General features: G+C 55.2%; 47 protein-coding genes and 9 pseudogenes (1 of these 56 running past the window's edge). 25 read left to right on the top strand and 31 right to left on the bottom strand.

Annotated elements, in window-relative coordinates:
- The 4 genes in view from BCA33_RS07545 to moaB are tightly spaced (at most 22 nt apart) and all read right to left on the bottom strand, a layout consistent with a single transcriptional unit that may run on beyond the window.
- Window positions 1–258 carry the 5' portion of a molybdenum cofactor biosynthesis protein MoaE gene (locus tag BCA33_RS07545; protein WP_071264690.1) on the bottom strand. 192 nt of this gene lie to the left of the window's left edge, so only the first 258 of its 450 coding nucleotides appear in the window; the start codon lies at window positions 256–258; its stop codon lies off the left edge, out of view.
- 1 nt (window position 259) lies between these two features.
- Window positions 260–520, bottom strand: a complete 261-nt coding sequence (gene moaD / locus BCA33_RS07540) for a molybdopterin converting factor subunit 1 (protein ID WP_071264688.1) — start codon at window positions 518–520, stop codon at window positions 260–262.
- 1 nt (window position 521) lies between these two features.
- A complete protein-coding gene (gene glp, locus BCA33_RS07535; protein WP_071264686.1) occupies window positions 522–1,733 on the bottom strand; it encodes a gephyrin-like molybdotransferase Glp in 1,212 nt (403 codons plus the stop codon).
- A 22-nt stretch (window positions 1,734–1,755) separates the two neighbouring features.
- Complete coding sequence (gene moaB / locus BCA33_RS07530; protein ID WP_071264684.1) at window positions 1,756–2,328, bottom strand: molybdenum cofactor biosynthesis protein B; 573 nt, start codon at window positions 2,326–2,328, stop codon at window positions 1,756–1,758.
- Window positions 2,329–2,694: 366 nt separating this feature from the next.
- Between moaB and rho the strand changes: the two are divergent.
- From rho to BCA33_RS07515, 3 genes and pseudogenes are all read left to right on the top strand, one after another.
- Window positions 2,695–3,956, top strand: a pseudogene (gene rho / locus BCA33_RS07525) (transcription termination factor Rho).
- A gap of 218 nt (window positions 3,957–4,174) precedes the next feature.
- The gene (gene ubiD, locus BCA33_RS07520) at window positions 4,175–5,662 is read left to right on the top strand and encodes a 4-hydroxy-3-polyprenylbenzoate decarboxylase (protein WP_071264682.1); all 1,488 of its coding nucleotides are present in this window, start codon (window positions 4,175–4,177) and stop codon (window positions 5,660–5,662) included.
- 1 nt (window position 5,663) lies between these two features.
- Window positions 5,664–6,668 carry a 2Fe-2S iron-sulfur cluster-binding protein gene (locus BCA33_RS07515; RefSeq protein ID WP_175469728.1) on the top strand — a complete coding sequence of 335 codons (1,005 nt, stop codon included), beginning with the start codon at window positions 5,664–5,666 and terminating at the stop codon, window positions 6,666–6,668.
- 47 nt (window positions 6,669–6,715) lie between these two features.
- On the opposite strand, the gene BCA33_RS07510 is transcribed toward BCA33_RS07515, so the two are convergent.
- The 6 genes from BCA33_RS07510 to BCA33_RS07485 all read right to left on the bottom strand — a co-directional run bounded on the left by BCA33_RS07510 (window position 6,716) and on the right by BCA33_RS07485 (window position 12,690).
- On the bottom strand, window positions 6,716–7,957 hold the full coding sequence (locus BCA33_RS07510) for a heme biosynthesis HemY N-terminal domain-containing protein (protein WP_071264679.1): 1,242 nt from the start codon (window positions 7,955–7,957) through the stop codon (window positions 6,716–6,718).
- Window positions 7,954–9,045 (bottom strand): uroporphyrinogen-III C-methyltransferase, encoded by a 1,092-nt coding sequence (locus BCA33_RS07505; RefSeq protein ID WP_071264676.1) that lies wholly within the window; start codon window positions 9,043–9,045, stop codon window positions 7,954–7,956. The genes BCA33_RS07510 and BCA33_RS07505 overlap by 4 nt, the downstream gene beginning before the upstream one ends.
- Window positions 9,046–9,053: 8 nt before the next feature.
- On the bottom strand, window positions 9,054–9,866 hold the full coding sequence (locus BCA33_RS07500; RefSeq protein ID WP_071264674.1) for a uroporphyrinogen-III synthase: 813 nt from the start codon (window positions 9,864–9,866) through the stop codon (window positions 9,054–9,056).
- Window positions 9,847–10,788 carry a hydroxymethylbilane synthase gene (hemC, locus tag BCA33_RS07495; protein WP_071264672.1) on the bottom strand — a complete coding sequence of 314 codons (942 nt, stop codon included), beginning with the start codon at window positions 10,786–10,788 and terminating at the stop codon, window positions 9,847–9,849. The genes BCA33_RS07500 and hemC overlap by 20 nt, the downstream gene beginning before the upstream one ends.
- Window positions 10,789–10,906: 118 nt before the next feature.
- Window positions 10,907–11,677, bottom strand: coding sequence for a LytTR family DNA-binding domain-containing protein (locus tag BCA33_RS07490; protein WP_071264670.1), 771 nt, complete (start codon window positions 11,675–11,677; stop codon window positions 10,907–10,909).
- Window positions 11,674–12,690, bottom strand: a complete 1,017-nt coding sequence (locus tag BCA33_RS07485; protein WP_071264668.1) for a sensor histidine kinase — start codon at window positions 12,688–12,690, stop codon at window positions 11,674–11,676. The genes BCA33_RS07490 and BCA33_RS07485 overlap by 4 nt, the downstream gene beginning before the upstream one ends.
- A gap of 125 nt (window positions 12,691–12,815) precedes the next feature.
- On the opposite strand from BCA33_RS07485, the gene argH reads away from it, so the two are divergent.
- On the top strand, window positions 12,816–14,279 hold the full coding sequence (gene argH / locus BCA33_RS07480) for an argininosuccinate lyase (RefSeq protein ID WP_071264666.1): 1,464 nt from the start codon (window positions 12,816–12,818) through the stop codon (window positions 14,277–14,279).
- Here argH and BCA33_RS21535 read toward each other — a convergent pair.
- Both BCA33_RS21535 and BCA33_RS21530 read right to left on the bottom strand, forming a co-directional pair.
- On the bottom strand, window positions 14,276–15,790 hold the full coding sequence (locus BCA33_RS21535; protein WP_254774256.1) for an EAL domain-containing protein: 1,515 nt from the start codon (window positions 15,788–15,790) through the stop codon (window positions 14,276–14,278). The two genes, argH and BCA33_RS21535, sit on opposite strands and share 4 nt — an antisense overlap.
- An 89-nt stretch (window positions 15,791–15,879) precedes the next feature.
- Window positions 15,880–16,767: a PAS domain-containing protein gene (locus BCA33_RS21530; RefSeq protein WP_254774249.1), complete on the bottom strand. Its 888-nt coding sequence runs from the start codon at window positions 16,765–16,767 to the stop codon at window positions 15,880–15,882.
- Window positions 16,768–16,885: 118 nt separating this feature from the next.
- Between BCA33_RS21530 and BCA33_RS21525 the strand changes: the two genes are divergently transcribed.
- The 9 genes and pseudogenes from BCA33_RS21525 to BCA33_RS07435 all read left to right on the top strand — a co-directional run bounded on the left by BCA33_RS21525 (window position 16,886) and on the right by BCA33_RS07435 (window position 28,259).
- Window positions 16,886–17,116, top strand: a complete 231-nt coding sequence (locus tag BCA33_RS21525) for a hypothetical protein (RefSeq protein ID WP_254774248.1) — start codon at window positions 16,886–16,888, stop codon at window positions 17,114–17,116.
- Complete coding sequence (locus tag BCA33_RS07470) at window positions 17,101–19,755, top strand: class I adenylate cyclase (protein ID WP_368087223.1); 2,655 nt, start codon at window positions 17,101–17,103, stop codon at window positions 19,753–19,755. Before BCA33_RS21525 ends, BCA33_RS07470 begins: the two co-directional genes overlap by 16 nt.
- A 70-nt stretch (window positions 19,756–19,825) precedes the next feature.
- Window positions 19,826–20,017: a lipoprotein gene (locus BCA33_RS20210; RefSeq protein ID WP_139172939.1), complete on the top strand. Its 192-nt coding sequence runs from the start codon at window positions 19,826–19,828 to the stop codon at window positions 20,015–20,017.
- Between the two features lie 41 nt (window positions 20,018–20,058).
- The gene (lysA, locus tag BCA33_RS07460) at window positions 20,059–21,309 is read left to right on the top strand and encodes a diaminopimelate decarboxylase (protein ID WP_071264662.1); all 1,251 of its coding nucleotides are present in this window, start codon (window positions 20,059–20,061) and stop codon (window positions 21,307–21,309) included.
- A 14-nt stretch (window positions 21,310–21,323) separates the two neighbouring features.
- The gene (dapF, locus tag BCA33_RS07455; RefSeq protein ID WP_071264660.1) at window positions 21,324–22,241 is read left to right on the top strand and encodes a diaminopimelate epimerase; all 918 of its coding nucleotides are present in this window, start codon (window positions 21,324–21,326) and stop codon (window positions 22,239–22,241) included.
- A gap of 16 nt (window positions 22,242–22,257) precedes the next feature.
- Window positions 22,258–23,003: pseudogene (locus BCA33_RS07450) on the top strand (DUF484 family protein).
- Window position 23,004: 1 nt separating this feature from the next.
- Window positions 23,005–23,976 (top strand): tyrosine recombinase XerC, encoded by a 972-nt coding sequence (xerC, locus tag BCA33_RS07445; RefSeq protein ID WP_175469727.1) that lies wholly within the window; start codon window positions 23,005–23,007, stop codon window positions 23,974–23,976.
- Complete coding sequence (locus BCA33_RS07440) at window positions 23,976–25,412, top strand: GGDEF domain-containing protein (RefSeq protein WP_071264658.1); 1,437 nt, start codon at window positions 23,976–23,978, stop codon at window positions 25,410–25,412. Before xerC ends, BCA33_RS07440 begins: the two co-directional genes overlap by 1 nt.
- Window positions 25,413–25,476: 64 nt before the next feature.
- A pseudogene (locus BCA33_RS07435) lies at window positions 25,477–28,259 on the top strand (transporter substrate-binding domain-containing protein).
- A 29-nt stretch (window positions 28,260–28,288) separates the two neighbouring features.
- Here BCA33_RS07435 and BCA33_RS07430 read toward each other — a convergent pair.
- Window positions 28,289–28,654, bottom strand: a complete 366-nt coding sequence (locus BCA33_RS07430; protein ID WP_071264656.1) for a hypothetical protein — start codon at window positions 28,652–28,654, stop codon at window positions 28,289–28,291.
- A gap of 225 nt (window positions 28,655–28,879) precedes the next feature.
- On the opposite strand from BCA33_RS07430, the gene BCA33_RS07425 reads away from it, so the two are divergent.
- From BCA33_RS07425 to BCA33_RS21510, 4 genes are all read left to right on the top strand, one after another.
- A complete protein-coding gene (locus BCA33_RS07425) occupies window positions 28,880–29,482 on the top strand; it encodes a hypothetical protein (RefSeq protein WP_071264654.1) in 603 nt (200 codons plus the stop codon).
- A gap of 127 nt (window positions 29,483–29,609) precedes the next feature.
- Window positions 29,610–30,839, top strand: a complete 1,230-nt coding sequence (locus BCA33_RS21520) for a patatin-like phospholipase family protein (RefSeq protein WP_254774247.1) — start codon at window positions 29,610–29,612, stop codon at window positions 30,837–30,839.
- Entirely contained in the window at window positions 30,836–31,300 is a 465-nt protein-coding gene (locus tag BCA33_RS21515; RefSeq protein WP_254774246.1) for a hypothetical protein, read from the top strand. Before BCA33_RS21520 ends, BCA33_RS21515 begins: the two co-directional genes overlap by 4 nt.
- A 5-nt stretch (window positions 31,301–31,305) precedes the next feature.
- Entirely contained in the window at window positions 31,306–31,725 is a 420-nt protein-coding gene (locus tag BCA33_RS21510; RefSeq protein WP_254774245.1) for a hypothetical protein, read from the top strand.
- On the opposite strand, the gene BCA33_RS07415 is transcribed toward BCA33_RS21510, so the two are convergent.
- The 3 genes and pseudogenes from BCA33_RS07415 to BCA33_RS07405 form a co-directional block, all read right to left on the bottom strand.
- Window positions 31,722–32,381, bottom strand: a complete 660-nt coding sequence (locus BCA33_RS07415) for a GntR family transcriptional regulator (RefSeq protein ID WP_071264652.1) — start codon at window positions 32,379–32,381, stop codon at window positions 31,722–31,724. The two genes, BCA33_RS21510 and BCA33_RS07415, sit on opposite strands and share 4 nt — an antisense overlap.
- Before the next feature lie 95 nt (window positions 32,382–32,476).
- Window positions 32,477–33,906: pseudogene (gene cls / locus BCA33_RS07410) on the bottom strand (cardiolipin synthase).
- The gene (locus tag BCA33_RS07405; RefSeq protein ID WP_071264650.1) at window positions 33,906–34,955 is read right to left on the bottom strand and encodes an AraC family transcriptional regulator; all 1,050 of its coding nucleotides are present in this window, start codon (window positions 34,953–34,955) and stop codon (window positions 33,906–33,908) included. The pseudogene cls and the gene BCA33_RS07405 overlap by 1 nt, the downstream one beginning before the upstream one ends.
- A 397-nt stretch (window positions 34,956–35,352) precedes the next feature.
- Here BCA33_RS07405 and BCA33_RS07400 point away from each other — a divergent pair, with 397 nt between their 5' ends.
- From BCA33_RS07400 to BCA33_RS07385, 4 genes and pseudogenes are all read left to right on the top strand, one after another.
- Window positions 35,353–36,156, top strand: coding sequence for an alpha/beta fold hydrolase (locus BCA33_RS07400; protein WP_071264649.1), 804 nt, complete (start codon window positions 35,353–35,355; stop codon window positions 36,154–36,156).
- Between the two features lie 33 nt (window positions 36,157–36,189).
- Window positions 36,190–37,272 carry an SMP-30/gluconolactonase/LRE family protein gene (locus tag BCA33_RS07395; RefSeq protein WP_071264647.1) on the top strand — a complete coding sequence of 361 codons (1,083 nt, stop codon included), beginning with the start codon at window positions 36,190–36,192 and terminating at the stop codon, window positions 37,270–37,272.
- Window positions 37,272–37,736: a thioesterase family protein gene (locus BCA33_RS07390; protein ID WP_071264645.1), complete on the top strand. Its 465-nt coding sequence runs from the start codon at window positions 37,272–37,274 to the stop codon at window positions 37,734–37,736. Before BCA33_RS07395 ends, BCA33_RS07390 begins: the two co-directional genes overlap by 1 nt.
- 101 nt (window positions 37,737–37,837) lie before the next feature.
- Window positions 37,838–38,817: pseudogene (locus BCA33_RS07385) on the top strand (NADP-dependent oxidoreductase).
- A gap of 22 nt (window positions 38,818–38,839) precedes the next feature.
- Here the strand turns inward: BCA33_RS07385 and BCA33_RS07380 are convergent.
- The 5 genes and pseudogenes from BCA33_RS07380 to speA all read right to left on the bottom strand — a co-directional run bounded on the left by BCA33_RS07380 (window position 38,840) and on the right by speA (window position 44,979).
- Complete coding sequence (locus tag BCA33_RS07380) at window positions 38,840–40,729, bottom strand: sodium:proton antiporter (RefSeq protein ID WP_071264643.1); 1,890 nt, start codon at window positions 40,727–40,729, stop codon at window positions 38,840–38,842.
- Window positions 40,730–40,750: 21 nt separating this feature from the next.
- Window positions 40,751–41,540 (bottom strand): annotated as a pseudogene (gene tcdA / locus BCA33_RS07375) (tRNA cyclic N6-threonylcarbamoyladenosine(37) synthase TcdA).
- Window positions 41,541–41,662: 122 nt separating this feature from the next.
- Window positions 41,663–42,300, bottom strand: a pseudogene (locus BCA33_RS07370) (ChrR family anti-sigma-E factor).
- Window positions 42,297–42,896, bottom strand: coding sequence for a sigma-70 family RNA polymerase sigma factor (locus BCA33_RS07365; protein ID WP_071264641.1), 600 nt, complete (start codon window positions 42,894–42,896; stop codon window positions 42,297–42,299). Before BCA33_RS07365 ends, BCA33_RS07370 begins: the two are co-directional and overlap by 4 nt.
- Before the next feature lie 172 nt (window positions 42,897–43,068).
- Complete coding sequence (gene speA / locus BCA33_RS07360) at window positions 43,069–44,979, bottom strand: biosynthetic arginine decarboxylase (protein ID WP_071264639.1); 1,911 nt, start codon at window positions 44,977–44,979, stop codon at window positions 43,069–43,071.
- 214 nt (window positions 44,980–45,193) lie between these two features.
- On the opposite strand from speA, the gene speE reads away from it, so the two are divergent.
- The gene (gene speE, locus BCA33_RS07355) at window positions 45,194–46,075 is read left to right on the top strand and encodes a polyamine aminopropyltransferase (protein WP_071264637.1); all 882 of its coding nucleotides are present in this window, start codon (window positions 45,194–45,196) and stop codon (window positions 46,073–46,075) included.
- Between the two features lie 9 nt (window positions 46,076–46,084).
- Here speE and BCA33_RS07350 read toward each other — a convergent pair whose 3' ends face one another.
- The 8 genes and pseudogenes from BCA33_RS07350 to glnK all read right to left on the bottom strand — a co-directional run bounded on the left by BCA33_RS07350 (window position 46,085) and on the right by glnK (window position 53,857).
- Window positions 46,085–47,173, bottom strand: coding sequence for a hypothetical protein (locus BCA33_RS07350; RefSeq protein WP_071264635.1), 1,089 nt, complete (start codon window positions 47,171–47,173; stop codon window positions 46,085–46,087).
- 94 nt (window positions 47,174–47,267) lie between these two features.
- Window positions 47,268–47,987: a hypothetical protein gene (locus BCA33_RS07345; protein WP_139172936.1), complete on the bottom strand. Its 720-nt coding sequence runs from the start codon at window positions 47,985–47,987 to the stop codon at window positions 47,268–47,270.
- Window positions 47,988–48,038: 51 nt separating this feature from the next.
- Window positions 48,039–49,223 carry a WD40 repeat domain-containing protein gene (locus BCA33_RS07340; protein ID WP_071264631.1) on the bottom strand — a complete coding sequence of 395 codons (1,185 nt, stop codon included), beginning with the start codon at window positions 49,221–49,223 and terminating at the stop codon, window positions 48,039–48,041.
- The gene (locus BCA33_RS07335) at window positions 49,210–51,147 is read right to left on the bottom strand and encodes an alpha/beta hydrolase (RefSeq protein ID WP_071264629.1); all 1,938 of its coding nucleotides are present in this window, start codon (window positions 51,145–51,147) and stop codon (window positions 49,210–49,212) included. The genes BCA33_RS07340 and BCA33_RS07335 overlap by 14 nt, the downstream gene beginning before the upstream one ends.
- Window positions 51,148–51,765, bottom strand: a complete 618-nt coding sequence (locus tag BCA33_RS07330) for a hypothetical protein (protein WP_139172934.1) — start codon at window positions 51,763–51,765, stop codon at window positions 51,148–51,150.
- On the bottom strand, window positions 51,708–52,013 hold the full coding sequence (locus BCA33_RS07325) for a DUF4123 domain-containing protein (protein ID WP_139172932.1): 306 nt from the start codon (window positions 52,011–52,013) through the stop codon (window positions 51,708–51,710). The genes BCA33_RS07330 and BCA33_RS07325 overlap by 58 nt, the downstream gene beginning before the upstream one ends.
- 168 nt (window positions 52,014–52,181) lie before the next feature.
- Window positions 52,182–53,449, bottom strand: a pseudogene (locus BCA33_RS07320) (ammonium transporter).
- Between the two features lie 69 nt (window positions 53,450–53,518).
- Window positions 53,519–53,857 carry a P-II family nitrogen regulator gene (glnK, locus tag BCA33_RS07315; RefSeq protein ID WP_071264623.1) on the bottom strand — a complete coding sequence of 113 codons (339 nt, stop codon included), beginning with the start codon at window positions 53,855–53,857 and terminating at the stop codon, window positions 53,519–53,521.
- 387 nt (window positions 53,858–54,244) lie between these two features.
- Here glnK and BCA33_RS07310 point away from each other — a divergent pair, with 387 nt between their 5' ends.
- The 3 genes from BCA33_RS07310 (at window position 54,245) to trmB (ending at window position 56,936) form a co-directional block, all read left to right on the top strand.
- Complete coding sequence (locus BCA33_RS07310) at window positions 54,245–54,499, top strand: accessory factor UbiK family protein (protein ID WP_071264621.1); 255 nt, start codon at window positions 54,245–54,247, stop codon at window positions 54,497–54,499.
- An 87-nt stretch (window positions 54,500–54,586) separates the two neighbouring features.
- Window positions 54,587–56,191, top strand: coding sequence for a YifB family Mg chelatase-like AAA ATPase (locus tag BCA33_RS07305; protein WP_083394668.1), 1,605 nt, complete (start codon window positions 54,587–54,589; stop codon window positions 56,189–56,191).
- Window positions 56,184–56,936 (top strand): tRNA (guanosine(46)-N7)-methyltransferase TrmB, encoded by a 753-nt coding sequence (gene trmB / locus BCA33_RS07300; RefSeq protein WP_071264619.1) that lies wholly within the window; start codon window positions 56,184–56,186, stop codon window positions 56,934–56,936. The genes BCA33_RS07305 and trmB overlap by 8 nt, the downstream gene beginning before the upstream one ends.
- A 17-nt stretch (window positions 56,937–56,953) precedes the next feature.
- Here the strand turns inward: trmB and BCA33_RS07295 are convergent, their stop codons facing one another.
- The gene (locus BCA33_RS07295) at window positions 56,954–57,487 is read right to left on the bottom strand and encodes a hypothetical protein (RefSeq protein WP_071264617.1); all 534 of its coding nucleotides are present in this window, start codon (window positions 57,485–57,487) and stop codon (window positions 56,954–56,956) included.
- Window positions 57,487–57,671 (bottom strand): annotated as a pseudogene (locus tag BCA33_RS07290) (YggW family oxidoreductase); the annotation flags it as partial. The pseudogene BCA33_RS07290 and the gene BCA33_RS07295, both read right to left, overlap by 1 nt.

Genomic DNA, 57,671 nt, shown 5'->3' with positions numbered 1-57,671 from the left:
CAACAACCTTCCAACCCGATGAATCACCCGCGTTTTACGCACATCCCAGCGCCGCGACGCCTCCTCGATCAACCCGGCAATCACCTGCTCCGTCATCCCCGGATAATGTTCCAGAAACAAGCCCGACACATCCTGCGTATCGCCGCTATCCCGCACCAGCCCTGTGAAGGTAGCAATGGCTCCAGTACCGGCGCCGCTGCCCCTCAGAGCGGTATACTCGGCACCGCAATCAAAATCCTCAGTCTGAATACTTATCATCCTAACCCCCTGTTACCGGAGGGAAGAACGCCACTTCATCCCCGGCCTTCACTGGCGCTCCAGGCTTGGCCATAGCCTGATTGATCGCAATCATCACCGGCTGGCTACCTTGCAGTTGTGCCCAAGGGCCGCCGCGGCTTGCCAGCGTTGCAAGCAGGTCGCCAGCGGTCTGGTCCGTGTCTGCCGGCAACGTGAGTTGTTCCGTACCCAACTCTTCCCTGAGGCGGGCAAAAAAACGAACGGTCAGGGTCTGGTCAGTCATATCAGCTCAATAACTCAGTGAATGGGTAATAGGTCAGCAGGTCTCCCTCTGCAATCATCGCGTGTTCCGGAACCACTGCAAGTCCACCTGACCAACAGGCAGAACTCAGCGCGCCAGAACTTTGGTTTGTATAAGCGGTGACCTGAATTTTTCCGTCAACTGATTCCGTGCGCGCACGCAGGAACTCTCTGCGTGCCGAGGGCGAAGTAACATTAAGGGCTGCAGGCACCTGCTGACCTACAGGGTGAATCTGCAAGCGCCCCTGGCAAGTGCGGATGTAAGGCATCCCCACCATCAGAAAGGTTACCAGTACCGAAGCCGGATTGCCTGGCAGGCCGAATACCGGTGTGCCCTTGATCGAGCCAAACGCCAGAGGCTTGCCGGGTTTGATCGCCATACGCCACAGCAACAGTTGCCCGAACTCTTCCAGCACCGCTCGCACGTGGTCTTCCTCACCGACAGAAACACCGCCGCTGGTAATAACGAGATCCGCTGCTGCAGCTGCGCGTTCAAGGGTTTCCCGGGTAGCAGAACGTGTATCCCGCAGGGTTTCACACAGCACGACCTCACAACCTGCCTCTGCCAAAAGACCAAGCAGGGTGAAACGGTTGGTGTTGTAAATCTGGCCGGGCCCCAAGGGAGCGCCTGGCTCTACCAATTCATCACCTGTTGACAGAATCGCCACCCGCAGTTTCTTCACCACAGCAACTTCGGCTACACCCATGGACGCCAGAAGGCCCATTTCCTGGGGTCGGATTTTTATACCTTTTGCCAGGCCCAGGCTGCCTTCAGCAAGATCATGGCCGCGCCTGCGCATGTTCTGATCGGCTTTTACTTCGCCGTTGATGAGGATGCCGTTGTCTGTAACCTCGACCCGCTCCTGCATGATGACCGTGTCAGCACCGGCTGGAATCTCGGAGCCGGTGAAGATGCGGACAGCCGTGCCTGGTTGCAACAAGCCAGGCGCAGAGCCAGCGGGGATTCGGCCAGACACCGACAGAGCCTGACCGTGAACATAATCTTCAGCGCGCAGGGCGTAGCCATCCACCGCGCTGTTATCCGCGGGTGGCACATCCGCCGGCACATGATAATCGTGAGCCAGTATCCTGCCCAGGCTTTCTGTGAGGGGCAAAAGCTCGGTTGCCGTAATCACCGGCGCTTTGCTCAAGAGGTGGGCGATAGCCTCATCAACCGGCGTCAGATTGGCTGCCATGGTTTTCTCTCCGTGTTCAGAATTAGCGTGCGGCGCGCTTGCCAATAACTTGTTGAAGGCGTTCAACAGCGCGCTCCGGTTTGCTGCCGACCAGCGCCGAAAAGTTGCAGGGGCCGTGGCGACTGTCGAGTTGGGTGCTGAGAATACCGTTCCAGCCCGTGCGACAAGCTCCGGTGGAACCCGGCAGGCAGAAAATAGCCGTATGGTTGGCAAGGCCGCCAAAAGCTCTGGATTGAATGGTGGAGGTGCCAATTTCCGAGGCGGACTGGCGGCGGAATTCCTCGCCAAACCCTTCAATGAATTTATCGAGCAGCGGTGCAACAGCTTCCGGGGTACTGTCGCGCTCGTAAAAACCGGTGCCACCGGTAATGATCACCACATGAACATCCGGCTCTGCAATCCAGGATGACATGGCCGCTCGCACCAGATAAATGTCATCTGGCAGTATGCGCCTTGAAATCAGTTTGTGCCCGGCTTCAACAACACTGTCTTCAAGAAATTGACCGGAGGAATCTTCATCAAACCCGCGGGTATCGGAGACCGTAAGAATCGCGACATTGAGAGGTTTGAGTTTGCTGGCGAGTTCACTGCTCATGGGAATCTACTCCGAAAATCACAGGGAAAATTTTGGCTACCAGTATCCCTTTGAGTGGCGGGGAATGGAAGGGAGTAACCCCTCAGAGGGAGGTCTCCTGGATCAATTTCCGGTGATCTTGATGGAATTTTGGCGTTAATTTGGCCTGCGGACTTGACAATGGTTACCAAGGTAGCAGATTATCGCTCTTGCCCTACGAACGGTTGTTCCCACTCTACTGGCTTCAGTTATTTATTCCGGATTCTATCCGCACCGGTTGCTTCATCGGCCAGCATCTGTTTTGACAACGATTTTAAAAAATATGTTCAGGGGCACCCCCGTCATTCCAATATCCGTTTACTTCCATTCTTGAAAATCTAATAACTTATGAACCTTACCGAACTCAAGCAGAACTCCATGCCCGAATTGCTCGACATCGCGCAAGAGATGGGCCTCGATAACCTAGCACGCTCACGCAAACAGGATGTGATCTTCACCATTCTGAAGAAGCATGCAAAAGGCGGCGAAGACATTTATGGCGATGGCGTACTGGAGATTTTGCAGGACGGTTTCGGCTTCCTCCGCTCTGCGGACGCTCCTACCTTGCCGGGCCAGACGACATTTACGTGTCCCCCAGCCAGATCCGTCGCTTCAACCTGCGCACCGGTGATACCGTTGCTGGCAAGATTCGTCCGCCAAAAGACGGTGAGCGCTACTTTGCCCTGTTGAAGGTCGCTGAGATTAACTTCGACAAGCCGGACAACGCCCGTAACAAAATCCTGTTTGAAAACCTGACGCCGCTGTTTCCTGATGAACGTATGCAACTGGAAACCGGTAATGGTAGCACCGAGGATTTGTCGTCCCGCGTGTTGGATCTGGTTGCGCCCATCGGCAAAGGCCAGCGTGGTTTGATTGTATCGCCACCCAAGGCCGGTAAAACCCTGCTGATGCAGAGTATTGCCCAATCCATTGCCCGCAATCATCCAGAATGCCACATCATTGTGCTATTGATTGATGAGCGCCCGGAAGAAGTGACTGAAATGCAGCGCACCGTGCGCGGCGAAGTAATTGCTTCCACCTTCGATGAGCCACCTGCGCGTCACGTTCAGGTTGCCGAAATGGTGATCGAGAAGGCCAAACGCCTGGTTGAGCACAAGAAGGACGTGGTTATCCTGTTGGATTCCATCACTCGTCTGGCTCGTGCTTACAACACGGTGATTCCATCCTCGGGCAAAGTATTGACCGGTGGTGTGGATGCCCATGCGCTAGAGAAGCCTAAGCGTTTCTTCGGTGCGGCCCGTAATGTAGAGGAAGGCGGAAGCCTGACGATTCTTGCGACGGCCCTGGTGAACACCGGTTCCAAAATGGACGAAGTGATCTACGAGGAATTCAAGGGCACAGGTAACATGGAAATTCACCTGGATCGCAAGATTGCCGAGAAACGTGTATATCCTGCTATCAACATTCGCAGTTCCGGCACCCGCCGCGAGGACCTGCTGATGAGCGACGCGGATATCCAGCGTGTATGGATTCTGCGTAAGCTGCTGCACTCCATGGACGACGACACTGCGGCCATCGAGTTCTTGCTGGACAAGCTCAAAGAGACCAAGACCAACGACGAGTTCTTCCAGTCGATGAAGCGCCGCTAGATCTAGAGTCCTAGTTTTGAGCTAACTGGCGATCAGGTGAACGCGGTGAGGGCCTGCTTTCCCAGACTGTGTCTTGCCATGGATGGCAAGATCAAGCCCCCAGGGATGGGTTTACGGCGTGTCTGGGAAAGCAGGCCCTCATTGCGTTCTGGCACCTGACGAGAAGTCTTGAAGGCGGTGAACTCCGTATTAGAAGCTAACCGGGAACGGAGCCAACGATGAAATACAACGACTTGCGGGACTTCATCGACCAGTTGGAGAAGCTGGGCGAACTGAAGCGTATCTCAGTTGAAGTAGACCCCCATCTGGAAATGACCGAAATCTGCGACCGCACATTGCGGGCAGGTGGGCCTGCGTTGTTGTTTGAAAACCCTAAGGGCTACGACATGCCCGTGCTTGCCAATCTCTTCGGCACCACCAGAAGAGTCGCTCTGGGCATGGGGCAGGACGACGTAACAGCGCTCCGTGACATCGGCAAGCTGTTGGCTTATCTCAAAGAACCGGATCCCCCTAAGGGCTTCAAAGACGCGATCGAGAAGCTGCCACTGCTTCGGCAGGTGATGCGCATGAGTCCAAAAGTGCTCAGGTCTGCGCCCTGCCAGGACGTGGTGATCGACAAAGATAAGGTCGACCTGTACCAGATTCCGGTACAGCACTGCTGGCCCGGTGATGCAGGGCCGCTGGTTACCTGGCCGTTGGTGATTACCCGTGGGCCGCACAAAGAACGGCAGAACCTTGGCATATACCGGCAGCAGGTGATTGGTCGTAACCGGTTGATCATGCGTTGGTTAAGTCATCGTGGCGGGGCACTCGATTTTCAGGAGTTTCAGAAAGAGAACCCTGGGAAACCCTATCCGGTAGCAGTGGCTCTTGGTGCGGACCCGGCTACCATCTTGGGTGCCGTAACGCCCGTGCCCGATTCGCTTTCCGAGTATGCGTTTGCCGGTTTGCTACGGGGTAGTCGTACCGAGTTGGTGCAGTGTGGTCTCAGTGATCTGCAGGTGCCAGCTAGCGCAGAGATTGTGTTGGAAGGTTTTATTTATCCCGATGACCATGCGCCGGAAGGCCCGTTCGGGGACCACACCGGTTACTACAACGAAGTGGACGAGTTTCCTGTGTTCACCGTTGAGCGCATGACTCACCGCAAAAATCCGATTTATCACAGCACCTACACCGGCCGGCCACCGGATGAACCGGCCATTTTGGGTGTGGCGCTGAACGAAGTTTTTATTCCCATTCTGCAAAAACAGTTCCCTGAAATTGTGGATTTCTATCTACCGCCGGAAGGCTGCTCGTATCGCCTTGCAGTGGTGACCATGAAGAAGCAGTACCCAGGCCATGCCAAGCGCGTGATGATGGGTGTATGGTCGTTTTTACGGCAGTTTATGTATACCAAGTTCGTGATCGTGACCGACGACGATGTGGATGCCCGTAACTGGGAAGATGTTATCTGGGCCATTACTACCCGGATGGATCCTGCGCGTGACACCATGCTGGTAGAAAATACGCCCATTGATTATCTCGATTTTGCTTCACCAGTGTCTGGCCTTGGCTCCAAAATGGGGATGGACGCCACCAATAAATGGCCGGGCGAGACAACTCGTGAGTGGGGCGAGCCTATTGCCATGACCGACGCCGTAAAACAGCGGGTGGACGAGCTCTGGGATAGCTTAGGGATTGAAACCGCACCTGTTCGCCCCGATTAATATGAACAGTGGGCTGTGGCGGGTAAATCTTGAGCCATCCGCGATCCGTTACATGGCCGCCGCCGACGAAGACTTGCTGAGCGCTGCCGCCCGTGCGGGTATTGCCGTTCCACACGCCTGTAAAAACGGCGTATGTGAGCTCTGCGAGGCCCAGCTGCTTAATGGCTCTGCATTGAACACCCGAAACCAACAGACGATTCCGGTCGGCGCGCGGCTGATGATGTGCAGAACCGCAGCGTTGGACCATCTTGAACTGGAGATTAGCGCCGTTATGGCTGCAGGAAAGAACCAGCCCCGAAAGTTTCAGGCAAATGTCGTGGACGTAAGTTCTATCAATCATGATGTGTATCGGGTTGAGCTTCAGTTGCCACGGCGGCGGGAGCTGTCCTTTCATGCTGGCCAGTACCTGTCAGTGAACCTGCCAGATGCTGAACCCTGCTATTTCTCTATCGCCAGCAGCCCGCTGGATCAGAATATTGAGCTGCATATCCAGGCCTCCCCCGATTGGGTGTCAGCACAAAAGGTGATTGATGCGCTAACCTCTGGTGAAACGGTCAATCTGGAATTGCCCCATGGTAAATCTTGCCTGGCCTGCGCGCCGGAAAAGCCGTTGCTTCTGGTTGCAGCTGGCACCGGGTTTGCTCAGGTGAAAAGCCTGGTGGATTATTTGCGCGCTACATCCTGTGCTCAGCCGGTAAAGCTGTTCTGGGGAGTTCGCCGTCATGAAGACATGTATCTCAGATCCATGGCCCGGCAATGGGAGCAGGACTGGCCTGGCTTCACGTTTAATCCCGTGGTGGGTGATGACGAGGATAGCGACTGGAGTGGGCATCACGATCAGCTCGTGCGCGCTGTCTTGGCTTCTGGCATGGACTGGAATAACGTGGAAGTACACGCCAGCGGCTCGCCGACGATGGTCTACACACTGATGGACGCCTTGGTAGAAGCAGGGTTACCGTCTGAGGCATTCTTTTCTGATGTTTTGGAGTATGCACCCCGGAGCTAAAACAACAAAGGTGTCAGAGCGAAAGCTCTGACACCTTTGTTTCTTTCTCAAGCTTTTGGCATGGGCAGCTTTGGAAGCCCATTATCTGTTGCCAGCCCCTGCATCATAAGTTTGATACTCAACTCACCATCGCCCATGTGGGCGCTTAGGCGGCTCAGTTCTGCCAGCGCTTCCCTGCTGCGGCGTAACCTCAGGCTCGTTTCGAAATATTCCCTGGCCTTGCCCCACAATTCATTGCGAAGGCTCAATCGGCCCAGTGCCAACAGCAGCTCCGCATTGTTAGGTCGGTCTTTTAGCCACTGCTCGGCGGTGAGCAGTTGTTCGCCTGGTTTGCGACCTTCTATGCGGCCATATAAGTTGACTAGGTCATCGCTCCAATGGTTTTGCAGCACCTTGCGAAGTAAGGTTTCTGTCTGAGCTTCATCACCAAGATCTGCCAGCAGGCGTGCATAGTCACCGATGGTTTGTTCGTCTTTGCGCAGAAAACCTGGCAGCTCATCCCAAAGCCGGGTGAGTGGTTCCAGTGATGTGCGCGGATCGTCCTTTTGCTGGCGTCGACAGTCTTCAGCGGCTCGCTCTAAAAGGTTATGCCACACCTGCCGCTCAATCTCTCCCAGTTCTGATTCCGGCAGCACGCTGCGCTTGCGCAGCTCCGGTAGCAGCTTCGATAGCTCGCGCCAGTCTTCAAGACGAAGGTAGGTGTTTGTGAGCAGCTTTAGTACAAAGGGGTGGTGTGGAGACTGTTTGCGCAAGCGCACCAGAGTGGCTAGGGCCAGTTCCAGGCGATTGCCCGCAAGTTGAAGCTGGGCCTGTGTAATGCCCACGGCCATATCTGACCCCGGAGTACTTTCAAATGCCTTTCTTAGCAGTTCGTCCTCAGCCTCGTGGTCACCGCACTCGAAGGCTGCCTGGGCGGCCGCCAGATAATTAATAAGCGGGGTGTCTGCGTGGCTTGCGGCCGAGGTGAGCATTTTGCGGGCCCTTGGCCAGTTTCCTTCCGCCAGAGCCAGCAGGCCCCGGGTGGTGCGACGCCTTGCCCGGCGCTCTTTGCCTCGGGAAACCCAGCCGGCAATCATCCCGCTGCCGTGTCGCATACGGCGGAAAAGGTTGATCGTTAAAACGATCAACGCGATCACTACGATGAGCAGGGCAAGGCCAACCCAAAAATTGGTCTCGAGCAGGTAGTTACCCAGACTGATACGAATATAGCCCAGGTCGTATTGCAGCCCCAGAGACAGCCCGGTGCCAATTATCAGGGCAAACAGAACGATCAGAAGCAGGCCGATCATGAATCATCGCCTCCGTTGCCATTGTTGAGTCTGCCTGCCAGTCGCTCTTTGAGCAGATCCAGGGATTTGCTGATATCTGGTAAGTCTGGCGCAACGTTGTTTGTGGCCAGTTCCGTCAAGGTGTTCGACAGTGCGCTTACCCGTGGGTTGCTTCCGTCGTACCAATCTTCAACAGCCGCTTGGGCCTTGCTCAGCGCGCGCTCATACAGAGGTTGGTTCCCTCTGAGTACGGCCATTTCTGCCTCTTCCAACATCAGCTGTAAATTCAGCCGAGCGTAGGCGCTTTGGTCGGGCGACAGTAATGGTTTTACCGACTCATCCAGGCGACGCACCACAACAACCTGCATGAGTGTGGATTTAAATTTTTGCCAAGCTTGTGTCAGCATGCTTGGCTCACCTCCGGCGGGTGGGGCACCGTCTGATTGGGAGTTGTTCACAAAACCAGGCGCTTGTTCGCTGATCAGCGCCTGGTCGGTGAGCTGGTGAACGCTATCGATGGCGGCTTCCAGGGTGAGATAAAGGCCGGTTCTGTCGACCCCGGTTATGCCTTTAAGCGCCAGGATTTCCCGGGCCAGCTGCTGGCGTACCGGGTATACCCCTATGTCATCAGATTCCGTGAGTACTTCATCGGTGGCTTGAAGTGCAGACAGGGCACCGCGAATATCTTTTTCAATCAACAGGCGTTGATTGGCGATGCGTAGCAGGTACTCTGCCTCTGCCAAGAGCCAGTCTGTGCGGGTACGGTTTCCGGCTTCCAGCAGTTCGCGGGCGTTGTGATCAATCTGCCGCTGTTGAGTGGCGATCAGCTCCCGTTGGGAAGTGAGCTTTTCTTCCAGAGATTGCAGGCGTTGGCCTTGCTGGCTGCCTCGGTCGCCGTAAAGCTTCTCAAGCTGAGCGGTATCCTGCTGGAGGCTTTTAAGCGTCTGCAAGCTGGCTTGCTGGCCAGTCCATTGCTGCCAGTTCCAAAGAGCCAGTGCGGCAACACAGATCAGGGCAATAACGGCTATAACCCATACTGGCCAGATTCTCTGGCGAGCGGGTTGGTCTTTGTCGATCGGGGCGGGTAATTGTTTTGTTGTCTCAGTCACGGGCGTCCTTACTTGGCTGTTCCGGAGCCACCGTCCCGGCCTGCCAGCTGCTCTGCGACGGCGGCCACGATGTCATTATCGGCAAGGCTTCCTGGTATATACGGAGCATTGAATCCCGCCACGCGAGCCTGATCGGCTATGCGCCTGGCGGGTACAATGACAGGCCTATCGTATAGATTATGGCTGCAATTCGCACATAGTGCGATGAGATTGTTCAGGGTTTCTCCGGAGAGCGCAATAATGGCCTCCGGTGCAAACTGATTTAGGGCTCTATCAATCTGTACTGGCGTGTAGTCTGGGCAGAATCTTCGATAAAGCGGCATTACGGTAACTCGCGCGCCGCGGGCTTCCAAGGTTTTTCGGGTTAGCTCTCGCCCTTCTTCACCGCGGGCAACCAGCACACGCTCGCCGTCGAGCTGCGCCAGAGAAGGTAACCTAAGCAGTGCTTCACTGGTCCAGCCCTCATCGGGCTTACGCGGGCTCAGGCCATGCTCGGCAAGTGCTTTGGCGGTGCCTGCTCCCACGCCATACCAGTTCAGGCCTGCAGGAAGCTGGGGCCACCAGGTGTCCAGTTCTTCCAGCAAAAGGCGCGCAGCATAGGGGCTGACGGCTATAACGTGGGAGAATTCGTCAAGGCTCAGAATAGTTGTGCGCCGCTCCGGAGTCTCCGGCAGCGGCTCCCGCTCCACCAGAGGCAGCACGTGCGTCTGGGCGCCGGCAGACTGAAACTGCCGGGCTAGCCGAGCCGCTTCTGGCTCTGGCCGGCAAATCAGAATGCGCCGGCCTGCCAGGCTGGGTAGGTCAGTGCGGAGTGTGGCCATAGACTTCAGCCAGCACTTTGTCTGCGCCCTGCGCCAAAAGTTCTTCTGCCAGTTCACGGCCCAGGCGCTCTCCTTCCGCCCGGGGTGCACGGCCTTCGGCACGCAGGATTAGCGTGCCATCAACCGCGCCAACCAGGCCGCGTAGCCATAGGGTGTTGTCGTCTTCCAGCAAGGCATAAGCTGCGATAGGCACTTGGCAGCCGCCTTCGAGACGGCGATTGAGAGCTCGCTCGGCTTTCACCCTGTCGGACGTGTCGGTGTGGTTTAGGGGTTCCAGCATAGCGCGCAGTTCGTCATCATTGAGCCGGCATTCGATGCCGAGGGCTCCCTGACCAACCGCCGGCAGCGACACCGTGTCTGGCATGGAGTAGCGAATCCGGTCATGAAAGCCCAGACGTTTGAGGCCAGAGCTGGCTAGTACGATGGCGTCGTAATCACCGGCGTCCAGCTTTGCCAGCCGGGTGTTTACGTTGCCCCGCAAAACGCGGATCTCCAGATCTGGTCGGTAGGCGCGCAGCTGGGATTCCCGGCGCAGGCTAGCCGTACCAACCACCGAACCGTGGGGGAGGGCGTCAACGTTGTCGTAATGATTGCTGACGAACGCATCTGTGGGGTCTTCCCGTTCGCAGATGGCAACCAGCCCCAAGCCTTCGGGAAAGGCCATGGGGACATCTTTCATGGAGTGCACGGCAAGATCCGCGCGACCATCGAGCATGGCTTCTTCCAACTCTTTTACAAACAAGCCTTTGCCGCCGATTTTGGCCAAGGGGACATCAAGAATTTTATCGCCCTGGGTTTTGATCTTGACCAGCTCCACAACCACGTTGTCGTGGAGGCGTTCCAGTTCGGCCTTGATGAATTCCGCCTGCCATAACGCCAAGGCGCTGCTACGAGTTGCGACACGAAGAGTTCGTTTGGACATTGTGCTCACTGTCGATTGTAAAAATGTTCGCCAAGGTTACCTTGTGGCATCGTAAAAGTCCCGTGGGTGGCTACTATGCTCCGCCCGGCGCAGCAAGATGCGACCCTATCAATCTTGTTTAGCTGGGTTGCGGCCCTTGTAGCCACTGGCGCACGCTGCTGGTGTGGCGGCGGCTAACCTGAAGCTCGCCCAGAGCATCCTTGAGTAACACCAGATTGCTGCCCTCTGCTGTGCGTTTCAGCGCCTGAATAAACCGCACGCCTACGAGTGTGTTGCGGTGAACTCGGAGCAGTTGGTGCGGATAAGCATTTTCCAGTTCTTTCAACGTGTAGTCAGAAACTGTTTCCCCACGCGCGTGGTGAATAGTCACGTATTTCTGATCCGCCTGACAATAGCGGATCTCGGCTATATCAATTAATTCAGTACCTCTGTGGGTACGAACCGTCAACTGCCCGTCGTTTGCTTCCTTCCAGCCTGCATTGTTGCCAGCGTTGGCGCTGGAAAGCGTTCGTAACTGCACCCGGTTAAGCCGTCCGGCGCGGGCCAAAGCTTCTGCCAGCGCCTCCTTGCGCACCGGTTTGAGCAGGTAGGCCGCAGCCTGCACATCGAAAGCCTGAATGGCGTAGCTGTCGTAAGCCGTGCAAAAAATGATGGCCGGGGGGTTGCTGAGCTGGGTCAGGCGCGCGGCGGCCTCCATGCCATCAAGGCCAGGCATGCGTATGTCCAGCAGTAGGATGTCTGGCTGCAGTTCGGCAACTTGAGCGAGAGTCGTATCGCCATCACTTGCTTCGCCGCATACCTGATATTCCGGGAGATCTTCGGCCAGCCGTCGCAAGCGCTGCCGGGCCAGAGGCTCATCATCGGCTATTAGAATCGTCTGTTTGGTCATGAGTGCTGTGTGGTTTTTGGCAGCCGTAGGGTAACGGTATAAACGTTTCCTTGATGGCTGTGTTTCAGCACGGCAGCCTCCCCGAATAGCGCTTGCAACCGTGCCTGAATGTTGTTCAGAGCCATGCGGTTGCCGCTGTGCTGGCTGCCGTTACTGTCTGGTTTGGGGTTTTGCACGAGCAGATACACAAAGTTGCCCCGTGCTTCTGCTTCTATGCGCACCGTACCACCCTCTGGCCGCGGCTGTATGCCATGATAAACCGCGTTTTCAACTAACGGCTGCAGAGTTAGCGGCGGTATGGCTTGGCGCTCCAGGCCATCGGCAATGCACCATTCCAGGTTCAGGCGAGGGCCTAGTCGCAGTGCTTCAATAGCAAGATAGCGCTGGCACAAGTCCAGTTCCTTTGCCAGCGGGATGAGCTGGTCGCCCGTGCGCAGGCTGGCGCGAAAGAGTTCGGAAAGATCCAGGACAGCTTCTTCGGCCTGCTCCGGATCCGAGGCAATAAGGCTGGCGATGGTGTTCATGCTGTTAAACAAAAAGTGCGGCTGTATACGTGCCTGCAGCGCTGCCAAGTGTGCCTGCATTTCTGCTTCCCGTTGCTGTTGCCACTGGTGCTGTAAATAGAAGTAACGCAGTACCATCAGCACAATCAATAGCGCCAACAGTAGCTTTTTGGCGATGGCTTGCCACCCGATGATGCCCGGTTGTGGGTGCAAAACACTGTCGGCGAACAAGCTGAAGGCGAGCACGTCCAGCAGCACGATAGCAGCAATGGCAAGGGTAGCCCGGGATACCGGCATTTTGGCCAGCCGGGTTCTCAGCAGGCAGATGAGTGCTGCGCTGGTGAGGGTAGTCCATTGCACAAACAGCGACAGGAGTGCGAAATAGTTCCAGTCGATCCAGCCGTTACTGGCCTGAACAATGGCCAGCACCAGCACCAGGAGTTCGCTGGTAATAAGCAGCATGAATACCGACCGCACCCGGCAAAGGTCCGGCACGAAAAAATCTTGCATCACGGCTGTCTTATCCCCGCTTGGGGGTGTCTCTTTTCTACGGGTCAGAATGCTATACTCCCGCCATATTCAATGTACCCAGTTCCCGCCAGATAATGCCGGGCTGCCAGCAGGAAAGATAGACCATGACGGATCAGAAAAAACCTGACCAGGCCACAACCTCCGAAAAACCTTGGGGTGGACGCTTCAGTGAGCCCACCGACGCGTTTGTCGAACGTTTTACCGCATCCGTAGGGTTTGACCAGCGCTTGTATCACCACGATATCATCGGCTCCATTGCTCACGCGACTATGCTCGCCGAGGTGGGAGTACTCACCGTGGATGAGCGCGACAGCATTATCGATGGCCTGAACGGAGTGAAAACAGACATTGAGGCAGGGCGCTTTGAGTGGTCCATAAGCCTTGAAGACGTTCACATGAATATAGAAGCCCAGTTGACCAAGCGCATTGGCATTACGGGCAAGAAGCTGCACACCGGGCGCAGCCGAAACGATCAGGTGGCCACAGATATCCGCCTGTACCTGCGCGATGAAATTGATGTGATTGCTGAAGAACTTCGTCGCCTGCAAGCTGGCCTGCTGGACCTGGCCGAGCGCGAAGCCGACACCATTATGCCCGGCTTTACCCATCTTCAGACGGCACAGCCCGTCACCTTTGGGCATCACCTGCTTGCCTGGTATGAAATGCTGGTACGCGATGGTGAGCGCCTGCAGGACTGCCGCAAACGTGTGAACGTGATGCCTCTTGGTGCAGCCGCGTTGGCCGGCACTACTTACCCGATTGACCGCGCTATGACTGCTCGGTTGCTAGGCTTTGATCGGGCCTCAGAAAACTCTCTGGATTCCGTCAGTGACAGGGATTTTGCCATTGAATTCTGCAGTTTCGCGGCCCTGCTGATGACCCATATGTCCCGCTTCAGCGAGGAGTTGGTGCTGTGGGCGTCTGCACAGTTCGATTTTATTGATCTGCCGGATCGCTTTTGCACTGGCTCATCTATCATGCCCCAGAAAAAGAACCCGGATGTGCCTGAGCTTGTTCGGGGCAAAACCGGCCGGGTGAACGGCCACCTGATCAGCCTGCTTACCCTGATGAAAAGCCAGCCGCTGGCGTACAACAAGGACAACCAGGAAGACAAGGAGCCCCTGTTTGATACCGTCGATACCATCAAGGGCTGCTTGAAAGCCTACGCAGACATGGTTCCGGCCATTTGTGCCAAGGCCGATAACATGCGCGTGGCGGCCAAGCGTGGGTTTTCTACGGCAACGGATCTGGCGGATTATCTGGTCAAGAAGGGCATGCCTTTCCGCGACGCCCACGAAGTTGTAGGCAAGGCGGTGGCCTTTGGTGTTGCTGAGAAACGGGATCTTTCTGATATGACGCTGGAAGAATTGAAGCGTTTCTCTGACACCATCAGCGAAGATGTGTTTGATGTGCTCACGCTGGAAGGCTCGGTTCAGGCCCGTGACCACCTTGGCGGCACGGCGCCCGCTCAAGTGCGAGCGGCTGTAGGCCGTGCGCGCAAGTTGCTGGAGGCTGATTCCCTGAAGCTTGCGCCCCTGAGCTTTTTTTGCGTAAGCTCGGGGGCTTAGCCGCCAATCCGCCCGGTGGGGAGGTCAACTGCCGCCGGCGTCAGTTCTGCCAGAGGCTTGGGCGCGCCAAGCCTGAACCCTTGGCCGAAATGAATGCCCAGGTTCCTGACCTTTCTGAGAATGTCGTCGTTCTCAATAAAAGTTGCTACGGTTATTTTTCCCGCTTCCTGAGCGATCCGATGCAGCGCTTCTACCATGATCTGCTGAACCGAATCGTCTCCCAGCCTGAACATCAGGCTGCGGTCCAGCTTGATGACATCTACCGGTAGCTTCGCCGCAAGCCTGAAACTTTCCACAGAAGCGCCGGCACCATCCAGTGCTACGCGGCAGCCAATCCGATGCAGGGCATCACATAGCACGGCAACTTCATCCGGGTATTGAGTTGCGTGGGGTTCACGGATTTCAAGGCAGAAGGATTCTGGCGGGTAGTTTGAAACTCTGAGCACAGATTCCATGAAGTCCGCAAAGGTGTCATCGAGCACGCTAGCCAGGGAGAGGTTAAAGCCGCAATATTTCAGCCTGGGCTTCAGTAGCCGGTGCTCTCCCAGCCAGGTAAGAGTTTGCAGTATGACCTGCCGATCCAGCCGTTTGGCCAAATCAAACCGCTCTGCGACCGGCAAAAACTGGTCAGGCTGCAGCCAGTGCTCATGGGCGCTGTTTCCGGGAATTCTGGCGAGAATTTCGATGTGATCACCCCAGGTAACACTGGCAACCGGCTTGAGTGGCTGGAATTCCAATATCAGCGCCTGTTTATCCAGAGCTTTTCGGATCTGGGCGACCAGCTCATTGCAGTCGCTGTGATCTGATTCAGGCCGAGATGCGTGGGCAGTATGAACCCGGTTGCGCCCGGATGTTTTTGCATCGTGGCACAGGTCTGCAGCTTGGCCCAGCAGTTGTTCCGGGTCGCAAGGTGTGTCCTTGCCCATGACCAGCAAACCACCACTGGCGGTGGTTTGCAGTTGATGGCCTTGCCATTCAAAAACGAAGCTGCGAATGAGGTTTAGAATGTCATCTGCGAGTTTGCGGGCTGCAGGTTCTGTGCAGTTTTCAATGAGCAGCGCGAAGGTGTCGCCGGACAGCCGCGACACCGTATCCTGTGGCCTGCTCCGAACATCGAGAATGCTGGCCAGTTCTCTGAGGTAGCGGTCGCAGGCTCCGTTACCTGCCAGGCTATTGAAATGCCCGAATGCATCCAGGTTTAAATATAGAAGGCTGCGATCGGTTGCCTCTCCGTTCTTGTATTCCATGCTGCGCTGAAGGCGGGCTGTGAATTCTCTCCGGTTGGTTAACCCGGTTACCGGGTCATGCCGATACCGATATTCACTGTCGCCTGTGTTGCTGGCGCGGTTACTGATATCGCTGGCCACAACGACTGCGCCCGTGGTTTCACTCTTGACGTCATCCCTGTGCGTGCTCTTGTCAGCGTTCTGGCTTCCAGCCTGGCGGTCAGTAAGGCGCTGGTAGTGGAACTCGTACACAGGCCATTCACCGCTTTGCTGGGTGATAGGCATATCCACAATAAAGCTGTCTTGCTCGAAGGCTCGTTGCCAGAGCTGTTCGGCGAGGTGCCGTTCATTTGGGTGTTTTTCCAGTAGCCGGCTCAGGTTGTCACCACCCGGGGCGTTGCGCCGAAGATGCTGGCGAATAACCTGGCGTAGGGCGCGTTGAAGTGTAGCAAATTAAGGTTTTTATCTACGGCGGCTACCAGGCCAGGGCTGGCTGCCGTGGTGGCGCTCAGGATTTTTTCAGCCCTTGTGCGGGCCTGGTCACGATGCATTTCGCCTGTGCGGTCAACCAGAGTGCCACCGAGTTTGCGTACCCTGCCACCTGTTTTGAGAGCGCGGCCGTTCAGGGTTGCGCGGATCTTTTTGCTCTTTGCCGTGAGTAGATCCAGCTCGATAGTAAAAGGTGCACCTGTATGCGCAGACCTGCGAAACAGAGCCCGAATACGTCCCTGGCCTCTTTGGCAGTAAAACAGTGCCTGTTCAGGCGTAATATCTGCACCTGGCCTTAGTTCCAGTATTCGGTATACGCCTTCTGTCCAGGTAATTTGGTTGCTGGCGATATCCAGCTCCCAGACCCCGAAACCTGCGGCGCTTTCAGCAGAGCGCAGCAGGCGAGGGTCTATCTCGGAGTTTTCCTGTTGTGTAATGTGGGCGTTGGCGGCTTCGTCTGAATCGCGCATGCTGACACGTAATGAAAGGCTTGCTGTATAGAAAAAGCCTTCTTTGTGGCGGAAAGTGACCAACACAGTCTGGCCGTTTTCTATGCGGTGCCGGTTCACTGGTGCAAAAGGGTCGTCCTCTCTTGAGGCCAGAACCTGATGCACCATAATGCCTTCCAGATCACTGGCATCGTAACCGAGTACAGTCTCGGCGTTATTGTCAGCGAATAACACCTTGCCTTCGTCGTCAATACGCAACAGGGTTTGGCGACCGGCGCCGGAGGGTGTGTCGGCACGATAACGCTGTATGACAAACTCTTTCACTGGGCAGGACCTCGGGTTTTCTGAAGCGTATTCCGCTTTTATTCTTCTAACGGTTTTGCCACGATGAGTTCATCATACTGATAATTAAACCGGAAAGAACCTCTCCCCGGGAGCTACCGTGACCACTCACGCCTCACCGATTGCCCTGGATTTTGAAGAGGGTATTGATCGCAAAACCCTGCGCCGATTGCGGGATAGGTTTCTTGTGGTGAACTGCCAGCGCTGGGAAAGAGCACACTCGTCGCTCACCTATCGGCAGCAAGTGGTGTTGGAAATTCTGCCTCTGGCCTTTCACACCAACCACCCGGCCTTGCCCGGCTATCTGGATGCGGGCTGCCTTATGGCCTGAGTCACTATCAACCAGATTCGGCAGCTACAAGTGCCGCACGGCGGCTGGCGCGCACCTTTAGCATACGAGACGAAGGCAAGCGCCGGGCGGACATAGAGGCACTTTTTCTGATGGGTAGCCCCGGCACATTGGGACATTCTGTCGCCAGTGATCTGGATGTGTGGTTGTGTCATCGGGACGATCTTCAGGAGCTGGGAGTCAGGCACCTTGAGCGTAAGGCGCAGAGGTTGACAGAGTGGGCGTCTTCTTTTGGCATTGAACTGCATGTGTTTGTGTTCTCTGCAGCCGACTGGCGGGATGGTCGGCAGCGTGCAGAGGTGAACGGCGAAAATTGTGGAAGTGCCCAGCATTACCTGCTTTTAGATGAGTTTTACCGCACCGGAATCCACTTAGGCGGGTGCTACCCGCTGTGGTGGCTCGTCCCATCGGAACAGGAAGGTCGCTATCGAGAGTGTGTAAACCGCCTGGTGGATTGCCGATTTATTCGCGACGACGAATATATCGATTTCGGCGCCGTGCCGGCTATACCGGCCGAAGAGTTTTTGGGCGCGGGTATTTGGCAGCTCTATAAGGCTATTGATGCGCCTTGGAAGTCGATTCTGAAGATTTTTCTTATCGAATGTTACGCGCAGACTCAAGAACAGCCGGTGCTGTCACGGGTGTTCAAGCAAGCAGTGTTCAGCGGTGTGACGGATGTGGATGTTCTGGATCCGTATGTGATGCTCTATCAGAGGCTTGAGCAGTGGCTTGCAGCGTCGGGGGCTGGGGCCAGGCTGGATCTGGTGCGTCGCAGCTTGTATATCAAGGCCGGGTTACCGCTGACTCGCACTGGAGCGGCGGGTGAGCAAGGTGGGGAGTTTTGGCGGGCCCGACTGCTCCGAAGCCTTGTGACTGGCTGGGGCTGGCAGAAAAAGCAAATGGAGGCGCTGGATAACCGTCAGCTCTGGCGCGCAGAGGAAGTGTCTTCCCTGCGCCGCGCGGTGGTGTCGGAGCTTACCCACAGCTATCGATTGTTGTCGAAAATGGCCCGGGATCACGGCGAACAGTCAGCGATAAACGCAAACGACATCAACCTGCTGGGCCGTAAACTCTACGCAGCGTTTCAACGCAAGGCTGGCAAGGTTGAGCAGGTTAATCCGGGGCTTGCACCTTCGCTGGCAGAGGAGAATTTAGCCTTTCATCATCAATCAGAACAAGGTGGGGGCGGAGATGGCTGGCTCTTGTACCGGGATCTGGAAGACCCCTCGGATGCCTTCTGGCAACCGGTTATTCGCCGCTCTGGAAATCTGGCTGAATTGGTTGTCTGGTGCTACTGCAACGGCTTGCTGACCCGCTCCACTCGCCTGAATGTTCGCTCTGGGCAGGGCGGTGCCTCTATCAGTGAACTGCGGGAAATGCTGGATGCACTTGCCGGATTTGTGCGGGTTCCTGTGGCACCGGCAGAGCGAGAAGCGCTTGCTCTTGGTATTCGCCCTCTGCGCAACCTTTTGTTCATCAATGTAGGCGTTGATCCGCAGTCGCATCTTACAGAGCGAGGGTTGCACAAGCTGAGCGCCCGGCACGATTCGCTGGGTTTCAGCGGCGGGCGAGAGAATCTGGTTGTTACCATCGATCAGGTCAGCGTGAACAGTTGGCATGAGGTGAGCCTTCAGCATTATGCATCGGGAGACACACTGATACAGTGTTTGAAGAATGTGCTCGCATCGGTTGCGCTCAACCCCCGTACAATTCCAAGTGTTGAGGTGCACAGCCACAACCGGGGGCACGGCGGCGCTATCGCCCGGCGTGTGCAGGAGCTGTTTACGGATGTGTTGCGCCAGTTCTTTGCGGGTGGCTCCGGCCCGCACCCCCTGCGTTATGTAATAGAAATGGATCGCCGTTACTTCCTGTTGGAGTTTAGTGGCACGGAACCTGGCTTTATTGCTTTGGAAAGCCGGGCGGCCTTAATGGAGTGCCTGGCCCAGTCCCGGGGCGCTTATCTACCTGTGGTTTTCGACCGTTATGCATTGTTAGACGAGCCGGCCGTGCGTGCAGCCTGCCAGACCAGTGAACCCAATAGTATTCAGGTGTTTTATACGGTTCGTGGCGAGCGAGCGCAGGTTTTGGTGATTGATGAACGGGGTTCGCTGTTCGGATGGAGTCAGCCTGTTACCAGCCGCCGATACTTGCTGGCGCCTCTGTTGCGCTTTCTTGATAACTTGATAGAGCGCCGCACCTTGCGCTTTAGCGAGGTACCCGTGGCGCTGGCGGGCGTGCGATGTTACGAAATGGCTGTAACTGACGGGCTCTGGCGTCCGGAGTACCGACCACAAACGGATGCCGGGGTGCCTTTGCCAGGGTTTGAGGTGCAAGCTGTAGGTATTCAGGAGGGTGATAGCCGGGTTCGTTTTGATCTGTTCTGTGGCGAGCAAGAATTTACGGTGCTGCAGTATGGTGATCAGTTGATTCCGGCTGTTGCTCACTACATCCACTCACTGCGACAGAGCCGTGATGGCTATCTGGTCTATCTCACGGATGTGCATCTGCCCCACGACCTGGATTCAAGGGTGTATCAGCAGGATATACAGACCAGCCAGTACCTCTATTACCGCTCCGCTCTGGAGGATGCGCTTAACCGTGAGCTGGAGGCATTTCGATAACCCGCCGGCCTCGCCGTGCGGTGGGCGGGTCAGGTATACTTTGGCCATTATGAACTCAGAGGTGGTAAGTATGCGCGCGTGGACACTGCCGATCGTGATTCTGGTTATGGCGGCTGCACTTGGTGGCTGCGGCCAGAAAGGGCCGTTATACCGGGAGAATCCGCAAGCCTCGTCCAGGCCCGCAGGGCAGCCAGCCAGCGCCGGAACACAAAGTGAGCGTCCGGACGACCGCAACGGGAATGCTGATGCAAGTGCTGAATAGTCCCGCGTATACCCGCCACCGCTAAACGACTCAGGAACCAAATGGATCATTTTAACTACCGCAACGGCGAGCTTTACGCAGAAGACGTGCCTGTCTCCACCATTGCAGAGCGCTTTGGTACGCCGGCTTACGTATATTCCCGGGCGACTCTGGAGCGCCATTACCGGGCCTACGATGAGGCACTGACAGATCGCCCGCTCCTTGTATGTTACGCCGTCAAAGCTAACAGCAATTTGGCCGTTCTGAATGTGCTGGCGCGTCTGGGTGCCGGTTTTGACATAGTTTCTGCCGGCGAACTGGAGCGGGTTCTTCGAGCAGGAGGCGATGCTGGCAAGGTTGTGTTTTCTGGCGTGGGTAAACAGGAATGGGAGATGCGCCGGGCTCTGGAAGCCGGCGTTCGCTGTTTTAACGTGGAGTCCGACACCGAGCTGGATCGGCTTAACGCGGTGGCTGGAGAGCTAGGGGTTAAAGCCGCGGTTTCTCTGCGTGTGAACCCGGATGTCGACGCAGGAACCCACCCTTACATTTCTACGGGCTTGAAAGAGAACAAGTTTGGGATTGATATAGCAGAAGCACTGGCTGTCTACGCCCGGGCTGCAACACTGCCAAACTTGGATGTCAAAGGTGTGGATTGTCACATTGGTTCGCAGCTTACGTCGGTGACTCCATTTTTGGATACGCTGGATCGCGTGCTGGAACTGATTGACGCGCTTGCGGACAACGGCATTCACATCCGGCACTTGGATATGGGTGGTGGTTTGGGCGTAACTTACAATGATGAACAGCCGCCTGAGCCGTCTGAATATGTTAAGGCTCTGGATGAGCGCATTGGCGACCGGAAGCTGGAGCTGATCCTTGAACCGGGTCGCTCTATTGCGGCCAATGCCGGCATACTGATTACCCGGGTGGAGTTCCTGAAGTGCACCGAGCATCGTAATTTCGCGATCATCGACGCCGCCATGAACGATTTGATTCGCCCGGCATTGTATAGCGCTTGGCAGGCCATTGTACCCGTGCAGCCTCATCAGGATGCAGAAGAAAAAATCTGGGATTTGGTTGGCCCAGTATGCGAAACCGGGGATTTTCTGGGCAAAGACAGGCCACTCCAGCTCAAAGCAGGGGATCTCTTGGCGGTGCGCTCCGCGGGGGCTTATGGTTTTGTGATGAGCTCCAATTACAATACCCGTAATCGTCCGCCAGAACTGATGGTTGATGGCGACCAGGTGCACATTGTCCGCCATCGCGAGACAATTGAGGATCAGCTTGCTCCAGAAAACTGCCTGTCGGAATGAGTGGAGGGCACGAGATGAGCCAGCCGCGCCATAATCAGGGGCCACTGCTCCGGTTCAGCAAAATGCACGGACTGGGCAACGACTTTATGGTGGTTGATGCCATCAGTCAGCCATTTCGGCTGCGCCCGGAAATGATTCGGGAACTGGCGGATCGCAACATGGGTATCGGTTTTGATCAGTTGCTGGTAGTTGAGCCCCCGGGGCTGCCCGATGTGGATTTCCGTTACCGGATATTCAATGCCGACGGTTCTGAAGTCGAGCAGTGTGGCAATGGCGCCCGGTGCTTCGCAAAGTTCGTGCGCGACCAGCGCCTCACGAATAAAAAGATCATACGTGTCCAGACCGCCGGAGGAGTGATTGAGTTGCGGATGGTCAAAGACAGTGTGGTAATGGTCAATATGGGGGTGCCTGAGCTAAACCCGTCTGCCATTCCTTTTGCGGCAGAATGCCGCAAAAATGTGTATACCGTAGAAGCAGGCGCTGAAACGGTTGAGCTCAGCGCGGTTTCGATGGGCAACCCCCATGCGGTTATTGTCGTTGAGGACGTGGATACAGCGCCGGTTGCAGAGCTTGGGCCGCGTCTGGAATGCCATCCGCGATTTCCATCACGGGCCAATATCGGTTTTTTGCAGATAATCAGCCGGAACCATGCGCGCCTCAGGGTGTATGAACGCGGCTCGGGCGAAACCCTTGCCTGTGGAAGTGGTGCCTGCGCGGCGGTAGTCGCCGGACAATTGCGCGGCTTTCTCGACAAACGTGTGGAAGTGGACTTGCGAGGGGGCCGGTTGGTCATTGAATGGCAGGGTGAAGGGTCGCCTGTTATGATGGAAGGGCCTGCCACAAGTGTATTTGAGGGGCAGTTGAGACTGCCCGGTGATTCAAGTGGTAGCCGGCGAAGAAAAACCAGTCGCCCACATAAGCAACGGATCTGACAGCCAGGAGAGCACGATGACAGACCAAACGGCCCACCAGAAGGCCGGCGAGCTCACCCGGGAAGCGGTGGCTGAGTACCTGAAAAGCAATCCTGACTTTTTTGTCGATCAGGATGAGCTTCTGCGTAGCCTGACCCTACCCCATGACAGTGGCCGGGCCATTTCCTTGGTTGAGCGCCAGGTACACCTGTTCCGCGAGCAGCGTGACACGCTCCGCCATGAACTGGTTGAGCTGGTGTCCATTGCCCGCCACAACGATCGCCTGTTCGAAAAGAGCAAACGGCTACTGATGCAAGTCATCGAAGCTCGCAATCTTATGGATATGGCATCCGCCATTGATGACAGTATTCGCGGCGATTTCGGGTTGGACGCGGCATCGGTGATCCTGTTTACCGATGCAGAGGTGGCCGGCAGTTCCCAGGGAGCGCTTCATGTTGTGAGCCCTTCGGAGGCTCATGACCGCCTTGGTAACCTTTTGGAAGGCAGCAAAGCGGTGTGTGGACAGTTCCGTGAGAGTGAGCGGGCATTCTTGTTCCCGGGTCGGGATGTGCCCATTGCGTCGGTTGCCTGGTACCGTTGCGCCACGATGATCTGGTAGGGGTTTTCGCAGTTGGCAGTTGTCAGCCTGGCTACTTTGATCAGAGCATGGGGTCGCTGTTTCTCAGCTACATCAGCGACACGCTAAGCCGGCTATTGCCGCCCATGATTCGGCGCCACACCTCGGCTGTTCCGGTAGCCGATCTTGCGGCTGAGTCGCGCTAAAATGACCGTTGCGTCCGTGCCAGCTCAATTGACGGATGAGCTGAGCGGGCATATGGCAGGCTTTATACAGCACCTGGCATCGGAAAAACGCCACTCACCCCGAACCTGCGAAAGCTATCATCGTGATCTAAATCGGCTTGCGGCTTGGCTTGTAGATCAACACATTGCCCAGTGGCGGGCCGTTAGTGGCTATGATCTGCGCCGCTATGTTGCAAACCTCAGTCGCCAAGGGTTAGGCGGTCGCAGTATTGCCCGGCATCTGTCGGCAACAAGACGCTTTTATCAGTATCTGTTGCGGGAGCGACAGGCCACGGATAACCCAGCATTGGACATTCGCGCGCCAAAAAGCGGCCGGCGCCTGCCTGGCGTAGCCGATGTGGATCAACTCAATTATCTTCTCGATGCCTCACCGGATGACCCCCTGGAAGTGCGCGACAGGTGCATGTTTGAATTAATGTACTCATCTGGCTTGCGCCTGGCGGAACTGGCCAGCCTGGATCTCAATGCAGTTGATAGCGAAGCTGGTGAAGCACGGGTTGTGGGTAAAGGAAGCAAAACACGCATACTTCCTGTAGGCCGTAAAGCGCTGAAGGCCATAGCTCAGTGGCTGCCCATTCGCGCAGAGCTGGCACCGGAGGCCGAGGGGGCCTTGTTTGTAAGCCGCCGTGGAGACCGTCTTAGCCATCGCAGCGTTCAGGCTCGGTTGAGCCGTTGGGGGGTTGTTAAGGGGGCCGATCAGAAGCTTCACCCGCACATGTTGCGGCATTCGTTTGCCAGTCATATGCTCGAGTCCAGCGGCGATTTGCGAGCGGTTCAGGAGTTGCTGGGCCATGCGGACATAGCCACCACACAGATCTATACTCATCTCGATTTTCAGCATTTGGCTCGGGTGTATGACCAAAGCCACCCGAGGGCGCGCCGGCAAAATCCGCGTAACGACGAGCAAAACTCCGAACAAGAAGGAAGTGCTTAATGTCATCGGATCAAACCTGGAAAGAAAAATACTTCCAGGAACTTGAGTCTGCGGAACAGCGTGAAGAGCAGTGGAAGGCTGAACGTAATTCGCTGGAACGTATGCTGGTGCGAACCAGTCTCGCCTCTGAAGGTCAGGCACCCGAGCTGGATCGCCTGCTTGACCGTGTTCGATCCGACTTACGCAAGAGAAAGGTTGATGTGAAGAGCTGGCGGGAGCTGCAGGAGCAGATCGACCGCCAGGTCGCCCTTCTGGATGAAGCGCCTGCCCGTAGTGACCAGAATCACCCTTGGCCCCCTGCCGGTACCCGCGCGGAACCAGAGGCCGCAGATAAAGCCGGTGCGCTAGATAGCGTGGCTGTTGAAAGCCACCACAGCCAGCGGCTCTGGATTGCTCGGCGGGTTGGGCACCTCCTGGGCCACTTGCTTGGTCAGGTTTCCCTGGAGGCAGGCGCTGAAAGGCAGGCGAGAAGCCTTCAGAAGGCTCTCCTGGCCAGCGACAATTGGGATGAATTGCGGGACGGACTAAATCAGGTCGCCGACTTGGTTGTTGTCGCCGTTACTCGTAGTCAGAGGGAGTTCGAGGCTTTTCTAATACGCCTCGATGAGCGTCTTCAGGTACTGCAAGAGCACTTTTTAGTACAGTGCTCGGCGCAGACTGGCCGCGAGGACGCAGCAGAAACTCTGGACCGGAATATCCGTGAAGAAATCGAGCAGGTTAGCCTGCACATTGATGCCATGGACGATATTCATGGGCTGAAGCGGTCCGTCAGTAGTCACTTGGAATATATTGGCCAGGCAGTTGGCCGTTTCCGGCTTGAGGAGGCGGAACGGGAGCAAATGCTCTGTGAGCAGCTGAAATCCATGCAGGAAAAAGTGGCGGTTATGGAGGCGCACTCGGAACAAATGCAAGGGCAGGTTCGCAAAGAGCGCGAACGAGCCATGACAGACCTGCTTACCCAGCTGCCCAATCGCGAAGGCTGGCAGGAGCGCTTGTCTTTCGAGTTTAATCGGTGGAAGCGTTATCAGTACCCGCTGACTGTTGGCGTTCTGGATATCGATCTTTTTAAACGTGTAAACGATTCCTATGGACATAAAGCGGGTGACAGGGTGCTTCAGCTTGTGGCCAAGGAGCTCATGACCCGTTTGCGTAACACCGACTTTGTTGCCCGTTATGGCGGCGAGGAGTTTGTGCTGCTGTTCCCTGAGACTTCGCCCGAGGACGCCAAAGCAGTAATGGACAAACTTCGAACGCACATCAGTGCGCTGCCGTTCCATTTCGGAGGCGAACCTGTAACTATTACCTACTCTGCCGGTCTCGCCGCCTTTACTCCGGGGGATACTGAAGAGCTGGTTTTCGAGCGGGCCGATCGTGCGCTTTATGTTGCCAAGGATGCGGGTCGTAACTGCGTAAGAATTGGTCAGCCAGCTGTCTAGTAGGCGGTCTGCACGTACCCACGTATTTATCCAAAAATGAAGCGCAACGTCTGAGGCTATAGTAGTGAAGGCCATACTCCTGTTTCTATCCTGCTGGCTGTTATTGGTGTGTCCATCCCCGGCACTGGCAGACCCTCCCCAGGCATCGCCAGCACCGGTCCTAGGGAGCAAGGACTTACGCTGGGTCAGTGAGCAAGAAGTGCTGCGAGTGGGTGTGCGCGCAGGCCAGGTACCGCTGGTGTTTGATACTGGGAACGGAAATCTGGAAGGCACTTACGTTGACTATCTTGCCCGGCTTTCAGACAAGCTTGGCCTCCTGATTGAGCCTGTGGTAATCAGCTCGGCCTCCAATGCCGGGCCGGTGCTCGATGAACCTGTAATTGATGCGCTTTTGACCACCAGGCTGCCGGGCACACCTGTGCCTGCTGGCACGCGCTTTACCAGCCCGTTGATGACACTCACTTATGGTCTGTTTATCAGCGCGGGAGATTCCTCAATCCGTTCGCTGACAGATCTGGAAGGCAGCCGTATAGCTGTTTTGGAGGGCGACCCCAACCAATACAGCATGCTTGACTCTGTTGAGAGCTTTACGCCTGTGCCGGTGCAGAGCCTGGGCGAGGCTGTTAGCCAAGTACTATCTGGCCAGGCGGATGCGTTTCTTGGCCCGGTACCGGTAGTTTCCGACTACCTTCAGTCAGCCATGATCAACGGTATTGGTTTGTCGGTGTTGCTGGATCAAAAGTCAGTGGACGTGGTACTTCAGGTTGATGAGAGCGACGAGCCCCTATTTAGGTTCTGGATCAAACCGTGGATGCGATAAGCCATAACGAGCACCGGGTTATCCGGCAATCGTGGCTTGAGGTGGATCTTTCCGCGCTGGAACAAAATGGCGTAGAGCTCTCGGCCTCTGATGTTGACTGGCTTAAGCGCCATTCCGCTCTCAAGGTTGGTTATCGCTCTGATTGGCCACCGTTTGAATACGAACAGGATGGCCGAGCCACCGGCCTGGTACCCGATCTTGTTGCGCGCCTGGAAAGCCAGCTTGGTGCGCGGTTTGAAAACAAGATTTTGAAAAACCGCGTGGTTGCAGAACAGGCCCTTGTTTCCGGGGAGGTGGATATTTTGCCCGGACTGTCGCGCACACCCCGAACTGAAGACTCGTTTTTGTTTACCCGGGCCTACGTGAACGTGCCGATTGCCCTGGCCATTCGGGATGATGGGCGCTTTATCGGAGACTTGAGGGAGCTGCGCAGTGAGCGTGTCGGTGTGGTCAACCGGCATGCTGCTCACGATTACCTGCTTATCAACCATCCGAACCTGGATCTTTACCCGGTGGCCACGGTAGAGGATGGACTGTTGGCGCTTTCCAATGGCGATCTCGATGTCATGGTGACCCACATTCCAGCGGTTAGCTATACCGTTGCCCGGCTTGGGCTTTCTAATCTGAGAATCACCAGTATCACACCTTATCAATACGATCTCCGGCTCGCGGTTCGTAAAGACAGCCCGGAACTTCACCGTATACTGAACAAGGCCCTTGGTAGCCTGAAGCCTGCCGATACCGAAGCTATATATAACCGCTGGATTCATCTCGATATTGAGCAAGAAGCCGACTACACCGTGGTGCGGCGGGTTGTTCTGATCGCCCTTGTGGTCGTGCTCATTTTCCTATATTGGAACCGTAAGCTATCGCGGGAGGTGGACGAGCGTATCCGTTCTGAAAATGCGCTGCGCCGGAGTGAGGACGAGCTGAGGGCTGCCAAGCTGGAAGCGGAGCGGCTGGCCCGAGAGGCAGAGGCTGCCAGCCGAACCAAGAGCGAATTTTTAGCGAATATGTCTCATGAAATTCGCACACCCATGAACGCCGTGATTGGCTACAGTGATTTGCTGAGCAACAGTGTGACAGACCCGCAGCAGCGCAACTATCTGGATGCCATTCGAGCGGGAAGCCGCAGCCTGCTGATGCTGATCAACGATATCCTTGACCTCTCCCGCATAGAGGCCGGGAAAATGCGGCTGGACTACTCGCCGGTATCCGTGCGCCGACTGCTCGATGATGTTCGCCACATCTTTGATCTGCGAGCGCGGGAGCAGGGGATTACCCTGGAGGTCAGCGTGGGTTCTGATATGCCTGTTGCCATGATGTTGGACGAAACCCGTTTCCGGCAGGTGTTGTTTAATCTTGTAGGAAACGCCATCAAGTTCACTCATGAAGGCGGAGTTGCAGTGAGAGCAACCGTGCTGCCGGTAAAAGGCGCAACCGAGGACGTATCAGAGCATCAGAGCTATAGGCTTATGGTTAAGGTAGAGGATTCCGGGATAGGGATCCCCACGGATCAGCGCGATCGCATTTTTGATGCATTCGAGCAGCAAGAGGGACAGAACACCCGCCGTTACGGAGGCACAGGTCTTGGTCTGGCTATTAGCCGTAAATTGGCGCAAATGATGGGCGGCGAGTTGAAGGTGGAAAGTGAGCCAGGGCGTGGATCCATTTTTACCCTCACGTTGCCTAACGTTGTGGCAACGGGCGAGCAGGCCGAGGACGGTGGCGAGACCAAGGAATCTGAACGGCTGCTGGCACAGACTCTGAGCATTCAGGAGCGAGGCTGGCTGAGAGAACAGCTAACGGCCGATTTTGGCGACGAATGGGAAGCTGTGCGGGAGAGTGGCGACCCGGAAGAAATGCGGGAGTTTGCCCATCGTGTGTTGGAGTGGGGACAACGTTATCGTTCCCGATCGGTGACTCGCTACGGTGAGAAACTGATGGCTGATGTAGAGGCGTTTAATCTGGATGCGGTCAACGGTGCGCTTGAAGCGTTTCCGAAACTGCTGGGGCGAGAGGAGTAAGCAGTCTTGCTGACCGATGTATGGCAGATTTACAAACAGTCGAACTGAGAGCGACGATCAAAGGCCACAGAAACCATGTCGTAGCCCGAGTCAGACAAGCTGCGAACCAGTTCGCGGTCTTTTAGCAAGGCCATACATACTTTGTGAACGCTGGCCTGGAGCTTCTCGGAGGCTTGCTGGCTGGCTGCAAGGCGAAAGTCTACGATCAGGTACTTGCGCTCAAGAACCGAAGTGACAGGAATGTCTTCACGCTCAACGCTTTCATATCCGATGTAAGTAGCGTGATCCTGGGCGAATACCTGGCTCATTACTATGTCCAGATTCTCTGCCTGAGCGGCTGGTGCAGCAAGCAGTGAAACCACGGCTGCCGCAAAGGTCAGATTCTGGATGTTCATGATGTGGGCTCCCCGGAAAAGCGTTCCGGATTGAGTGTAACAGATTGTAATGGTTCGTTACGGTTGATTATTGCAAAGACTGTCAACTTTTGCGCGAAGGCTGGCCGATTTTTTTCAATTGTTTGCAGTTTGCATTAATTAGCAGGTGTGTTTTGAGCGCAAGGGCTCCCCTGGCGGTACCCTATCAACTATCATGAAACGAAATCGACGGTAGGAGAGTTGCCCATGTTTCAGCTCGTATTCAAGGGTGAGTGTGCCCCAGGTACAGATATGGCAACAGCACGGAGCAATGCCCGGGCGCTGTTTAAAGCCAGTGTTGAGCAAATTGAGCGCATGTTCAGCGGTAGTCCAGTGGTGATCCGGAATAAACTGGATGAAGAGCAGGCAGAAAAGTATAGGGCGGTGCTGAAAAAGCACGGCATGGTTGCCTATGTTCAGCCCATGTCTGGCAATGCGGCCCATAACCAAACAAAGCCAGCGCCAGCCGCCACGCCTGCCAGCGCGATACCTGAGCCTGTGAAGCCGGTCTCCGCCACTGCGAATCCGCAACACAGCACCGGCGCACCGGGAGTTGAGCCGGGTGATCGTTTAACGGTGGCTGGCGATAAGGTAGATGACATTCTCGCAGGGTCAACGCTTGGGCTTGACCCCGTTGGTGTAACGCTCGCAGAGCCAGGGGAAGCACCGCCACCTATGTTCCAGCACCTTGATGACTGGACTTTGGCGCCCGCCGGAAGTGATATAGGCATCGAGCGCGACCTGCCACCGCATGTGGTGCCGGATGTGTCGCATCTTTCGTTGGCAGATAACGAGTCAAAAAAACAGTGAGCGTGGAGTGTGTGGGGTTTATCAGGTTTTGAAACGGCTTTCGGTATTAATTCTCGCCTGTCTGGCTATAGCATTCTTCATACCACTCGCTGCAGCGGCCAGTGATACTCCAACGGATCGTCCTCGGGTGGGGCTTGTACTCAGCGGTGGCGGCGCCAAAGGTATGGCCCACGTAGGCGTGCTTCGGGTGTTGGAAGAAATGAATATCCCGGTGGATATGGTGGTGGGCACCAGCGCCGGCTCAGCGGTGGCCGCACTCTATGCTTCTGGCATGTCAGTCGCGGAGATTGAGCGCCGGTTTATCGAGATGGACTGGCTGTCGAGCTTTCGGGACGACCCAGGTCGGGCCTACAAGCCATTGCGCCGCAAGCAGGGCGAGTGGAGATACCCGGTAACACCGGGCCTCGGCGTTAGTCTGGAGGGTCTGCACTTGGGTGCCGGCATTATCGCCGGTCAGAATCTTGGTTTTATTCTAAACGAACTCACCCATAACGTTGCCTTGGTTGAAGATTTCGACCGCCTTCCCATCCCCTTTCGCGCGGTTGCGACCGATCTGGAAACTGGGCGCCTGGTGGTGCTTGGCAGTGGCAATGTTGCGACCGCCGTACGCGCAAGCATGAGTATCCCCGGAGTGTATGCTCCGGTGAAGCTGAATGGCCGTTTGCTGGTTGATGGCGGAGTTGCGGCTAACCTGCCGGTCAGTGTCGCCCGTGATATGGGGGCCGACGTTATTATTGCGGTTGATATTACCGACGCATTGTTGGGCCCCGATAATCTGCGAGAGGCGTTCTCCATATTCGGCCAGCTGACTACGATCATGACCCGGCGTAATACGGAGCAACAATTGGATTTGCTCGGCGACAGGGATGTGCTCATCCGGCCGGATCTTGAAGGCCAAAGCTCTGCAGATTTCTATAACGCGCCAGTATTATTTGAGCTTGGGGCCAGCGGCGCCCGAGCTCATGCGGTAGAGCTGAATTCCCTGACGGTAGCGAACGAGGCTTGGCAGGCATACCGGTCAAGGTTGGCCGCTGCGACCCCAAGTGCAGGTGTTGTCGCCGGCATTGAGGTAAAGCATAAACGCCGCCTGGGCCGGGAGTTTCTTCGGGAGCGGATACGACAAAAAATCGGCGAGCCTCTGGATGTGAACGCACTGGAAGCAGATCTAAAGCGCATATACGGGCTTGGTTATTACGAAATTGTGTCCTATTCCCAGACGCCATCCGAGGATGGAACGCAGCTCACCATTGAGGTTCAGGAAAAAAGTTGGGGGCCTAATTATTTATCATTTGGCCTGAACTACGAGGATAATTTTGATGGTGATACGCGCTTCAATCTTGCATCTTCCTACGCATGACCGAGCTTAATGAACTGGGCGCCGAGTGGCAAACGGGTGTGCAGCTTGGCACGGAACCACGTGTTCGCACACAGTGGTATCAGCCGCTTGATTACGGGTACGAGCGGTTTTTGGTGGCGGGAGCGCAGTATTCACAAGATACATTCAGCCTCTATGATACCGAAGGTGAGCGTGTTGCTGAGCTAGACGTGACGTTCCGCCAGGTTGACCTTGGCTTGGGTATGGAGTTGGGCGGTAATGCCGAGGTGAGGTTTGAATATGTCCGAGGGTACGCCACCGTGGACCAGCAGCTTGGTGCGGCCGCCGTGCCCGAGGACGCGGTGCATCAGGCAACGTCAATCTGCAATTGGTGCACGACTCCCTGGATGATGCGTTCTTCCCCCGCGGCGGAGCATTTGCCGGAATCCGGGGGCGTGTCGAGCGAGAAGACCTGGGTTCTGACCGGCATTTCGATTCGGTAACCGGAATGGCGCTCGGCACGGGCAGCTGGAAAGGTTTTACCCTCACGGGGCTGCTTTTTGCCCATACCGTCACCCGGGGCGAACCGGGGATTGAAAATGCAATTCGTCTTGGAGGTTTTCGGCGCCTGTCTGCGTATGCACCTGGTCAGATCACTGGCAATAGTGCGGGTATGGCGTCGGTTTATGCCAGCCAGGCATTTGGGGGGCCTATAACGCCATGGTTTGCAGGTATGGGGTTAGAGGCAGGAAACGCTTGGGAATCACTCAGTGAAGCCGGCTGGAATCGCTCCGTGAAATCCTGGAGTGTGTTTGCCGGCCTGGATACTTTTTTGGGTCCGGTGCAGATTGCAACTGCCTATAACAACCAAGACAACTGGGTAGCCTACTTGAATATTGGTTTCTCGTTCACTCAGTTGTTCTATTAGGGTGTTGCGGCTTCACGTACTTGCTGGCATTGCTGAATAGCATAGCGATGCAGAAGTGAGGCCAGCTTGTCTTCGTCCCTGTCCCTGATTGCGCCAATGGACTCCCGCATGTGCGCCAAGTTGTCTTCCAGTACACGCTTGCCACCGCGCTTGAAGGCGACGAAGGCGCAACGCCTTGCTGAGGGCCACAGATCATCGATTGCTGCGACAATAAAATAATTATCGGCATAGGCCAAGGAAGCCTTGGTGTATTCAATCCCCAGATCCAGAAACGCCATCAGGTCATTTTTATTGAAGTGATCTTCCATCTGTTGGTACAGGTGTTCCAGTCGCTCCAGATCTTCAGGCCGCCATTGTCTGGCAAGTTTGCGGCCTGTGTGGGTGAGATATAGCTCCAGTGTCTCGTAAAGGCTGCGCACAAAATAATCATCAAGGTCGGTAACAAATGCGCCTTTGCGGGCAACGTTGTTCACTAAATGGCGCTTTTCGAGAAGCAAAAGGCCTTCCCGAATGGAGCCGTTGCTGACTTCCATTTGCTTCGCCATGGCGGCTTCGTAAATTCGCTCACCGGAATCAAGCTGGCCGAAAACAATCAGGTTTTCGATATGGCGGGCGACCTGTTCGGTCAGTGTTACTTTGGGTTTGAAAGCCTTCATGGATGATGTTCACTGGGCTGGGTTGACTGCATGAGGAAGAATAGTCGCATATTCACCGGTTGCTGAGCCAGCGTGCCACAGCACTCGAAGCTAGATTACAGTAGAGGGGCCAGCAGGCGAACTGCGCGGCAGGTTAGCCGGAACATAATGGAGCGCCCTTCATAGTCCTCCTCCGTCATTTTCCGGCAATGGGAAAGGTCTTCTGTAAGCATGGTATCCACTTCGGAAACAAAAGGTTCTGAGGTGACTATCGCGATAATCTCGAAGTTCAGGCGCATGGAGCGGTTATCCAGATTTGCAGTGCCTACAGCGGCATAGTGATCATCTACCAACACAACCTTCTGATGCATAAAACCAGGCTGGTAACGATAAATGCCAATGCCAGCTTGGCTGGCTTGCACCAAATAGGAATACGCGGCAAGGCGAACAAGCAAACTGTCTGACTTTTCCGGAATCATGATTCTCACGTCCACTCCGCGAAGTGCCGCCAACTGCAGCGCGTTCACAATCTGAACGTCCGGAACAAAATACGGTGAAGCAATCCAAATGCGGGACTGTGCATTATTGATGCAATTCAGGAAAAACAGTGTGCAGGTTTCCCAGGTATCTGCTGGGCCTGTTGGTAGTACAAGAACGCGCTCATCACCTCGTACCTTGTCTTTCGGGGCCCAATCCAAGTCCGGGAATTGATTGCTGGCCCAGTTCCAGTCTTCCAGCCAGGCAAGCTGGAGCCCTGTAACGGCCGGGCCTTCTATTCGGCAATGGGTATCCCGCCAAGGCTCCTGATCTATTGCGGTGCCCAGGTATTCGTCGCCCAGATTGATGCCGCCGACAAAACCAATCTTGCCGTCGCAGACCAGCAGCTTTCGGTGGTTGCGGAAGTTGATCTGAAACCGGCGGCGCCGGATGTTGCCATCGCCAAAAGAGGCAACCTTGGCGCCGGCTTTTGCCAACTCTGTCAGGTAGGCCCGGGGCAGCCCGACGCTGCCTACGTCATCGTACAGAAACCATACCTGCACACCTTCTGAGAGCTTTTGCTCAAGAATTGTCTTGATGCGTTGGCCAATCTTGTCTGAACGTATGATGTAGAACTCAAGAAGGATATAAGACGTTGCGTTCTCCATGGCCCTGATCAAAGCGTCAAACGTCGCCTCTCCATCCCGTAGCAACGTGCACTTGTTGCCCTCGGTGAAGGCTGGCGCCCGAGCTTGCAAAGAACCTGAAGCTCTTTATCAAGCTGTTGTTGGTCGGGCATGGAGAGAGATGTGGTCTGCTGTTCAAAGCGGTTAAGGAGGGCCGTAAGAGATTGATCCCCCATGCGTCGCGCTTTGATATATCCACCAAAGCGTGAGCGGCCGAAGACCAGGAACAGCGGCACGGCAACATAAGGCAGGCCGAGCAAACTGATAATCCAGGCGATGGCGCCTTGGGTAGTGCGGTAGGTCAGGAGAATGCGATAAATGCAGGCAGCCGAGCCCAGATAAAGCAGGCTGACAGCGATGGCTAGTAACGATGTGTCTGGCATCATTCGTCCGTTTCCTGGCTGAGGTGCTGGGCGCGGTACTGGGCGGGGGCAGTGCCGGTCCAGCGTTTGAACGCGCGGCTGAATGCGCTCAGTTCAGAGAATCCCAGAAGAAAGGCGATTTCCCCCAGGGCGTAGTGATCAGATGCGACGTAGCGCATCGCCTTATCCTTACGTACTTGCTCCACAAGCTCATGAAAACCAAGCCCTTCTTTTTTAAGCCTCCGGTACAACGTCTGACGGCTCATATGGCACTGTTTGGCCAGAGTGTCTGCGTCAATTTTGTCGGTCGACATCTGACGCGATATCAATCTGCGGATTTTTCGGCCGAACGATCGCCGTGTCTGTATGCGCGCCAGCAGTCCGTTGACCTGCTTCAAAACGGCGGAATACACATAAGGGTTGCGGTGTGGAATCGGATGGCTCATGTGGCGTATGTTGAAGGCCAGCCGTGTGGCAGGCGCGCCAAAGGTCACCGGCCCTCCCAGTAGTTTTTCATATTTGTCGGCATAATCCGGGCGCGTATGAGCAACTTCTGCCCACTCAGCGTGTATTCCGGAATAGATAAAATGTCGGGTTCTGCACAAGGCAGCGGCAAGTGTGCGGTCCATGTCCTGACGGCAGTAGTGCTGTGGTGAGTCCGCCTGCCAGGTTAGAATGGCGTGTTCGCCAATCTGCTCAAAACTCAGGCTCACCGATTCGTTGATCAGGCTGTGTAAGCGCACATACTGGGTTACTGCTTCGCCCAGAGTGTCGCAATTGAAGAATACGTGCCCCACCAGCCCCATTCTATCTGGATCAATAACCTGGCCTGCGTTCAGACCTACCGCTGGGTCGCCGGTTACTTTTTCGGCGTGATCCCATAGCTGGTAATGCGCGTGGGCCGGTACGCGTCTATCGGGGTCCTCAAGCGTTGAAATGTCCAGGCCGGTAAGTTGCTCAACGCGTTGCCTATCCAGAACACCCTGATGGTGCAGGTAATGAACCAGTGCCAGCGTGCTGGACGCAGCAACGAAAGGCGTCTTTTTGGTGTCCGTAGTCGCAGAGGTCACATTAATCGGCTCATTAACGAGTTGTCATGGATGCTGATACAAAATGTCAAACGAGTGGGACAGTCTGTCAACGGGTTCTGTCTTCTACAACGATAGCATCTAACCATCAGGTTGAAGTAATGGAAGACGCACCAGGAGGTGTTTTATGACACAGGATATTTTCGTACCGCGCACTGAGCTTGAGCGTAAAAATGTAATGGCACTTGCAGAATATCTGCGCGGTATTTATTACTGCTAAGTGCTCAGCAAAGAAGTCTATGACCTTCAAACCGGGCACTGCCCGGTTTTTTTTGCCTGTAAGAAACGCCCATCTGCATTCCTCCCCTTGCTCGCCCGACTGGCAATGTTAATGTATCAGCATCTAAACATTGTAGTTCCTAACGGAGACGGCCCGCCCATGAGCGCAATATTGAATCACAGAATTACAGGAGAAGGCGCCCCCCTTATCTTGTTGCACGGCTTGTTTGGCGCACAAGAAAACCTGGGCGCTATTGCCCGGCAGTTTCATACACAGTGGCAGGTACACGCCCTGGACTTGCGTAATCACGGTAGCTCTTTTCATACAGAGACAATGGATTACCCCTCCATGGCGGAGGATGTGCTTGCGTATATGGACGAGCAGGGAATAGACAAGGCCTGCCTGCTGGGGCACTCAATGGGCGGCAAGGTTGCGATGCAGATTGCGCTACAAGCACCGGAGCGTGTTGAAAAACTCATTGTTGCGGACATTGCGCCGGTGTCTTACAAAGCTGGGCACGACGCTATCCTTGAAGGCATGAAGCAGGTAGATCTTACAGGTGTGCGCTCCCGCCGGGATGCCGATAAACAGTTGGCTGAGTTTGTCGAGGCAGCCGGAGTTCGGCAGTTTTTGTTGATGAACCTTGAACGGATTCCGAATGAAAAACAGTCAAAAGACGGCCCGGTATATCGGTGGCGGCTTAACCTAGAGGCGATCGACGCCTGTTACGCCAATCTGGCGGCCGCGCCAGAAGCCGGTACTCCCTATATGGGGCCGGTGTTGTTTTTGAAGGGCGCCGATTCGGCCTATATTCAGGGAAAACACCGAGAAGAAATCGACCGGCTGTTCCCGGAAGCTAAGGTGCGCATCATAGAAGGCGCTGGGCATTGGCTGCATGCTGAGAAAACGGATACCTTTGTGGCGTTGTGCCAGCAGTTTCTGAAAGGCCAGGATGGCGGCTAAGCCTTTAAAATAATAAGCAGACGGGTTGAGTGTATGAAGTGGTTGATGGGTGGGTTCCTGGTTCTGGTTGTTTTGCTGGGTGGCTTTGTTTTAGCGCCATCTCCTATTGATGCCAAAGCGTGGCAGCCACCAACTCCGGAGGCCATGACTGGCTTGCTGGCGCCAAATGAACACTTGCGCGAAGCAGAACTGCTTGCAAAGGGACAGGTTTATGGCCCGGAAGACACCGCCGTTAACTCTGAAGGCGTGGTTTTTGCTGGAACCCAAGACGGGTACATTGTGCGAGTGTTTCCGGATGGCCAGGTTGAAAACTGGCTATCTACCGGGGGCCGGCCGCTGGGCATGGTGTTTGATCAGAACGGAAACCTGATCGTCGCCGATGCCTGGAAAGGTTTGCTCTCCATCGCGCCGAATGGCGAGATTGCCGTGCTTGCCAGCGAGGCTGAGGGCACGCCGTTCCGGTTTACCGACGACGTTGATATTGCCCCTGATGGTCAGATCTATTTCACCGACGCCAGCTCGCGCTTCTACCAACCGGATTACCAGCTCGATCTTCTGGAAATGCGGCCCCATGGCAGATTCTTACGTTATTCTCCTAAAACAGGAAAGACCGAGGTTTTGCTGGGAGACCTGCACTTTGCCAACGGCGTTTCCGTGGCGCCAAACGGTGACTCGGTGCTGATTAACGAAACCTGGAAATACCGCATTTTACGCTACTGGATAAACGGCTCAAAAGCCGACCAGACCGAGGTTTTCGCAGACAACCTGCCCGGGTTCCCTGACAACCTTGCGGTGGATGATCAAGGCCGGTTTTGGGTTGCGTTCCCCACACTCCGTAATGCCAGTATTGACGCCTTGCACCCCAAGCCCTGGCTCAAAGAGTTGGTGGCCAAGTTGCCGCAAAGCCTGCAGCCGGCGCCTCAGGAATACGGCCTTGTTGTGGCATTCGATGATGACGGCACTGTGATCGCCAGTCTTCATGACACCCAGGGCAAGCACTTGCAGGAAATTACATCGGTTAACCCCCACGGCGAAGACCTGTATTTTGGTTCTCTTCATAACGACCGTATCGGGCGGATGTCGTTTCAGACTATTCCGGGCCTTGGGGATCAATAATGACAGAACAGAAGCCAATGCAATGGGATCTTCCGGACCCGTTCACTCTTGAAATTCTAGTGAGTGAAGAGGATACCGATGAGCTTGGGCACGCCAATAATGTGGTCTATGTGCGCTGGCTGGAAGACATCAGTTGGGCGCACGTTAAGAGTCTGGGCATGACGTGGGAGCTGCATGAGGCCACCGGTAAAGCTATGGCGATCACCCGCACAGAGATCGACTACCTGGCCTCTGCAAACCCAGGTGACCGTTTAATTATGGGAACCTGGCTTACAGGGTTTGATGGCCGCTTCCGTTCCGCACGGCAATTTCAATTGGTGCGCCTTGTCGACGGTAAAACTCTGGTGCGTGCTGTGTCGACCCACGCATGTGTGGATCTGAAAACCCAGCGTCCCTCGCGCGCACCCCAAGAATTTGCCGATATATTGAAAGCGGCCTGCGTGACTGGAGGCAAGGGGTTGTAGCCTGCTTGAGTCACTATTGCTGCCAACATCTGTTAGTCTGAGGGGGTAACACAACATCCCGTCACAGCCCTTTAACGTCAGCTCTTTTCTCGGAGATACCCATGGACACAGCCCTTGATCAGCATTCTGAGTTTTCCATGAAAAAAGTGGTCTACCATCAGTTTGGTGAACGTGATGTTCTGCAGGTTGTAAGTGCCGATGTGCCTTCGCCCCAAGCTGGACAGGTACTGATTCGTGTTCACGGCGCCGGCTTAATCCCATCGATTGGAAAACCCGCAAAGGTTTGGGGTTTGTAGCGAAGCAGATTGAGAATTCGCTACCTTGGACTCCAGCTACGATGTGGCCGGCGAAGTTGTGGCCATCGGGGATGGCGTAACCACGTTGGCACCCGGAGACCGGGTTATGGGGTTGGTTGGCTTTCCGCTGAATGGCGGGAGCTACTCTGAGTATGCTTTGGCAACGGCAGACGAATTGGCCGTGGTGCCGGAGGAGCTTGACCTGGTAACCGCGGGAGCTTTGCCATTAGCTGCTCTCACAGCTTGGCAGGCGCTGTTTGAAGTGGCTGAGCTTGAGCCTGGGCAGAAGATTCTTGTGCACGCTGGTGCTGGCGGAGTAGGGCACCTTGCCGTGCAGTTTGCACTGGCCCGGGGCGCCCATGTTATTGCGACGGCCTCCGCCGGCAACCGTGATTTTCTTGCGGAGCTTGGTGTGCACGAAGTTATTGATTATCACACCACAGATTTTGCCGATGAGTGCTTTGGGCTGGATGTTGTGCTGGATCTGGTTGGTGGCGATACGGGCAAGCGATCCCTGCGCACCTTGGGCGAGAATGGCATGCTGGTTACCATCCCTACAGTTTCAGCCGACGAGATTGTCAGTGCCGCCGAAGCTCAAGCTTAAAGGCCCATGGTATGACCGTACGCCTGATGTGTTCCATCTTGATGAAATTGCAGAGCTGATTGAAGACGGCGAAGTGAAGGTACACATCGAGAAAGCCTTTGGGCTAGATGATGTAGTGCAGGCCCACGAACTTCTCGAGGGTGGGCATGTGCGGGGCAAGCTGGTTCTGGACTGCAGCTAGCCGTTAATAGCCTTCGCTGTGCTTAGTTTCTTGGGGAAGAGCTTTCGGCTGAAGGCTCTTTACCTATGGCTGAGGGCTCTGCTCCCTCACCGTTACCTTCCTTATTTTTTCGTTCTTTACGGTTCTGGGGTGGCACCAGGCTGATCAGTATCCAGTCGTCATCCGGCTTTAGGTCGTCCATGCTTTGCACCGGATTGATGCGGCTTTTGCTGTCGAATACGAACAGAACCAGAGCCTGGCTTTGGTATTTCTCCAAGAAATCGTTGTACTCAAACTCTTCGCTAAGCTGAGTGGTTTTTATCGAGTAACCCTGGCTTACGAGGCTGGCAAGCTTGGCATAGCTCACGCCGTCGAACAGGCCGCGGGTCATCTGAATTTTTCCTGCCGTTTGGTGTCGTGCCTTTTGGTCCTCGTCGCCTTCTGAAAGGCTGAATACGCTGGTGTCACCGAACCAGTCCAGGAAGTGATAAGTCGCCAGTGAGTTCATGTGCTTGTAAGGCGAGATGACCAGCAGGTTGCCGATCCCTGTAAGGTCGAGGTGGGTTGAGGCATGCTCGGAAATCGGGTTGCCAAAGTACACCCGTAAATTGTCCATGCGTGCTTGGCGTACGTTTTCCCAGTTTGTGTCTGCCAGGGCTACAGGAACCTCATGCTTATTGAGGGCCTGCCCAATCATGCGCGCCACCGGGTTGGCACCTAGTATCAGAAAACCATACTCTGCCGGCTCTGTAACCTTCAGCAACTTGGCTATAGGTCTTGCGGTTAGGCTTTGCAGGGTGACAGTGGCAATGATCAGTACAAACACCATGGGCACAAGGGCAGCTGCACTTTCGTAACCCAGTTTCTGGAGCTGGAATGCGAACAGTGCAGAAACCGCCGCAGCTACAATACCCCTTGGGGCAATCCAGCTTAGAAACAGTTTTTCCCGCCACTTCAGGTCGGTGCCTATGGCTGACAAAAATACGCTGAGCGGCCGTGCGACCAGCATCAGCACGGCCAGAACCACGGCCAATCCCCAACCTAGATTCGCAATAGCAGCGAATTCCACTCGCGCAGCCAGGATGATAAACAGTGCTGAAATTAGCAGTACGCTTAGGGACTCCTTGAACTCAAGAATACTGTCTACAGAGACCTGCTTCATGTTGGCCATCCAGATGCCCATAACCGTTACCGTGAGCAGCCCGGATTCGTGGGCCATTTCATTGGAGAGAGCATAGACACCCAGCATGAACGTAAGTGTGGCGGCGTTGTGTAGGTACTGCGGCATAAGGTGTTTGCGTAGCACCAACCCGTTCAGATAGCCGGCCAGAGCCCCGGTGGCGAAACCAATCAGCAGTGTTTTGCCAAAAATATACAGAGAGTGGCCAAACACGTTGCCTTGGCCCCATGACACTATGCCCTCGAACACCAAAACCGCCAGCAAGGCGCCCACAGGGTCAATAATAATGCCTTCCCAGCGCAAAATATTGGCAAGCTTCGCGCTTGGCCGCACAGATCGCAGAAGGGGGGCGATGACTGTGGGGCCGGTGACAATGGAGATGGCGCCGAAAAGCAGGGCCACTGCCCATGAAATATCCAGCACCCAGCGTGCGGCCAGGGTTCCGATAATGCCGGTAACAATGGAGCCAATGGGTATAAGATTGCGAGCCATCTTGCTGTGCCCGCGAATTTCATCAAAGCGCAGGGTCAGGCTGCCTTCAAACAGGATGATGGCAACGGCCAGTGAAACCATCGGAAACAGCAGATCACCGAATACCTCATCCGGGTTGAGGAACCCTAGTACCGGGCCGACCAGAATCCCACCGGCAAGCAGGAATAGAATGGCGGGCACACGCATACGCCAGGCAAGCCACTGAAACGACAATGAAAGAATGCCAATGCTGGCAAGAATCAGGACTGTGCTGGCTGGCATAAAGGTCTGAGTTCCGTGTGGTTATTGATTGACGCGTCGTGCAATGCGATTTAACAGCCGAGAGGCTGCAAACAGACCAAAACTGGCCGTAACCGGGCAGGCAGCGCCAAAGCCAGATGCACAGTCTAGCCGTGAGGGGCCTGCAGTTGCAGGCTTTTGCAGGCAAACTTCACCATCATCAGCTGGGTACGTGAGTTGTTCGGTTGAGTATACGGCCTCAATGCCAAAGCGTCGCTTGGGATTGCGGGAGAAACCGTACTCCCTGCGCAAAAGATTGCGAACCTTGGCCAGTAACGGGTCCTGTGTGGTTTTGCTGAGATCGGCTACCAGGATTTTGGTGGGATCTGTCTGGCCACCCGCGCCCCCAGCGCAGATGATCGGAATTTTCCCGCGCTGACAGTGGGCAATCAGTGCCGCCTTCGGCTTTACGCTGTCGATGGCATCAACCACGCCCGTCATATCAGGCGTGATCAGCTCTGTAAGGTTTTTCAGAGTGAGGAAGCAAAGTGAATCCGGATGTTCGCATGAGGTTGATAGCTTTCAGTCGCTCGGCCATAGCATCGGTTTTAGTGCGTCCGTACTGGCCTTCCAAAGCGTGAAGCTGGCGGTTGGTATTGGACACACAAATATCATCCATGTCGATCAGGGTGATGGTGCCAATACCACTGCGCGCCAGTGCTTCGGCCGCCCACGAACCTACTCCACCCAGGCCGACAACGGCGATATGGGCATCGCGAAAGGCGTGCAGGGCACGGCGCCCGTACAGCCGTTCAATGCCGCCAAAGCGGAAAGCATAATCGTCGGCGTCCATGGGGTCTCCGTTTGTGTCCGGGCGCAAGCCGCAGAAAATCAAAGGGCGCGATTATACCCTAGTGCCGGAGCAGACATAAAATAGCTGTAAAAAAGCCATGCAGTGCCTGGCTTGGGCAAGAATCAACGAATAAAGGGATTCAGCAGTCTGGTGAAGGTTCCGGTCAGCTTGATTGGCGCGCTCAGAACAGAAAGCGTGATGCAGTCTTCACTCCCAACGGCAACCGGTTTGTGTTCATCCTGATCGGTGAGAACAACAAAATCCCACTGGTTGAACACGCCTTTTTGATCAGCAAACGCGCCCTGCAACACAATGGTCGTCTCACTGCCACGGTGGGTGTGGGCCGGGGCTTTACCTCCTGCAACCAGCTTTTGTAGAACGACCTGCTCTTGCTGGCCGGGAAACCTGTCTGTGATATCCATTACGCTGACATCACCCAACTGACGTTTCCAGGGGAGATGGTTAATATCCTCTCCTAGCAGCTTCTGAAGCACGTTGATTCTGGGTGCAGGTTTGGCCATGGGTTGGGGTGCCGGCGAGCTATCTATTCTTGCCAGAATACTGTCAAACATGGATTCGGAAACGCTGACCCTTGGCTGTTGCTCCATCACCACCGCGCCAAGCTGTCGAGTGTATCGGCCCGGCTGCGACAACTGAGGCACTTGTCCAGATGGAGCTTAATGCACAGAGCGTGCGGCTCGCTCAGGTTGCCTGCGCTGTATTCCATTAAGCTTAGGCTATCGGGATGGTGCCGTGTCATACGTTTTGGTCCTGCAAAATTACTCTTAACTTATTCAGCGCAAGACGTACCCGGCTTTTAACAGTGCCAAGGGGAATGTTCAGTTCGTTTGCTACCATCTGGTGGGACTTCTGCTCCATATAGACCTTGGCTATCACCGTAATCTGTTCTTCTGGCAGGTGCTTCAGCGACTCTCTTACGCGCCGCTCAGACATCAAACGATGCAACGAAGTGACTGGTTGGTTGTCATCTTCGCCCGGGATCTGCCATAGATCTTCGGTTTCCACCGGCATCTCTACACTGGTACGGCGCATCTTGCGTAGCATGTCGATGCGTTGATTTCGCGCGATCGTGAAAATCCAGGTTGAGGCAGCGGCCTTCTGCCAGTCGTAAAGGCAGGCTCGCCTCCAGATGGAAACAAAAACTTCCTGTACCAGCTCTTCCGCGTGGCTCGCCATGCCATTTGCCATGGCGTAGTACTTGAGCTGTGGGGCGAAATGCTCAAATAGCGCGTGATAGGCTTGGCGATCCTGGTTTTTCCCCACTTTCACCAACAGCTGACTCCAAGGATCCTTTCGGCCCTCGCCTCGCGCAGGTTTTTTATCCAGTGTGGTCACCGGACGCTCCTTGACAGTCGCATGATTTAAATTCGTTCTGCTGATCATTCTATGCACTCGCCCCGGCTTTGTCAGTGGTGATATTTACGGGCCAGTTTTCAGCGCGGATCAGCTCTTTGATAAAGTAATTGGGTAACCGCGTTTGCCTTGCTCCCAAATTACAAAAAAGCCCCTAGTCTTCGAGGTAGGTGTAGCCTTCAAGCCCGGCGGCCAGCTCTCCCAGTAATATAGTCTGGGTGTCCTCAGGCAGGCCGCTTACAGCCATCTTGCTGCGATACGCTACCAGTAAATTTTCAGGCTCGAAGTTCACATACCTGAGTACGTGGGCCACCGTGTCGCCGATAATGGGCGTACTGGTATCGTAGCCCCCGGTGTCGTTCAGGCGCACATCCACAGAATGCGTATCACCGAATAAATTGTGCATGTCCCCCAGAATTTCCTGATAGGCGCCGGTCATGAAGAAGCCCATTAGCAGGGCTTCGCCGGGCTTCTCTTCGGGCAGGGGCAGGGTGGTTTCTGTGCCTTGGCCATCCACATAGCGATCAATACGGCCGTCAGAATCGCAGGTAATATCCTGAATCACCGCCCGCCGGGTGAGCGGGCGATTCAGCCCGTTTACCGGCATAACCGGGAATATCTGGTCAATACCCCATACGTCAGGTAACGACTGGAACAGAGAGAAGTTAACAAACAGCTTTGCGGCTAGCTTTTCGTTCAGCTCGTCAATGATTTCACGGTGGGCCCGGCTGTTTTTGTCCAGCTGGCTTTGAAGCAACCGACAGCAGCGTATGTAGAGTATTTCTGAATCCGCGCGCTCCTGCAGAGAGAGTGTACCGTGGGCAAATTGGCCGTGAACGTCCGCCATGGCGTGTAGTACGTCGTGGTAAATTTCGGCCAGCGAACGCGGGGAATCCGGGTCTTCCAGGCTTTCCACATCGCGCCAGAGATCACGCAAGGGGGCCGGTGCATCCTGCTTGGGCTGTTTGGTCGGGCGCTCTTCCGGTTCCTCGTGGTCAATTACATTGGTAACCAGCACCGAATGGTGAGCGGTCAGCGCCCGGCCGGATTCACTGATCAGATCTGGGTGCGGAAGCCCGTGGCGGTCACATTCGGCTTGCAGCACATGCACCACGTTATAGGCGTATTCGTGCATGCTGTAATTCATCGAGCAGGCGCTGCGAGAGCGAGTGCCCTCATAGTCGACACCCAGGCCGCCTCCGATATCAACGGTGTTCACCGGAGCGCCCATGTGTCTCAGCTCGCTGTAAAAGCGTGCGCACTCCCGCAATCCAGTCTGAATGTCGCGAATATTGGCGATCTGGGAGCCGAGGTGAAAGTGCAGAAGCTGAAGTGTGTCCAAGGCGCCGGCCTGGCGCAGGGTATTCACCACATCCAGAACCTGGCTGGCGGACAAACCGAACTTGGATTTCTCACCGCCGGTATTCTGCCAGTTGCCCTTGCCGATTGTGGCCAGGCGTACGCGAACGCCAACAAGCGGAGAAACCTTCAGTTTTTTGGCTTCATCGAGAATAAGCGGCAGCTCCGACTGTTTTTCCACCACAATAAACACACGGTGGCCCAACTTCTGGCCGATCAGCGCCAGGCGGATGTACTCCCTGTCTTTGTAGCCGTTGCACACAATAACCGAGCCGGGTTGCTTGGCCAGTGCAAGTACTGCCATCAGTTCTGGCTTGCTGCCGGCCTCCAAACCGATTTGCCCATTGCTGGCGGCCGGTTCTGCGGCAATCAGCTCCTCCACCACTCGGCGTTGCTGGTTTACCTTGATAGGGTAGACCGCTGTGTATTGCCCTTGATAGCTATGTTCTGCGGCCACGCTGTTGAACGCGTTGCACAGTTTGTTCACCCGATCGTGAAGAATGTCTGTAAAGCGGATAAGCACGGGTAACCGGAGCCCGGAGTTCACCAGTGAGCGAGTGAGTTGCGGTAGATTGATTTCCGCCTCGCTTTTGCCACGATTTGGCCGGATAACTACCTCACCCTCCGGGTTAACGCCAATATAGCCATCGCTCCATTGGGCGATGTTATAAACTTTATGGGCCGGAGAGGTGCTGGTATTGCTCATGGGTGCCGTCCTTCTGGAAAACCGGGGCCGGGCAGGCCGGCTGAATGGCTGGTATTGTAGGGTTTAGCCAGTGCAGCTGAAAGTGTCTGTTGCTGTCGAGCATGCTGCAACAGTGCTAAACCGTAATAATCGCCAACAAACACTATGGCTGACCGACACGCGCCCCTACAATAAGCGTTTTGACCATTGCACCAGGGTTTTGCAGGAGAGCACCATGACGACGCTGAATAACGATTGGTTCACCGAAGTATTCCAGGATCAGGGAACCGCTTTCTCCCTTCAGGTGAAAAAGAAACTGCACGAAGAACAGACGCCGTTTCAGAAGCTGGAAATCTACGAAACCGAAACGTTTGGCAACCTGATGGTGCTGGATGGCTGCGTGATGCTGACCACCCGGGACAACTTTCTCTACCACGAGATGATGACCCACCCGGCGCTGTTCACCCATAAAAATCCGAAAAAAGTTGTGATCGTAGGTGGCGGCGATTGCGGCACACTGAAAGAAGTGCTGAAGCACCCCGACGTGGAAGAAGCCTGGCAGGTTGAAATCGACGAGCGTGTAACCCGCATGTCTGAAGAGTACTTCCCGGAGCTGTGCGAGTCCAACGGAGATCCACGAGCCAATTTCTTCTTTGGCGATGGCATTCGGTGGATGCGGGAAGTAGATCCCGGCAGCATCGACATCCTTATAATCGACAGCACCGACCCGGTCGGCCCCGCCGAAGGCCTGTTTGCCCTGGATTTCTACCGCGACGCCATGCTGGCACTGGGTGAGGGCGGTATTATTGTGCAGCAAAGCGAATCACCGTTGCTGCACACAGACACCATCATAAAAGACATTCACAACGACATGCGCAAAGCCGGCTTCGACCACGTGCAAACGCTGCCATTCCCCCAACCCGTCTATCCCACTGGCTGGTGGAGCTGTACCATGGCCAGCAAAGACAATCCGGTGAGATATTTCCGTGAGGACGACGCAAATAACCGACCCTTCGTAACCCGCTATTATAACAGCGGCATTCACCACGGCGCGCTGGCCATGCCCCAGTTCATGATTGACGCTCTGGAGGATGAAACGCGACCGGAGGAAGGCTAGATCAAGCGCCTAGTCCACCACCCAGATTCGCTCAAGTGTTAACTCATTCGGATCGAATTGGTACACACTGATGCCGCCGGTAGATTGATGCCCCATGGCCAGGATGCCCGCCTCGGGTGACGTGGCGATGGCGGTGTTCCGGTCGTAGTTGCTGCCATAGGTGACGAGCCTGGGGGATTCGCCCAGGTCAAAGTACTTCACGGGCCAGGGGCTACCGGTTTTGAATAGAGCGGCCATGTGACTGTTGTTGCCGAAGCGGAGGTAGTATTCGCTGTTGTGGATGAAGGCTAGGGCTATGGTGAAGGTATGGAGGCCTGCCGATGCTTCGATGAGGCCGCTATCGTCCCAATTTCGTAGGTCACCCGTTTCGTATGGTGAATCATCAAGGTAAACGCCGCTGTGGTATGACGATAATCGATGCTTCATATCCGGCTGATTAGTGTTCCAGAACAGCCCGATTCCAGCTTCGTCTGCACTAACAACCCATTGTCCATCGGGGCTGAGCGTCGCATGGGTTTTGGAGGAGTTGCCATCCAGTTTCGCAGTCGGTTTTCGGGCTTCGATGTTCCATAAAGCAACACTGTAAAGGTAACGGTATTCTGCACCCTGATCCAGAACATCTTGTAGTGATCGATAGTAAGGTGGTTCAAACCCTTTGGGCTCGCCACTCCCTGCAGAAACCATCAATTGCTCAGAATCGTCCATTGAGAGATTGAGAAGTTTGTGATATCCAAAAAAAGCTCTGCCATCGGTTGCCTTCAGTGTTTCTGTAGATCCATCTTCCGATCGTCGAAATATGCCCCAACCAATGTCAGAGTAGTAATAGGTGTTGAGGTCCTGGGTCATAAGGTGACCATAGGTGGGTTTGTCCAGCTCAAAAGCTTTTTGGACTTCGCCGTTTACCGATTGGGCGGTGACAACGTTATCGAGATCCTGCCAGAGAAAAGTGGGCTGCTGCTTGATGAAGTATGGGCTGTAGATGTTGGCGTTGCGGCTGATGATTTTACGGCGATGTTTTTTTAAATCCCATAGAATCAACTTCTGATCCTTGTGGGCGGTGATGGCAAATGCCCCGTTTGAGGAAACTGAGGCGCTCATGACCGGCCCGGAGGAGTTATAGCCGTGCCATAACCGTACCCAACAGCCAAGATCAGTCCCAGTAGCAAGAGCGCCCGTAAATTGAATTTACTCATTAGTAACGTCCAAACTTTGAATTTGCCAATAATCTGTTTTGCATGATTTCTCGTTGATAAATTTCTTCGAATAACTCGTGGGTTGGAATCTTCATGCCTGAGTGGCTGAAAAGCCATTTGGATTGATCAACGATCGACCAAGACTCGCTTCTTAAAGCTTTTGCGATGAACTCATCATGGGAAGCCCATGCACTCTCACCCGCCACCTCATCAAACCCCACATACCCCAGCGCCGGCCTCGGCGATTGCTCCGGAAACCAACCATTCACCGCAAGCTTCTTCAAACGAAAAACATAATCCTTGGCTATCTGCAGGCTTACGCTGGCTCGGTGGTTCAGGGGCGCCAGCAGGGTGTAATCCGGTGGCCGCTCGCCGTTACCCAAGCAATCTATGCAGGGCTGCCAGAGGGCATTTGCTTCGGCAAGAATGTCTTGCTCCAGTCTGTCCCAGTTTGCTTTGACGGTTCGCTTAAGCGATTCGGGCACATACGCAGACAGTTGAGGGTACGTTGTCATCCGTGCTTTGAATGTTAGCGGCAAGTAGTCTTTGTAAAGCTTTTCGATGGCTGGCCCGAAGCCGTTGTCGAGAAAGCTCGGGAAGGTCCACCACTTTTTATCATAGGCGCCCCGAAAGTAGCCGAGCACATCGTCCATGGCGTCTTCTGTGTTTGCGAGATTCCACGTGGTCGTTGCGATAAGAGTCGCCGGGGAAGAACGCAATCCGGGCACTCAGGGAATGGGAACTCAGCTTGTATGAAATTTGCGGCGTCACTATTCCACCACCCAAACCCGCTCCAGCGTCAGGTTTTCGGGGTCAAACTGATAGATGCTGATGCCACCGGACGACTGATGCCCCATTGCCAGAATGCCCGCCTCGGGTGAGGTGGCGATGGCGGTGTTTCGGGCGTAGTTGCTGCCGTAGGTGACCAGTTTGGGCGATTCGCCCAGGTCAAAGTATTTCACGGGCCAAGGGGTGCCGGTTTTGAACAGGGCTGCAAAGTGGCTGTTGTTGCCGAAGCGGAGGTAGTATTCGCTGTTGTGGATGAAGGCGACGGCAATGGTGAAAGTGTTGAGGCCAGTTGGAGCTTTGATGAGTTCACTTTCGTCCCAATTTCGTGAGTCACCCGTTGGAAAAGGCGCATCATCAATAAAAACCCCGCTGTAATATCCTGCTAACCGATGCCGGGTTTCCGGTTGATCCGTGTTCCAGAATGATCCGATTCCATTCTCATCTGCACTGACTACCCATTGTCCATCAGGACTTATGGTAGCGTGAGTTTTCGCGGAGTTGCCCCGAAGTTTGGCGATAGGCTTTTCTGTAGCTGCGTCCCATAGCGTGACACCTCCGTAGTTTGAAAAGCGTTGGCTGCTATCTAGTGGTGAGTAGTCGGCGATTGCAGAGGGGTCGTTTCCAAACCCGGCTGTTACGAAAAAGGTGTTGTTTCGATCCACGGAAAGATTGAGTAGCTTTCCGGATCCGATGAAGCTTGGGCTGATACCATCGTTGAGGATTGGATGCTGTGTGTCGCCATAGCCAGAGAATACATTCCAGTGTTTATCAACAGACAGGTAAGTCTCAAGATCGCTACTGATAACGTGGCCATAGGTCGGGAAGTGTTGGAATTGTTGAAGGACTTCATCGTCAGCAGTTTGCACGGTAACGATGTTGTCTGTGTCCTGCCACAAAAAAGCGTTTTGACTAGGCACGAACTTTGCGCTGTAAAGGTTTGCGTGTTTGGAAAGTGTTTTCCAGTGCCTCTTGTTTAAATCCCAGAGAATAAGCTTGTTGTCTCTGTGCGCACTGACAATGTAGCGACCGGACTCTGACACGCTTACTGACATAGCTGGCCCTGCCCATACACCAAGGAGGTTGAAGCCTAATGAAATCCAAATAAGAAAAATGACTCCGAGCAGAATACCCGCCCAGCGATATTTTTGAACGTTAGTAACCGCCAAAGCCGGCTCCTTTTTTCAAGACAGAATCTAAAATTACGTCGACATATGATCTTTCAAAGATCTCGTCATTGGGTATCCGCATCCCTGAGTGGCTAAAGAGCCATGTACTTTGATCTGTGGCGAACCAAGACTCGTCGAGCAAATTGTTCTCTACAAAACGATCTCGAAACGATCCGGCCCTTTCACCAGCCACCTCATCAAAGCCTACATGCCCCAGCGCAGGCCGCGGCGGCTGCTCCGGAACCCACTTGTTGACTGCAAGTTTTTTCATACGCGAAACATAATCCTTTGCCACCTTCAGGCTTACGCTCGCCCGGTGGTTCAGCGGTGCCAGCAAAGTATACTCAGGCGGTCGCTCACCATTGCGCAGGCAGTCTACACAGGGCTGCCACAAGGCCTTTGCTTCGGCGAGGATGTCCTGTTCCAGTCGGGCCCAGTTTTCCAGAATGGTTCGCTTTAATGCCTCGGGCGTAGTTAAAGAGCGCTGAGGGTGGGCGGTCATTCGCGCATCGTAAGTCAGCGGTAAGTAGTCTTTGTAAAGCTTTTCGATGGCCGGCCCGAAGCCGTTGTCGAGAAAGCTCGGGAAGGTCCACCACTTTTTATCATAGGCGCCCCGAAAGTAGCCGAGCACATCGTCCATGGCGTCGTCGGCGGTTGCGAGATGCCATGCTGCCGCACCAACAATAGCTCCGGGAGACGAGCGAAACAGAGCTTTCTGCCACCAGGTGCTATCTTCATCGTCACCCGGGCCAAGAATGCCGTCGCCACGGGAATGCAGCACCACAATTTTGCGGGCTGCGCTATGGGCGGAAGGAAACACCCCTAGCCCCAGAGGGTGTACATCGCGGCTGCTGTCGTTGGTAAGTGCGTTGTCGGCAACGGCGGGTTGCCAGAGAAAGAGGTGGTCGACCAGGTTGCTTCTCCCTATCGTGCCCACAATGTTCAAGGCAGTGAGCGCAACCCGGGCGCCCAAGGAGTGGGAGATCAGGTTGATGGCAATGTCTGCATCCGCCAATTGCAGCAGTAGCGGGGCCAAACGTCGCCCGCTTGTCATAGCATTCAGCTCAGCTTGCATGAAGTCGGTGGAACCCGTATCGCCGGGCCAGGAAATGTTGATGATTCGGCTGTAAGGCATCCAGTCCTTGCCGTCAAAACCCGCTGCGCGATTCAACTGGTACTCCATGTGAATGGCCCAGCTGTGAGCGCCCGTGCCGTTCACTTCGTCATCTTTCAGTGGACTGGCGGTATACTCTGATAGTGCCTCCGTATCCTGCCAAACTGTAGCCGCATTGGGGTGCCAGGCGGTTCTGGGCCCTGGCCCGTGGCCACCATATCGTTTTTGCCTATCTTTGCGGTTCAGGAATCGCCCCCGTTCTCCATGGGGCACGTTGTAGCCGTGTATATAGATGAGCGCGTTGTTGCCGTTTTCCCGGAAGTAATTCAGTTGTTCGTCTGTTAGTAAATCACCCGATGCCGGCGCCGGCTCCCGTAGGCTGATGATCACCGGCGGCGGCAGGTGTAGGACCCTGGCTTTGCGTTCGCCCTGGATAACAGTGAGGTCTACGCCCTCGTCGAGGTAATGGCCGGGGGCGAAGCGGCGTTGTTCGCTTACGGTATCGAAGCCTATCAGGTGTTCTCCCTCCGGCTCATCAGGCCAGTGCCATCTGGCGTTGCCTGTGACGAGTTGAGTAAAGATGGCCACGGCATTATCTGGCGTATGCTCTGTGCCATCCTGCAGTTCGGCCGTTACAACCTTGCCACTCTCATCTGTAATTGTGCCGGCGTTGATAAAAGCCTTGGGGCGCCTGAGGTTATCCGAGCGTTGTAATCGCACGTTTGCCGTTTCGTGTGCGCAAATGGGCGCACCGTGGGACCCGAAAGGGGCTGAGCTGGGTGAAAATGGCAGGTTGTTCACGAATGTCATTCAGGTTCCCTCCTGTGAATGCGCTAATGTTGCAAGTGCTTCCAGTGTGTCTGACCAATTGGCTTCTTGCCTTATCTTGCGTACGGCTGCGAGCTCACCTTCGCTCAGGGCTCTGGTAAAACCTTGTCTTGTCAAAAGCCCGGCGCCTTCTGCCAAGGCCTGCTCATTCAAAGCTCCCAGGGTAATCAGCTGCTGGAACCACGACGAAACGACACCACCGTCCAGCCCATTGCTCTTTGCAACGGACTTTGCCAGCAAGCTCTGGCGATAGCGCTCCACTGCCGCAAGGTTCTCTTTGGTCAGCACAAGGGGTTGTGAACACAGTTCCACCAACCCATCAGAAATTGGCTCGGCTTCATTCTTGACAAGTGACCAGTTGGCGCCGCCATAGTGCCCATGGATGGCAGTTAGTGGGCCAAGTACGCGCAGGCACTGGTGGGGTGAAAGCGATGCCCCAAGGCTACCGAATGTTGCCGGGTCTGCGTAGCGAAAGAGGCTGTCTCCGTGAGGCGCGCTAACTGTGTTCAGGCTGACAAGGTGATTGCGGATATCTTCGAGCGTCAATCGCGGGCCGTGCATTGCCAGGCTTTGCCTTCTGTTAGCCAGCTGTGCAGCCATTCTTCGCTCTGATGTGTGCTGGGCTGAATAATCAAAGGGCCATCGTAGGCTTGTTCACGGTATTGCGAATGGATATACGGCAAGTCGTAAACAGGTACGGGGTCGTGCTCAAACAGCAAACGCAACACTTCCGGATGCTTTGCCTGATCAACCAGATACCAGCTGGCACCGACTTCTAAAGGGTCTGAGTGATAATAAAACGACGTGGTTGTGTGAGCCTTCTGGCTCTGGGCTGTGGAGTCCTTCATGGCTGCCTTCATCTATCCTTAGATGACCAAAAATGCAGAGTGATAGTAGCTGAATGCGGAAACACTGTCATCTGCCTGGCTTCTCAGAATCAACGGTCAGAAACAGCGTACCGAAAAAAATAAGGGGTGCTCATGCAGCCACCCCTTAACTGTTCCTTTCAGTGTTTACTACTTGCCAGTGACAAACTCCGGGTAGGCCTCCATACCGCATTCGGATAAATCGACGCCGTCGTATTCATCTTCTTGACTAACCCGCAAACCCATCACCGCTTTGATAATGCCCCAGACCAGCAGGCTGGCAAGGAACACCCAACCGAAAATGGTTGCCGCGCCAATCAACTGCCCACTGAAAGTGGCGCTGCCGTTGGTGATAGGTACCAGCATCAACCCGAGGAAACCGCACACACCGTGGGCAGAAATAGCGCCTACCGGGTCGTCAATGCGCAGTTTGTCCAGAAAGATGACGCTGAAGACAACGGCTACACCGCCCAAACCACCCCACAGGGTTGAGACCAGCGCGCTGGGCGTCGAGGGTTCGGCGGTGATCACCACCAGGCCCGCAATGGCGCCGTTAAGGAGCATGGTCAGATCCGCTTTGCCGAACAGGAAGCGGCCGGTTATTAGCGCGGCTATCGCGCCCCCGGCAGCGGCTGCGTTGGTATTGAGAAATACCATGGCAACCGAGTTGGCGCTGGCGATGTCCCCAAGCTTCAGAACAGAGCCACCGTTGAAACCGAACCAGCCCATCCAGAGAATAAGCGTCCCCAAGGCAGCCAGCGGCAGGTTGGCGCCTGGAATCGCGCGAATTTCACCGTTAGGGCCGTACTTGCCTTTTCGAGCACCAAGCAACAGCACGCCCGCAAGCGCGGCAGCCGCACCGGCCAGATGAACAATGCCGGAGCCGGCAAAGTCGCTGAACCCAAGGTCGCCCAGGTTATACAGCCCGAAAACATCCTTGCCTCCCCAGGTCCAGGAGCCTTCCATTGGGTAGATAACACCGGTCATCACAGCCGCAAAGGCAAGGAATGCCCACAGCTTCATGCGCTCAGCCACGGCGCCGGATACGATGGACATAGCGGTGGCTACAAACACCACCTGGAAAAAGAAATCAGCCGCGCTGGCGTAGATCGCACCGCCTTCGAAGCCATTCTCCCGGGTAGCAAAATCCCCTAATACTGTTGCAGCATCTGTTTGCTCAATGCCACTCAGGAATAGAGAGCCGTCGTACATGATGGCGTAGCCACACACCATGTACATGGTGCAGGCGATGGCATAAAGCGCGACGTTTTTGGTGAGGATTTCAGTTGTATTTTTGGCTCTTACCAGCCGGATTCGAGCATGGCAAAACCCGCGGCCATCCACATAACTAATGCGCCGCATACCAGAAAATAAAAGGTGTCTATTGCATATTGCAGGTGAAAAATATTGCTTTCCATAGGAAGCCCTCCGCACAAGGCACTTCAGAGTGATTTTTTTGCGTTGGTTGTTAAGTGATCAGAGCTGGGTCAGACCGCTTCTTCGCCGGTCTCGCCTGTCCGGATCCGGATGGCTTGTTGCAGTTCGGTCACGAAAATCTTGCCATCACCAATCTTGCCGGTATTGGCAGCCTTGGTGATGGATTCGATAACCTGGTCCAGCAGGTTGTCGCCAATGGCAACTTCCACTTTTACTTTGGGCAGAAAATCCACCACATATTCCGCGCCACGATAAAGTTCTGTGTGGCCTTTCTGCCGACCGAAGCCTTTAACCTCAGTGACGGTTACGCCTTGAACGCCAATCTCGGATAGTGCCTCACGGACATCATCCAGCTTGAAAGGCTTAATGATCGCTGTCACAAGTTTCATTGCTTTCTCCTTGGTAAAACCGTCCCAACACAGAGCGCATCGGCCAGTTGTTGAGCTGGGGTGCTGCCGCTTCGCACGTCAATTGTGCGGATTGCGTACAAGAGCTTTAGCACCGGGTATGCCAACGCAAAAAAATCTATTTAAATCATATGGTTGAGATTTTTCTATAGGGTCAGGCACAGATTTTCGCGCCAATTCATGCACCGCAGTGGTGCGCTCTGCCACCCCTTGAGCCAGATCGGAGCATGCTTGAGGGTGGGCAAGGCTATTATAGTGCTTACCACGCACAGTATGGCAGGGCTGGCGGTGTGATACACTCCTGCAAACTAGCTACGACACGACTCTTTTGGTCGAAACCAGACATTATTTTAATCAGTGAGGTGATGAGTGAAAGGCCCACAGGATATTTTCGCACAGCTACAAGGGCAGTTTGGACAATTTGTTCCGGATATGGCGCGCGCTGCGCGTGAAGATTTTGAAACCCAGGCTCGGGCTACGGTTATGTCGGTTTTGTCACGCCTCGAATTGGTGACCCGTGAGGAGTTTGATGCCCAGCAAGCGGTGCTGATGAAAACCCGCGAAAAGGTAGAGGCTCTGGAAAAGAAAGTCGCTGAACTGGAGAATCCCCCAAAGGCGCAGTAAACCTGAACGAAATTCGGCAGGAAGCCGGGTTTCGGTGGGCTTGTATATTGGCCCCACACTGATATTCAGAAACCATGGAGGGTTGTTATGCTTGCCGTTGTCCATTCCCGCGCCAGTATCGGCGTGTCTGCACCTGAGGTCACTGTTGAGGTGCACCTTTCCGGTGGTCTTCCCGCGTTATCCATTGTTGGCCTGCCAGAAACCGGTGTGCGTGAAAGCCGGGAGCGTGTAAGAAGTGCCCTTCTGAATGCGGGCTTTGAATTTCCCGCCCGTCGAATAACGATCAATCTTGCCCCTGCAGATTTGCCCAAAGAAGGTGGCCGTTTTGATTTGCCGATTGCCCTGGGCATTCTTGCCGCTTCTGGGCAGATTCCCAGGGAAAGTCTGTCGTCTTGTGAGTTCCTGGGAGAGCTCTCCCTTGATGGCGCGCTCCGCCCCCTGAAAGGCGTATTGCCCGCTGTGCTGGCTGCACGTAAAGAAGGTCGGAGCCTGCTAGTACCCAATGGCAACGCCGAAGAAGCCGCCCTTGCAAGCCAGGGCGATGTCCTTGCAGCGGGCCACATACTCGCCGTTTGTGAACATCTCTGTGGTCGGGCCCGATTGGTTCCAGTCGTCCGTACTATGCCTGAATCCGCGGCGATTGATGGCATGCCGGATTTAGCTGATGTGCGTGGTCAGAGCGTCCCGCGGCGGGCGCTGGAAGTGGCTGCTGCGGGCGCCCACAACCTGCTGTTTTTTGGGCCGCCGGGCACAGGTAAAAGTATGCTGGCCAGCCGATTACCTGGAATTTTACCGGACCTGAACGATGAACACGCCATGGAAGTTGCCAGCGTGCATTCTGTTGCAGGATTATCAGTAAGGGAGGGCGGTTGGCGCCAACCTCCGTTCAGATCCCCGCATCACACCGCTTCGGCCGTAGCCTTGGTCGGCGGTGGTAGTAGCCCCAGACCAGGGGAGATCTCTCTGGCGCATCGCGGCGTACTGTTTCTCGACGAGCTACCAGAGTTTGAACGCCGGGTTTTGGAAGTGCTGCGAGAACCCATGGAAACGGGTGAGATTTCCATCAGCCGCGCCGCGCGGCAGGTCAACTTCCCAGCTCGGTTCCAAGTTGTTGGCGCGATGAACCCTTGCCCTTGTGGCTACGGCGGGCACCCAACCATTGAGTGCCAGTGCACGCCCCAGCAGGTGATGCGCTATCGGTCGAAGATTTCCGGCCCGCTTTTGGATAGGTTCGATTTGCACGTGGAAGTGCCCGTGCAAAGTGGCGATGTATTGATGCAGTCTGGCGGCGACGGCGAACCCAGTGCAGTGGTGCGCAAGCGAGTGGCCCTCGCCAGAGAGCGTCAGACCCAGCGTGGGTGTGTGAATGCCACCTTGTCGGGGCGCGAGTTGCAGGAGGCCTGTTGTCTTGAACGCTCCAGTGAAAAGTTACTTTCCGGCGCGATGGAAAAGCTTGGGCTTTCGGCTCGGGCACTGCACCGGATACTGCGTGTTGCACGCACGCTGGCGGATCTTGATGGGAGTGATACCGTTGCACAGCCACACCTGGTTGAGGCGCTGGGTTACCGCCAGTTTGATCGGCAGACAGGTAAGGCTCTGTGGTATCCGCCTGATTCTTCCTACTCTGGTAAACTGTGTGCAAACTCCGTTAATCAAACCCGCAGCCAGCGGTTAAGGATTGCAGATGACTGACCAGAAAGAACCGCACGACCTTGGCGGCGAAAACGCACCGAAACACACGGCCAGCGACTCGCCTATCACCACTCGCCGTGGCGTTCGTAGCTTTGTGTTGCGCCAGGGACGGATGACAGAAGGCCAGAAAAAAGCCATGGAGCGCAGCTGGCCAAAATTTGGTCTTAGCCGTGAAGACGGCATGATTGATCCGCGCCAGGTCTTCGGCCGTGACGCCATGCTTAATCTTGAAATAGGTTTCGGGATGGGCCGCTCGCTGGCGGAAATGGCTGAAGCCGCGCCAGAGCAGGATTTTGTTGGCGTAGAAGTTCATTTACCTGGCGTAGGTGCTTTGCTCAAGGACATCGAAGATCGCGGGTTAGAAAATGTTCGCGTTTACAACATAGATGCCAATGATGTGATCGACCTGTGCTTGCCGGACGCCTGCCTGGATCAGGTTATGGTGTTCTTCCCGGATCCGTGGCACAAAAAGAAGCACCACAAGCGTCGGTTGGTGCAACCTGAGTTCGTTCAGCGCATTCGCCATAAGTTGCGAGTGGGCGGCATTTTGCACTTGGCCACAGACTGGGAAAACTACGCAGAACACATGATGGAAGTCATGGGTGAGTCGGAAGGATTTGCCAATACTCAAGAGCAGGGCGAATACTCACCACGCCCGGACTATCGCCCAGTTACCAAGTTTGAAAAGCGGGGAGAAAACCTGGGTCATGGCGTGTGGGATCTGTTGTTCCACCGCACCAACTAAGTTTTATGCCGGTGCGATCACCCCGGTACCAGTGGATGGCGCCGGGCTGCTCTTATAATGACCAGGCCGGCGATGCCAACGGTTAAGGCTGTAAACTTGACCAGCGCACTGATGGCGGCGGCAAGGCTGAAGGCATCGGTGGGTGCCTCCAGATTATTCAGCAGTAATACGTTCTCGGTTACATCAGCCAGGCCGGCGACTAAAAACAATGCTCGAATCCAGCGCGCAGTGGTGCGCTCGCGAACCCCAGGCCTGTCGAGAGTGCAGTGCCGGGTAAGCCGTACCAGGGCCAGGCAGTAAATCGGGATGAATAAGAAATCCACCCATAGGGAGAGCCTTGCCCACTGCAGGCCTTCGCTGCCCCAACTTTGTAAGATAGCCAGCGCTTGCTCGGCGCTCCCTGCCAATTGAAAGCTTACAATCCCCTGATGTGCAGAACCCGTTTTTAGGGGCTGGTTAATTAACACTAAAGCTACCAGCAAAATCCCCGTTGCTATCAGGAAGGCTTTCAGGCTTTTGGGTAAAGCCGGTAATCCTTTTTCTGTGTCCATTACAGAAAACGCTCCAGCAGAGTGTTCAGATACCTTTGCCCCAGGCCGGTGGCCTGAAGCCGATCCTTAACCAGTAATTTATCTTCACGAAGCTTCTGAAGTTGTACCGCAACATCTGTGAGGGGTAAACCCGTACGTTCGTAAAAAAGGCTTTCATTCACCCCTTCACGTAGGCGCAGGGCGT

Origin of the sequence: Marinobacter sp. AC-23 (assembly GCF_001858325.1) — a bacterium.
Taxonomy (GTDB): domain Bacteria; phylum Pseudomonadota; class Gammaproteobacteria; order Pseudomonadales; family Oleiphilaceae; genus Marinobacter.
This window is presented reverse-complemented; position numbering and strand designations above follow the sequence as displayed.

What these genes read in the sequence shown, in the direction of transcription:
- BCA33_RS07330 (WP_139172934.1), bottom strand. Translation starts at nt 51,765, where the DNA reads ATGGCTGCACAGCTGGCTAACAGAAGGCAAAGCCTGGCAATGCACGGC.
- BCA33_RS07380 (WP_071264643.1), bottom strand. Translation starts at nt 40,729, where the DNA reads ATGCCAGCCAGCACAGTCCTGATTCTTGCCAGCATTGGCATTCTTTCA.
- xerC (WP_175469727.1), top strand. Translation starts at nt 23,005, where the DNA reads ATGACCGTTGCGTCCGTGCCAGCTCAATTGACGGATGAGCTGAGCGGG.
- BCA33_RS07305 (WP_083394668.1), top strand. Translation starts at nt 54,587, where the DNA reads ATGCTTGCCGTTGTCCATTCCCGCGCCAGTATCGGCGTGTCTGCACCT.
- BCA33_RS07510 (WP_071264679.1), bottom strand. Translation starts at nt 7,957, where the DNA reads ATGATCGGCCTGCTTCTGATCGTTCTGTTTGCCCTGATAATTGGCACC.
- BCA33_RS07425 (WP_071264654.1), top strand. Translation starts at nt 28,880, where the DNA reads ATGTTTCAGCTCGTATTCAAGGGTGAGTGTGCCCCAGGTACAGATATG.
- BCA33_RS07430 (WP_071264656.1), bottom strand. Translation starts at nt 28,654, where the DNA reads ATGAACATCCAGAATCTGACCTTTGCGGCAGCCGTGGTTTCACTGCTT.
- BCA33_RS20210 (WP_139172939.1), top strand. Translation starts at nt 19,826, where the DNA reads ATGCGCGCGTGGACACTGCCGATCGTGATTCTGGTTATGGCGGCTGCA.
- dapF (WP_071264660.1), top strand. Translation starts at nt 21,324, where the DNA reads ATGAGCCAGCCGCGCCATAATCAGGGGCCACTGCTCCGGTTCAGCAAA.
- BCA33_RS07325 (WP_139172932.1), bottom strand. Translation starts at nt 52,013, where the DNA reads ATGAAGGACTCCACAGCCCAGAGCCAGAAGGCTCACACAACCACGTCG.
- BCA33_RS07515 (WP_175469728.1), top strand. Translation starts at nt 5,664, where the DNA reads ATGAACAGTGGGCTGTGGCGGGTAAATCTTGAGCCATCCGCGATCCGT.
- trmB (WP_071264619.1), top strand. Translation starts at nt 56,184, where the DNA reads ATGACTGACCAGAAAGAACCGCACGACCTTGGCGGCGAAAACGCACCG.
- argH (WP_071264666.1), top strand. Translation starts at nt 12,816, where the DNA reads ATGACGGATCAGAAAAAACCTGACCAGGCCACAACCTCCGAAAAACCT.
- BCA33_RS21510 (WP_254774245.1), top strand. Translation starts at nt 31,306, where the DNA reads ATGGCGCTCGGCACGGGCAGCTGGAAAGGTTTTACCCTCACGGGGCTG.
- BCA33_RS07440 (WP_071264658.1), top strand. Translation starts at nt 23,976, where the DNA reads ATGTCATCGGATCAAACCTGGAAAGAAAAATACTTCCAGGAACTTGAG.
- glnK (WP_071264623.1), bottom strand. Translation starts at nt 53,857, where the DNA reads ATGAAACTTGTGACAGCGATCATTAAGCCTTTCAAGCTGGATGATGTC.
- speE (WP_071264637.1), top strand. Translation starts at nt 45,194, where the DNA reads ATGACGACGCTGAATAACGATTGGTTCACCGAAGTATTCCAGGATCAG.
- glp (WP_071264686.1), bottom strand. Translation starts at nt 1,733, where the DNA reads ATGGCAGCCAATCTGACGCCGGTTGATGAGGCTATCGCCCACCTCTTG.
- speA (WP_071264639.1), bottom strand. Translation starts at nt 44,979, where the DNA reads ATGAGCAATACCAGCACCTCTCCGGCCCATAAAGTTTATAACATCGCC.
- BCA33_RS07390 (WP_071264645.1), top strand. Translation starts at nt 37,272, where the DNA reads ATGACAGAACAGAAGCCAATGCAATGGGATCTTCCGGACCCGTTCACT.
- BCA33_RS07335 (WP_071264629.1), bottom strand. Translation starts at nt 51,147, where the DNA reads ATGACATTCGTGAACAACCTGCCATTTTCACCCAGCTCAGCCCCTTTC.
- BCA33_RS21515 (WP_254774246.1), top strand. Translation starts at nt 30,836, where the DNA reads ATGACCGAGCTTAATGAACTGGGCGCCGAGTGGCAAACGGGTGTGCAG.
- moaB (WP_071264684.1), bottom strand. Translation starts at nt 2,328, where the DNA reads ATGAGCAGTGAACTCGCCAGCAAACTCAAACCTCTCAATGTCGCGATT.
- BCA33_RS07295 (WP_071264617.1), bottom strand. Translation starts at nt 57,487, where the DNA reads ATGGACACAGAAAAAGGATTACCGGCTTTACCCAAAAGCCTGAAAGCC.
- BCA33_RS07485 (WP_071264668.1), bottom strand. Translation starts at nt 12,690, where the DNA reads ATGCAAGATTTTTTCGTGCCGGACCTTTGCCGGGTGCGGTCGGTATTC.
- moaD (WP_071264688.1), bottom strand. Translation starts at nt 520, where the DNA reads ATGACTGACCAGACCCTGACCGTTCGTTTTTTTGCCCGCCTCAGGGAA.
- BCA33_RS07350 (WP_071264635.1), bottom strand. Translation starts at nt 47,173, where the DNA reads ATGAGCGCCTCAGTTTCCTCAAACGGGGCATTTGCCATCACCGCCCAC.
- BCA33_RS21535 (WP_254774256.1), bottom strand. Translation starts at nt 15,790, where the DNA reads ATGCCTATCACCCAGCAAAGCGGTGAATGGCCTGTGTACGAGTTCCAC.
- lysA (WP_071264662.1), top strand. Translation starts at nt 20,059, where the DNA reads ATGGATCATTTTAACTACCGCAACGGCGAGCTTTACGCAGAAGACGTG.
- BCA33_RS07490 (WP_071264670.1), bottom strand. Translation starts at nt 11,677, where the DNA reads ATGACCAAACAGACGATTCTAATAGCCGATGATGAGCCTCTGGCCCGG.
- BCA33_RS07395 (WP_071264647.1), top strand. Translation starts at nt 36,190, where the DNA reads ATGAAGTGGTTGATGGGTGGGTTCCTGGTTCTGGTTGTTTTGCTGGGT.
- BCA33_RS07500 (WP_071264674.1), bottom strand. Translation starts at nt 9,866, where the DNA reads ATGGCCACACTCCGCACTGACCTACCCAGCCTGGCAGGCCGGCGCATT.
- BCA33_RS07400 (WP_071264649.1), top strand. Translation starts at nt 35,353, where the DNA reads ATGAGCGCAATATTGAATCACAGAATTACAGGAGAAGGCGCCCCCCTT.
- ubiD (WP_071264682.1), top strand. Translation starts at nt 4,175, where the DNA reads ATGAAATACAACGACTTGCGGGACTTCATCGACCAGTTGGAGAAGCTG.
- BCA33_RS07415 (WP_071264652.1), bottom strand. Translation starts at nt 32,381, where the DNA reads ATGAAGGCTTTCAAACCCAAAGTAACACTGACCGAACAGGTCGCCCGC.
- hemC (WP_071264672.1), bottom strand. Translation starts at nt 10,788, where the DNA reads ATGTCCAAACGAACTCTTCGTGTCGCAACTCGTAGCAGCGCCTTGGCG.